This window comes from Paraburkholderia sp. SIMBA_054 (assembly GCF_046534875.1).
Lineage (GTDB): Bacteria > Pseudomonadota > Gammaproteobacteria > Burkholderiales > Burkholderiaceae > Paraburkholderia > Paraburkholderia hospita.
This window is the reverse complement of the sequence record NZ_JAWRXV010000009.1, coordinates 57,114-113,794: the sequence shown is the minus strand read 5'-3', so window position 1 is coordinate 113,794 and position 56,681 is coordinate 57,114. Positions and strand designations below refer to the sequence as shown.

At 61.3% G+C, this 56,681-nt stretch carries 53 protein-coding genes and 2 pseudogenes (2 of these 55 cut by a window edge); 29 read left to right on the top strand and 26 right to left on the bottom strand.

Features of this window, described 5'->3' with window-relative positions; all coding sequences use genetic code 11:
- The 4 genes from SB822_RS13440 to SB822_RS13425 form a co-directional block, all read left to right on the top strand.
- Window positions 1-1,980 carry the 3' portion of a type VI secretion system Vgr family protein gene (locus tag SB822_RS13440; RefSeq protein ID WP_410854898.1) on the top strand. 336 nt of this gene lie to the left of the window's left edge, so only the last 1,980 of its 2,316 coding nucleotides appear in the window; its start codon lies beyond the left edge, outside the window; its stop codon occupies window positions 1,978-1,980.
- A gap of 2,221 nt (window positions 1,981-4,201) precedes the next feature.
- Window positions 4,202-4,675 (top strand): glycoside hydrolase family protein, encoded by a 474-nt coding sequence (locus tag SB822_RS13435; RefSeq protein ID WP_410854961.1) that lies wholly within the window; start codon window positions 4,202-4,204, stop codon window positions 4,673-4,675.
- Window positions 4,676-4,701: 26 nt separating this feature from the next.
- Entirely contained in the window at window positions 4,702-5,511 is an 810-nt protein-coding gene (locus SB822_RS13430; RefSeq protein WP_410854897.1) for a lysozyme inhibitor LprI family protein, read from the top strand.
- Between the two features lie 168 nt (window positions 5,512-5,679).
- Window positions 5,680-6,141, top strand: coding sequence for a PAAR domain-containing protein (locus SB822_RS13425; RefSeq protein ID WP_410854960.1), 462 nt, complete (start codon window positions 5,680-5,682; stop codon window positions 6,139-6,141).
- 311 nt (window positions 6,142-6,452) lie between these two features.
- On the opposite strand, the gene bamA is transcribed toward SB822_RS13425, so the two are convergent.
- Entirely contained in the window at window positions 6,453-8,762 is a 2,310-nt protein-coding gene (gene bamA / locus SB822_RS13420) for an outer membrane protein assembly factor BamA (RefSeq protein WP_410854896.1), read from the bottom strand.
- 266 nt (window positions 8,763-9,028) lie between these two features.
- Between bamA and SB822_RS13415 the strand changes: the two genes are divergently transcribed.
- The 7 genes from SB822_RS13415 (at window position 9,029) to SB822_RS13385 (ending at window position 16,175) form a co-directional block, all read left to right on the top strand.
- Window positions 9,029-9,208, top strand: coding sequence for a hypothetical protein (locus SB822_RS13415; protein ID WP_410854895.1), 180 nt, complete (start codon window positions 9,029-9,031; stop codon window positions 9,206-9,208).
- Window positions 9,201-9,605 (top strand): hypothetical protein, encoded by a 405-nt coding sequence (locus tag SB822_RS13410; protein ID WP_035537640.1) that lies wholly within the window; start codon window positions 9,201-9,203, stop codon window positions 9,603-9,605. The genes SB822_RS13415 and SB822_RS13410 overlap by 8 nt, the downstream gene beginning before the upstream one ends.
- A 116-nt stretch (window positions 9,606-9,721) precedes the next feature.
- Window positions 9,722-12,004 (top strand): LPS-assembly protein LptD, encoded by a 2,283-nt coding sequence (locus tag SB822_RS13405; protein ID WP_410854959.1) that lies wholly within the window; start codon window positions 9,722-9,724, stop codon window positions 12,002-12,004.
- A 108-nt stretch (window positions 12,005-12,112) separates the two neighbouring features.
- Window positions 12,113-12,967 (top strand): hypothetical protein, encoded by an 855-nt coding sequence (locus SB822_RS13400; RefSeq protein ID WP_079500432.1) that lies wholly within the window; start codon window positions 12,113-12,115, stop codon window positions 12,965-12,967.
- Between the two features lie 240 nt (window positions 12,968-13,207).
- A complete protein-coding gene (locus tag SB822_RS13395) occupies window positions 13,208-14,110 on the top strand; it encodes a glycosyltransferase family 9 protein (RefSeq protein WP_410854894.1) in 903 nt (300 codons plus the stop codon).
- 1 nt (window position 14,111) lies between these two features.
- Window positions 14,112-15,029: a glycosyltransferase family 9 protein gene (locus SB822_RS13390; RefSeq protein WP_009771177.1), complete on the top strand. Its 918-nt coding sequence runs from the start codon at window positions 14,112-14,114 to the stop codon at window positions 15,027-15,029.
- Window positions 15,030-15,101: 72 nt separating this feature from the next.
- Entirely contained in the window at window positions 15,102-16,175 is a 1,074-nt protein-coding gene (locus SB822_RS13385; RefSeq protein ID WP_410854893.1) for a glycosyltransferase family 4 protein, read from the top strand.
- Between the two features lie 89 nt (window positions 16,176-16,264).
- On the opposite strand, the gene SB822_RS13380 is transcribed toward SB822_RS13385, so the two are convergent.
- Entirely contained in the window at window positions 16,265-17,599 is a 1,335-nt protein-coding gene (locus SB822_RS13380; protein ID WP_410854892.1) for an MFS transporter, read from the bottom strand.
- A 242-nt stretch (window positions 17,600-17,841) separates the two neighbouring features.
- Here SB822_RS13380 and SB822_RS13375 point away from each other — a divergent pair, with 242 nt between their 5' ends.
- Both SB822_RS13375 and SB822_RS13370 read left to right on the top strand, forming a co-directional pair.
- A complete protein-coding gene (locus SB822_RS13375; protein ID WP_086916328.1) occupies window positions 17,842-18,732 on the top strand; it encodes an alpha/beta fold hydrolase in 891 nt (296 codons plus the stop codon).
- Between the two features lie 106 nt (window positions 18,733-18,838).
- A complete protein-coding gene (locus SB822_RS13370) occupies window positions 18,839-19,726 on the top strand; it encodes a ketopantoate reductase family protein (RefSeq protein WP_024162907.1) in 888 nt (295 codons plus the stop codon).
- Between the two features lie 39 nt (window positions 19,727-19,765).
- On the opposite strand, the pseudogene SB822_RS13365 reads toward SB822_RS13370, so the two are convergent.
- From SB822_RS13365 to SB822_RS13355, 3 genes and pseudogenes are all read right to left on the bottom strand, one after another.
- A pseudogene (locus SB822_RS13365) lies at window positions 19,766-19,912 on the bottom strand (acetoacetate decarboxylase family protein); the annotation flags it as partial.
- 134 nt (window positions 19,913-20,046) lie between these two features.
- Window positions 20,047-20,397: a VOC family protein gene (locus SB822_RS13360; RefSeq protein WP_410854891.1), complete on the bottom strand. Its 351-nt coding sequence runs from the start codon at window positions 20,395-20,397 to the stop codon at window positions 20,047-20,049.
- 21 nt (window positions 20,398-20,418) lie between these two features.
- Window positions 20,419-21,039, bottom strand: coding sequence for a glutathione binding-like protein (locus SB822_RS13355; protein WP_410854890.1), 621 nt, complete (start codon window positions 21,037-21,039; stop codon window positions 20,419-20,421).
- A gap of 73 nt (window positions 21,040-21,112) precedes the next feature.
- Here SB822_RS13355 and SB822_RS13350 point away from each other — a divergent pair, with 73 nt between their 5' ends.
- On the top strand, window positions 21,113-21,754 hold the full coding sequence (locus SB822_RS13350; RefSeq protein ID WP_410854889.1) for a TetR/AcrR family transcriptional regulator: 642 nt from the start codon (window positions 21,113-21,115) through the stop codon (window positions 21,752-21,754).
- A 133-nt stretch (window positions 21,755-21,887) separates the two neighbouring features.
- Here SB822_RS13350 and SB822_RS13345 read toward each other — a convergent pair whose 3' ends face one another.
- Both SB822_RS13345 and SB822_RS13340 read right to left on the bottom strand, forming a co-directional pair.
- Entirely contained in the window at window positions 21,888-22,406 is a 519-nt protein-coding gene (locus tag SB822_RS13345; protein WP_410854888.1) for a phasin family protein, read from the bottom strand.
- Window positions 22,407-22,538: 132 nt separating this feature from the next.
- Window positions 22,539-22,736, bottom strand: coding sequence for a hypothetical protein (locus SB822_RS13340; RefSeq protein WP_007731874.1), 198 nt, complete (start codon window positions 22,734-22,736; stop codon window positions 22,539-22,541).
- Between the two features lie 752 nt (window positions 22,737-23,488).
- Here SB822_RS13340 and SB822_RS13335 point away from each other — a divergent pair.
- Window positions 23,489-24,406, top strand: coding sequence for a LysR family transcriptional regulator (locus tag SB822_RS13335; protein WP_039902872.1), 918 nt, complete (start codon window positions 23,489-23,491; stop codon window positions 24,404-24,406).
- A gap of 50 nt (window positions 24,407-24,456) precedes the next feature.
- Here SB822_RS13335 and SB822_RS13330 read toward each other — a convergent pair whose 3' ends face one another.
- Together SB822_RS13330 and SB822_RS13325 are read right to left on the bottom strand one after the other, a co-directional pair.
- Complete coding sequence (locus tag SB822_RS13330) at window positions 24,457-24,606, bottom strand: hypothetical protein (RefSeq protein ID WP_410854958.1); 150 nt, start codon at window positions 24,604-24,606, stop codon at window positions 24,457-24,459.
- Between the two features lie 85 nt (window positions 24,607-24,691).
- Window positions 24,692-25,282: pseudogene (locus SB822_RS13325) on the bottom strand (SDR family oxidoreductase); the annotation flags it as partial.
- Between the two features lie 110 nt (window positions 25,283-25,392).
- Between SB822_RS13325 and SB822_RS13320 the strand changes: the two are divergent.
- Window positions 25,393-26,430 (top strand): LacI family DNA-binding transcriptional regulator, encoded by a 1,038-nt coding sequence (locus tag SB822_RS13320; protein WP_007731890.1) that lies wholly within the window; start codon window positions 25,393-25,395, stop codon window positions 26,428-26,430.
- On the opposite strand, the gene SB822_RS13315 is transcribed toward SB822_RS13320, so the two are convergent.
- The 7 genes from SB822_RS13315 to SB822_RS13285 form a co-directional block, all read right to left on the bottom strand.
- A complete protein-coding gene (locus SB822_RS13315; protein ID WP_410854887.1) occupies window positions 26,420-27,286 on the bottom strand; it encodes a sugar phosphate isomerase/epimerase family protein in 867 nt (288 codons plus the stop codon). The genes SB822_RS13320 and SB822_RS13315 overlap by 11 nt on opposite strands.
- Window positions 27,283-28,530 (bottom strand): NAD(P)/FAD-dependent oxidoreductase, encoded by a 1,248-nt coding sequence (locus SB822_RS13310; protein WP_410854886.1) that lies wholly within the window; start codon window positions 28,528-28,530, stop codon window positions 27,283-27,285. The genes SB822_RS13315 and SB822_RS13310 overlap by 4 nt, the downstream gene beginning before the upstream one ends.
- Complete coding sequence (locus SB822_RS13305) at window positions 28,527-28,874, bottom strand: MocE family 2Fe-2S type ferredoxin (protein WP_114221961.1); 348 nt, start codon at window positions 28,872-28,874, stop codon at window positions 28,527-28,529. The genes SB822_RS13310 and SB822_RS13305 overlap by 4 nt, the downstream gene beginning before the upstream one ends.
- A gap of 41 nt (window positions 28,875-28,915) precedes the next feature.
- Entirely contained in the window at window positions 28,916-29,950 is a 1,035-nt protein-coding gene (locus tag SB822_RS13300; RefSeq protein WP_410854885.1) for a fatty acid desaturase, read from the bottom strand.
- Window positions 29,951-30,117: 167 nt separating this feature from the next.
- Window positions 30,118-30,252, bottom strand: coding sequence for a hypothetical protein (locus SB822_RS13295; protein WP_007731897.1), 135 nt, complete (start codon window positions 30,250-30,252; stop codon window positions 30,118-30,120).
- 285 nt (window positions 30,253-30,537) lie between these two features.
- Window positions 30,538-30,948, bottom strand: a complete 411-nt coding sequence (locus SB822_RS13290) for a DoxX family protein (RefSeq protein ID WP_079487799.1) — start codon at window positions 30,946-30,948, stop codon at window positions 30,538-30,540.
- Between the two features lie 44 nt (window positions 30,949-30,992).
- Window positions 30,993-31,718, bottom strand: a complete 726-nt coding sequence (locus SB822_RS13285) for a pirin family protein (RefSeq protein WP_009771194.1) — start codon at window positions 31,716-31,718, stop codon at window positions 30,993-30,995.
- Window positions 31,719-31,885: 167 nt separating this feature from the next.
- Here SB822_RS13285 and SB822_RS13280 point away from each other — a divergent pair, with 167 nt between their 5' ends.
- From SB822_RS13280 to SB822_RS13265, 4 genes are all read left to right on the top strand, one after another.
- The gene (locus SB822_RS13280) at window positions 31,886-32,779 is read left to right on the top strand and encodes a LysR family transcriptional regulator (RefSeq protein ID WP_410854884.1); all 894 of its coding nucleotides are present in this window, start codon (window positions 31,886-31,888) and stop codon (window positions 32,777-32,779) included.
- A gap of 222 nt (window positions 32,780-33,001) precedes the next feature.
- Entirely contained in the window at window positions 33,002-33,199 is a 198-nt protein-coding gene (locus SB822_RS13275) for a DUF3311 domain-containing protein (RefSeq protein ID WP_007731907.1), read from the top strand.
- Window positions 33,196-34,671: a monocarboxylate uptake permease MctP gene (gene mctP, locus SB822_RS13270; protein ID WP_114221958.1), complete on the top strand. Its 1,476-nt coding sequence runs from the start codon at window positions 33,196-33,198 to the stop codon at window positions 34,669-34,671. The genes SB822_RS13275 and mctP overlap by 4 nt, the downstream gene beginning before the upstream one ends.
- A gap of 85 nt (window positions 34,672-34,756) precedes the next feature.
- Entirely contained in the window at window positions 34,757-37,303 is a 2,547-nt protein-coding gene (locus SB822_RS13265) for a penicillin-binding protein 1A (RefSeq protein ID WP_410854883.1), read from the top strand.
- 8 nt (window positions 37,304-37,311) lie between these two features.
- Here SB822_RS13265 and SB822_RS13260 read toward each other — a convergent pair whose 3' ends face one another.
- The 3 genes from SB822_RS13260 to SB822_RS13250 all read right to left on the bottom strand — a co-directional run bounded on the left by SB822_RS13260 (window position 37,312) and on the right by SB822_RS13250 (window position 40,670).
- A complete protein-coding gene (locus SB822_RS13260) occupies window positions 37,312-38,145 on the bottom strand; it encodes a hypothetical protein (protein WP_410854882.1) in 834 nt (277 codons plus the stop codon).
- Window positions 38,146-38,167: 22 nt separating this feature from the next.
- Window positions 38,168-39,631: a hypothetical protein gene (locus tag SB822_RS13255; RefSeq protein WP_410854881.1), complete on the bottom strand. Its 1,464-nt coding sequence runs from the start codon at window positions 39,629-39,631 to the stop codon at window positions 38,168-38,170.
- 139 nt (window positions 39,632-39,770) lie between these two features.
- Complete coding sequence (locus SB822_RS13250) at window positions 39,771-40,670, bottom strand: DUF72 domain-containing protein (RefSeq protein WP_410854880.1); 900 nt, start codon at window positions 40,668-40,670, stop codon at window positions 39,771-39,773.
- A 355-nt stretch (window positions 40,671-41,025) separates the two neighbouring features.
- Between SB822_RS13250 and SB822_RS13245 the strand changes: the two genes are divergently transcribed.
- The 4 genes from SB822_RS13245 (at window position 41,026) to SB822_RS13230 (ending at window position 44,744) form a co-directional block, all read left to right on the top strand.
- A complete protein-coding gene (locus SB822_RS13245; RefSeq protein ID WP_007731915.1) occupies window positions 41,026-41,334 on the top strand; it encodes a hypothetical protein in 309 nt (102 codons plus the stop codon).
- A 298-nt stretch (window positions 41,335-41,632) separates the two neighbouring features.
- Window positions 41,633-43,285 (top strand): acyl-CoA synthetase, encoded by a 1,653-nt coding sequence (locus SB822_RS13240; RefSeq protein ID WP_079500412.1) that lies wholly within the window; start codon window positions 41,633-41,635, stop codon window positions 43,283-43,285.
- Window positions 43,286-43,610: 325 nt separating this feature from the next.
- Complete coding sequence (locus tag SB822_RS13235; RefSeq protein ID WP_007731923.1) at window positions 43,611-43,865, top strand: H-NS family nucleoid-associated regulatory protein; 255 nt, start codon at window positions 43,611-43,613, stop codon at window positions 43,863-43,865.
- 93 nt (window positions 43,866-43,958) lie between these two features.
- Window positions 43,959-44,744 carry a class II aldolase/adducin family protein gene (locus SB822_RS13230; protein ID WP_079500411.1) on the top strand — a complete coding sequence of 262 codons (786 nt, stop codon included), beginning with the start codon at window positions 43,959-43,961 and terminating at the stop codon, window positions 44,742-44,744.
- 179 nt (window positions 44,745-44,923) lie between these two features.
- Here the strand turns inward: SB822_RS13230 and pcaG are convergent, their stop codons facing one another.
- Window positions 44,924-45,514, bottom strand: coding sequence for a protocatechuate 3,4-dioxygenase subunit alpha (gene pcaG / locus SB822_RS13225; protein WP_009771204.1), 591 nt, complete (start codon window positions 45,512-45,514; stop codon window positions 44,924-44,926).
- 2 nt (window positions 45,515-45,516) lie between these two features.
- A complete protein-coding gene (gene pcaH / locus SB822_RS13220; RefSeq protein WP_009771205.1) occupies window positions 45,517-46,221 on the bottom strand; it encodes a protocatechuate 3,4-dioxygenase subunit beta in 705 nt (234 codons plus the stop codon).
- A 109-nt stretch (window positions 46,222-46,330) separates the two neighbouring features.
- Between pcaH and pcaQ the strand changes: the two genes are divergently transcribed.
- Window positions 46,331-47,473: a pca operon transcription factor PcaQ gene (pcaQ, locus tag SB822_RS13215; RefSeq protein ID WP_009771206.1), complete on the top strand. Its 1,143-nt coding sequence runs from the start codon at window positions 46,331-46,333 to the stop codon at window positions 47,471-47,473.
- Window positions 47,474-47,590: 117 nt separating this feature from the next.
- Window positions 47,591-48,718, top strand: coding sequence for a 4-hydroxyphenylpyruvate dioxygenase family protein (locus SB822_RS13210; protein ID WP_007735802.1), 1,128 nt, complete (start codon window positions 47,591-47,593; stop codon window positions 48,716-48,718).
- Window positions 48,719-49,501: 783 nt separating this feature from the next.
- Here the strand turns inward: SB822_RS13210 and SB822_RS13205 are convergent.
- Entirely contained in the window at window positions 49,502-50,131 is a 630-nt protein-coding gene (locus SB822_RS13205; RefSeq protein WP_007749582.1) for a helix-turn-helix domain-containing protein, read from the bottom strand.
- A gap of 8 nt (window positions 50,132-50,139) precedes the next feature.
- On the opposite strand from SB822_RS13205, the gene SB822_RS13200 reads away from it, so the two are divergent.
- From SB822_RS13200 to SB822_RS13190, 3 genes are all read left to right on the top strand, one after another.
- The gene (locus tag SB822_RS13200) at window positions 50,140-50,460 is read left to right on the top strand and encodes a hypothetical protein (RefSeq protein WP_410854879.1); all 321 of its coding nucleotides are present in this window, start codon (window positions 50,140-50,142) and stop codon (window positions 50,458-50,460) included.
- The gene (locus SB822_RS13195) at window positions 50,457-51,956 is read left to right on the top strand and encodes an aldehyde dehydrogenase family protein (RefSeq protein ID WP_007749581.1); all 1,500 of its coding nucleotides are present in this window, start codon (window positions 50,457-50,459) and stop codon (window positions 51,954-51,956) included. The genes SB822_RS13200 and SB822_RS13195 overlap by 4 nt, the downstream gene beginning before the upstream one ends.
- Window positions 51,957-52,085: 129 nt before the next feature.
- Entirely contained in the window at window positions 52,086-53,258 is a 1,173-nt protein-coding gene (locus SB822_RS13190; protein WP_410854878.1) for an NAD(P)/FAD-dependent oxidoreductase, read from the top strand.
- 13 nt (window positions 53,259-53,271) lie between these two features.
- Here the strand turns inward: SB822_RS13190 and SB822_RS13185 are convergent, their stop codons facing one another.
- From SB822_RS13185 to SB822_RS13170, 4 genes are all read right to left on the bottom strand, one after another.
- A complete protein-coding gene (locus SB822_RS13185) occupies window positions 53,272-54,861 on the bottom strand; it encodes an alanine/glycine:cation symporter family protein (RefSeq protein ID WP_410854877.1) in 1,590 nt (529 codons plus the stop codon).
- Window positions 54,862-55,059: 198 nt separating this feature from the next.
- On the bottom strand, window positions 55,060-55,569 hold the full coding sequence (locus SB822_RS13180) for a metal-dependent hydrolase (protein WP_410854876.1): 510 nt from the start codon (window positions 55,567-55,569) through the stop codon (window positions 55,060-55,062).
- Between the two features lie 129 nt (window positions 55,570-55,698).
- Window positions 55,699-56,037, bottom strand: a complete 339-nt coding sequence (locus SB822_RS13175; protein WP_410854875.1) for a sugar ABC transporter ATPase — start codon at window positions 56,035-56,037, stop codon at window positions 55,699-55,701.
- A gap of 231 nt (window positions 56,038-56,268) precedes the next feature.
- Window positions 56,269-56,681 carry the 3' portion of a hypothetical protein gene (locus SB822_RS13170; protein ID WP_009771213.1) on the bottom strand. 7 nt of this gene lie beyond the right edge of the window, so only the last 413 of its 420 coding nucleotides appear in the window; the start codon falls outside the window, past its right edge — the gene reads right to left on this strand; it ends in the stop codon at window positions 56,269-56,271.

Here is a 56,681-nt window from a genome sequence, read left to right as displayed (position 1 = left end):
TCGAAGCTGGCGCGCGTGCATGCCAGTCGCATCTACCAGCACGTCACTGCGCCGGAAATCATTGAGCAGGTACTGAAACGGCACGGCTTGCGCGGCCATCAGTACAGTTTCCGGTTGCGCCGCCAGTATCCGCAGCACGCGTTTCGCATGCAGTACGAGATGGACGATCTTGCCTGGGTGCAACTGCTGATGAAGCAGGAAGGCATCTATAGCTATATCACGGCGGGTGAGCATGGCGACGTTCTGAACGTCTGCGACGACATTGACCATTATGTTTATCAGCCGTCGCTCGATGTGCCGTATCGCGAACAGGCCGGTCTGGAGTCAGGTATCGAGGCGGTCAGTTCGCTGGTTACGAGGACGCAGACGGTAGCGCAATCCTTCCTTGTCGCCGACTATAACGCCGACAGTGCGTGGGAGCGGTTCAGGGACGATGCCAACGTAGCAGCCGAAGATAAGACCACGTACGGCCAACCTTACGTGTGGGGTACGCATCACCCGGAAGCGCAGGCGGCGAAGTGGGAAGCCCAACTCAGGCATGAGGCGGCTATCGCATCCCAGGTTATCTATGAAGGCGAGAGCAGTGTTCTTGCGCTGATGCCCGCGCGCATTCTGCATATCGATGAAGCGCTGCCTGATGCGCCAAACGGACAGGTCATTGTCGAAGTGGTCCATCGCGGTGCGCGGGATGATGCCTACTCCAATACGTACAAGGCCATTCCTTCAGACCGACGTTTCCGACTCGCGCTGGATGAGGGAGCGTGGCCCAGGATTGCGGGCACACTGAGTGCCCGCGTGACGTCACCCGACCAGTACAAATATGCGTACCTGACCGCCGCCGGTTACTACGTCGTCCGCTTCGATCTGGATTTCGATGAATGGAATCCGGGCGGCGAGAGCGTGCCGCTGCGTCTTGCAAAGCCGTTCGCGGGCGCATTGCAGACGGGCTTTCACTTCCCGTTGCTCGACGGCACCGAGGTTGCCATTGCTTTCCACGACGGCAATCCCAATCGGCCATACATCGCACACGCAATGCACAACAGCCAGGCCGTGGATCACATCACGAGCGACAACCGCTGGCTCTCGCGCAATGTCATTCGCACACAGAGCAATAACAAGCTGCGTATGGAGGACTGGGAAGGTCAGGAAGGCATCAAGCTCTCTACTGATCATTCGGGCAAGACACAACTGAATCTCGGCTTCCTGGTTGACTCGAAGAAGCAGAAGCGCGGCGAAGGCATCGAACTGCGCACATCGGGATATAACGCGCTACGTGGCGGCAGTGGTCTATACCTGAGCGCCTACGACCGGCCCGGCGCGAGCGGCCATCAACTGGACATGCAGGAGACCGTCGCGGAGCTAGAGCGGGCTTTGGTGCTTGCGCGTTCACTCGCGGACTCGGCCAGAGCGTCGAAGGCTGACCCGACCGACACGGACTCAATGAAAGCGGTCAATGCCGACCTCGATCAATTAAAGGAGCCTGGCATTCTGACGGGCGCACCTGGCCCGGTGGGTGTCGTATCCGGCAAGTCGATACAGTTCGCAGCGAGCGACAGCATCCAGGCGACGGCGGGCAATAGCGCTGACTGGAGCGTCCTGAGGCGCTTGCGCATTGCAGCCGGTGAAGCTGTATCCGTGTTCGCGCAAAGGATGGGAATAAAAATTTTCGCCGCGAAAGGTGCGATCCAGATTCAGGCGCAAAGCGATGGCATTGACCTCGCGGCATTGCACGATGCCGTCATTCGCAGTGCAGACGGGTCTGTAATCATCGAGGCAAAGAAGGAAATCCTGCTCAAGTGCGGTAACTCATATTTCCGTATGACGCCGGACAACATCACCAATGCCACCAATGGGGATTACATCGAAAAAGCCATCACCTGGCAGAAGGCCGACCCCGACGGCACCATGCAGAAAACAGCGTTGCCGTTTGCAAACGATATCGCAGACCTCGCGCGTCATGGCTCGAAGTTCTCCGGCTAAACGTGCTCAACGATTTCACGACATGAATGCACAACCGAGCAATCAACCGGCAGCAGCGCCGGCAGCATCCTCGCCCCAGACGTGGCGCTATCCGTTTCCCGGAAAGGATCACAAGGAAATAACCGATCCGGACATCTTCTATCACGCATTCGCGGGTATGGAAGATGGCTTCTTTCCGCTCGGCGTGAACGGGTTTCCGCACGGCGGTGTGCATTTCGGCAAAGGCTCATCCAGCCGAGTTGATCAGGCAGGCGGCGTGCGGGTCATCGCAAATGGCGAGGTTATCGCGTTCAGACTCGATGATGCGTATCCGCAACTTCACTTCACACAGGACCGTCGCTGGGCAATGTACTCAACCGGGTTCGTGCTGGTGCGCCACCATATGACGATGCCGCCTGCGCCGGGCAATACCGCCAACGGACAACCTGCCGACGAGACGCTAACGTTCTACAGTCTCCATATGCACATGGCCGACTGGTCTACCTACCTTGCTGATGGGAGCATGGTACGACCTGGCTGGTGGCCGGGCGTGGACGCGTACCGCATCGGCAACAAGGACAAACAGGAGAACGGCGGCGCGGCAGCAGGCGCATTCGTCTGGTCGGAGCCGAAACCCGGAACGAAGAAAAACCAGTTCGTCGCGGGTCAGCACGTTGCGTTTTTGCCTGAAGGCAGCGAGGTAATCATCGGCGAGAAGCGGGGCGAGTGGGGGCATATCCGTTTGATTTCAGCGGGCCACATGGTCAGCGCGAAAAGCGGCGGCAATTTCGGTTGGGAGGACCAAAATGTGCCGTGGGTACAACCTGACGGCGACGAAACGGGAGCGATACCAATAACGCCCGAGGGTGATTGGGGTTGGCTGTATCTGCACGACCAGCAGCCCGTAAAAGAGCCGCAGGGAGTGGGACGTGTGGTAGTTCCGCCGCAGCCGATTCCCGTCAAGGCCGGAACGCTGATGGGACAGATCGGCGAATATCACGACTACGAGCGCTCGACGCCACTACCACCCGTCCCCGTGCGTCAGTTGTTGCATCTTGAAGTGTTTGCCGGTGACGAACTGAAAGAGTTTATCGGGAAGTGTCGCGCACGGGCGGCGCAACTGCCTGCAAGCGATCGCACCATTCTGGTCGTTCAGGCGGGCGCAAAGCTGGTCGTACAACCGGCTGACTCGGACCACAAGTTGGGCACACGTCATCCGCAATACGCGAAGGAGACAGTTCGCAGCCCGAAAGCCGGACCGTGGGTGCAGGTGCAGCCGAGATACTTGACCATCGGCAGTATCGCCGCTCTGGATGGCGGCCCTGTCTGGATCCGACGGGACGATCTGAACCGTGGTCCGAACGGTCTGTCGGCGTGGAAACGTTTCCCGTTGCAGGTTCAAGCCCTTGCCGATCCGGCGAACGCACAGACGTTTGCGTTCCCGCGCGCGCAGCTCGATGGCATTGGAGACGATAACGTTGCCGTTGATGACGAGAACATACATTGGTGGCGGGTAGGCTTTGTTGCCGCAGACGGCACGGATCAGCGCGGCTGGATCTGCGAAAAGGGACATCCGGGCACGACATTGGAAAGTCCGTGGGCCTGGCCTGGTTTCGAGATCGTCGACGCGACGGGCATCGCCCTGACTGATGCGTTTCGCCGCAATCTTTCTGTGACGGGTTCAGCCGACTGGAAGGAGCAGACGGAATTCGAGCCATCCACAGCGGCGGTGAACGGCAGTGCATTGCTTCGGCGGCTTGAGCAGACCGTGAGCCGTATTCCTTTGCAATACGGTGAAAAGAAGAGCGGCAAGGACGGCCAGGAAGTGGTCACAGCGAGAAAACTCCAGCGTGCCATGAACAAGTCCTGGCTTGCCAGCGAACTTGCACATGTGATCCTGCGCTACGAAAGCGAATGGGGCGGCAGCATGAGCCGGTGGGAAGCGCTGACGCCGTTGATGCGCAATGCCCGCGAGAACTGGCAATGCGAACTTACGCGGATCAGGAAGCTGCAATGGTGGGACGACATTAAAGACAAGCTCGCGAGCTTTCCCGTCACCCCCGTGGTGAACCATATCCACCCGGTGGCACTAGTTGCAAATTTCTTCCGAGAAGCGGGAGCCAGAGCCATTTCTGACAACGGTATTCGCTTTATTTTTAAGCAGGAATCGCTTGCAGGAGTAACAAACAAACTTCACTGGCCGGGGGGCGCCAGTGGAGTGACACTGGGTCCCGGATACGATATGAAGGAAAGATCTGCCACTAGCATACAGGCCGACATGACAGCAATCGGCTTGGATGATGCAACAGCGACGACGATTTCCCGAGCTGCTGGACTTACGGGGCAGTCGGCAAAAAAGTTCTGCCACGACAACCAAAATACGGTGGATCTAAGTGAGACGAAACAAGTTGAGTTGTTGAGAAAGGTGGTTCCGCCTTATGAAAAAATGGTTAATCACGCGATCAAGGTCGATTTGGAGGAAAGCGAATTCGATGCCCTGGTAAGCTATGCATATAACCCGGGTGGAGGGTGGTCGAAGGTCGCGAATTACATAAATCAGAAGGACAGTAATTCCGCGATGATCGAAATAAAAAAGCATGTCACATCTGGCGGTGTTACGTTTGCTGGTCTTGTCAAACGACGCGATGATGAAGTGATGTTATACACAAAGGGGCGCTATGAGTTTCATGGGACTCCCATTGTAATAACGCGTTAATTATATTTTTAATTATGATGCGCCACTTGCAAAATCTAATTTTTTCAGTGATAGCTCTTACATTTTTTTCGATCTCTTCGGCATTTTCGGCGGAGATTCCAACATATCTCATTGGAGTGTGGCAGGTCAGGTCGGTGCATTTGAACACTGGAATTGGTCGCGCTACTGAATATCAGTGGGACGACCCTCGTTTGATGGGAAGAATTTTTAGATTCGGAGATAATGAAATATCTGATGATGCCTTTCGATTCGGTGATAAATGCGAAACCGTTGATGTTGAGAGTCTGGATATAACCTTCCCTGATCTGCTTAGGCGCAGTCTTGGTGGCTATGTCGGTAAAGCAGGTGATCCGATCGATGATTACAAGCTTCCCTTGGACGTGAAAAGAAAACATAGTGTGATGACGTTTAATTGCAAGAATGGACTGTGGCAGGGTGACTTGGGGAATGCGCTTCCTCAAGGAATTAAGGGTGCGTGGGTTGTTAGTTCTGGAAACAATCTCTATTTGCGTTGGCGTGATGAAACCATTTTAATACTCAGGAAGATCGATGAACACGCGAAGGTTGATGCTTCATTTGACTGTTCAAAGGCCACAGTGAGCGCGGAGCGAGCCATTTGCAGCTCATATCAACTTGGTGCGCTTGATATCAGCATCCATAACGCTTACGTTAGGCTGCAAAGGCAAATTAAGAGCGGGGGCGGTAGTGTTTCGGACATTTCCAAAAATCAGCGAACCTGGATAACTCAACGTGATGCCTGCGAGAATGAGAGCAAATGTTTAAATTCAGTCATGATGGATAGGTTGCAATGGCTTGGGGAGCAACTTCAGAATTGATTGAAAACGAACCGGCGAGGGCAACAAGCTGGAGATAGCGGCCAGTGAAACGAGGGCGGGACCGGCGGTATCCTGCTTTCTCTCGCCGATCCTCGAGTTGGACGATGAAACGCTTAAACAGGTGGAGCGTCTGCACGAGCGCGGGTATGTTTGCGTGGCGTGAAACATATGCAAATATGCTCGAATGGGAACACGAGCGCGTGCAACAGGCTTCGACGCGAGTTGCTAACACCATTGAAACCAGTGTTGTGGACAGAAAGGATTGTACGAAGGCTGCACTGTTCGACCCAGAGTTCGGTCAATGGCACTTCGTGCCATTTGCGGACCTCTAGTATTAGCCTCGGAGAGTTAATGAGACGCTATGACGTGTGCAACGGTGACACGACGACAGCAGGAGGTCGCGTAGTTGCGCCTAAACGCGGAGATACCATTCGCGGTCGTGCCGTAGCCTATGAGGGCGATTCCGTGTGGTGTCCAAAGTGCGACTCGACAGGTCGGATTATTTGCACCGATCGTCGGAACGATAGAGGTCCGAATGGTAAGCAGGTAGCGTTGAGTGGCGACTGGTGTGTGTGCAAGTGTGATCCGTCGCCCAGGCTGATCGCCTCGCAGCACCACAGCGGGTGTTGACCGGCACACACGTTATCTCTTGCCGCCATGCCTGTTTGCCATGTGCCTCGCAAGGTTCTGGAAGATCCGCTTGCAGCATGGCCATACGCCCGCGCATACGCGGTGCGACATGCGTTTGCCCTCGCGCTCGGCGCGGATCGCGCGCGCAATCGCGTTCTGATAGTCGTTCGTCAGTTCCGTGCTCGAGCGGTAGGCTGCGGTGTGACACCGGATGGCGTGGGCTTCCGGCATGTCGCGAAAAATCGGACACGGGGCCGGGCCATAAAAGAGACCGCAATGAAGCGAAGCGGGCTCTTTTTTCGTCGGCGCGTTTAGAAAGATGTACCGATCTGAAACTGGAACACCTGGTACTTGTCGTCCGCGTGCCTGACGATCGGGAAGCCGACCGAGAGCTTCAGCGGACCGATCGGCGAAATCCATTCGAGGCCCGCGCCATAGCTGTATCTCAAACCGTTCGCACCCGTGCTGTTGCCTTCGTTGCCCCACACGTTGCCCGCGTCGACGAAGGTAAAGACGCGCAATGTGCGATCCCAGCCGCTGCCCGGAAGCGGGAATGTCATCTCGACGTTTGCGACCACCATCCTCGAGCCGCCGATCGAATCGCCCGTCGACGAATCGCGCGGCCCAAGCGAACTCGACTCATAACCGCGCACCGAGCCGATACCGCCCGCGTAGTAGTTCTTGAAGATCGGATACGCCTTGCCCGCGAAGCCATTGCCATAGCCCGCCTGCAGGTTCATGCCAAGAATGAAGCCGCGCGCGAACGAGTAGTAATACTGGCTCTGAACGTCGGTCTTGTAGTACTCGGTTTCGCCTGCAGGCGTGCCGACCTCGCCGTTGACCTGCAGCATATAGCCACGGCTCGGCACGAGTGCACTGTCGCGGGCATCGCGCGACCAGGCCGCCGTCAGCGGCACGTTGTTGACGACGCGCCCGAACTCGCTCACATAGTCGAGATAGGCTTGTGGCGTCGATGAATCGGTGTTGAAGCGATCCTGCTCGATACCGAGGCCGAAGTAGACCGTATCGACTTCCGAAAACGGAATGCCGAACTTCAGGTCCGCGCCGAGCGAGACGATACGAAAGCTCTCGTCGTTGCTGTAGTACAGCGGATAGCTGGTGCGATAGTAGACATCCGAAATACGCTTGATGCCATCGACGGTGAAATACGGGTCCGTCTGCGTGACCGACAGCGTGCGATACGTCTTCGCCGTATTCACATTGACGCCAAGGCTCGTGCCCGAGCCGAACACGTTGTCCTGCGTGACGCCCGCCGACAGCACGACCTTGTCCGACGAAGAAAAGCCCGCGCCGAGCGTAATCGCGCCCGTTGGCTTTTCCGTGACCTTGACGTCGACATCGACCTGATCGTTCGAACCCGCAACGGGCACTGTCGTCACGTCGACGTCGGTGAAATAGCCGAGCCGATTCACCCGTTTCTTCGAAAGCGAAAGCCGGTTCGAATCGAACCACGCGCTTTCAAGCTGGCGCATTTCTCGCCGTATCACTTCATCGCGCGTACGCGTGTTGCCTTCCACGTTCACCTGGCGCACGTACACGCGTCGTCCCGGATCGACTTGCAGCGTGAGATCGACAGTGTGCTTGTCCTGATCGATCTGCGGCACCGCATTGACGGCAGCGAACGCGTAGCCGTACTCGCCGAGCCGGTCCACGATCGCTTTCGTCGTTGCCTTGAGCTTGTCTTCGGAGAACGTTTCGCCGGGCTTGATGCCGATGAGCGGCTTCAGTTCCGCTTCGCGATCGAGCAGATTGCCCGCGAGCCGGATGCCTGTGATCGTATAGGGCTCGCCTTCATGCAGGTTGAGCGTCAGATACATCTCCTTCTTGTCGGGCGTCAGCGACACCTGAGTCGAATCGATCCTGAACTCCAGATAGCCGCGATTCAGATAGTACGAGCGCAGGCGATCCAGATCGGCGCCGAGCTTCTCTTTCGAATAGAGATCGTTCTTCGTGTACCAGGAAAACCAGTTCGGCGTCGACAGTTCCATTTCGTCGCGCAGCGTGCTTTCCGAAAACACGTGATTGCCGATGAAATTGATCTGCCTGATCTTCGCATTCGGACCTTCGATGACGGAGAACAGAACCGACACGCGTCCGCTGTCGACGGGCGTCGTCGTGGTTTCTACTTGCGCGGCGTAGTAGCCGCGCGTGAGGTATTGGCGCTTCAGTTCCTGTTCGGCTTTGTCGATGAGTGCCTTGTCGAAAGGGCGGCCGCGCGACAGACCGACGGCGCGCAGCGCCTTCGTCAGATTGTCCTTCTCGAACTCGTGAATGCCGGAGAAATCGATCTCAGCAATGGCAGGGCGCTCGACGACGTGAACCACCACGACATCGCCTTCGAGCGACACGTTGACGTCGCTGAAGAGGCCCGTGTCGTAGATCGCGCGCACGGCCTGCGATGCCTTGTCGTCCGTGAAAGTATCGCCGCGTTTGATGGGCAGGTTGGCGAGCAGCGTTCCCGCTTCAATGCGCTTCAAGCCGTCGAGCCGGATGTCCGTGACGACCACGGAGTCGCCGGCATGCGCGGTCGATGGCGTCAGTGACGTGGCGCACACCGTGATCGCACTGGCGAGACAGATAGTTGATGCTCTTTGTTTCATCGAGGATCTTGTTGAGAGCGGGACGCGACTCACTATGGAAAGCCGCGAGTATAGGAATGGGCTTCTTGCGCAGGGTTACGCCAAACTTTCTGTTTATTTGTTGCGTGCGGTAAGGAATAGCGCAGCGATGAATAGCGGCGCGCGCTGCACGGTCGATGTCGTGCAAAGGCGGAAAGGTGCAGCAAAGAATCGGTAGGGTCGTGGTAACGCGTTGAGAGCGAAGGTGGCGGTATCGTGCCGACTCCACCCACCTCTGGTTCTTCGCCATGCTCGAACATATCGATCCCGTCGCACTGGTTGCTGTGTTACGCGCCAGCTCCACGCCGCTTTTCTCCGCCTGGCTGGCCCGGGCCTCTTCTTATGAACCGTGGGTCGAAGACACGCGCACACATCGCGAGCGCGAAGCCGATGTGCAAACAGGCGCGAGCGGGCTGCGCCATGTCTGAGCGCGAGACACACGTTGTCGATTCGATTGCCGATCTGCAGATGACGGAAGACGGTCTCCACCTGCTGCTTCACGGCAATCAGGCGACCACGGCGATCCACCGCTCCGTGCTCGACCAGTTGCTGGTCGCACTGCCGAACGCGATCGAGCATTCGGACAGAATCATCAACAACAACGAGCACATGGCCTTTGCGTTTCAGAGCTACGGCTGGGAAATAGGGCGTCTGAACGGCACGCAGACAGCCGTCATTCGCTTCAGGCTCGCGGGCAACATGGGCATTTCGTTTTCATTGCCGTGCGAGCAGATCGCTCCGTTGATCGAGGCGCTGAGCGGCGTCGCTGCGTCCGTTGGCGCCACCATCGCTCAGGTCAACAGCGACGCCGTGACGTTGCAGTAAGACGCTCGGGACGCATCTTCATTCGGGCCGGCGTCCGCCCGTCAATCAGACGCCACGATTCCGCTTTGATATTCCGCCGAGAAGTCCAGGGCCTCGCTATCAGGCCCATTGCTGCATTGGTGCTCTGCCTGCTCGCGCCGATGCAGGTGCACGCGCAACTTGCCGGCGACGCGGCCAATGCCGAACGTCTTTCCGATGCGTGGAGCTTGCGCATCGCGCCGCAACTCACCGAAGCATCCAGTCCACCCGATGCAAAACCGGCAACGATCGCATTGGGCGACTCCGTCACAGGCACCGTCGATAGCGACATTTCGCTAAGGGGCGCCGCCGAACTGCGCCGCTATGGTTTCGTCGTGAAAGGCGACGCGCTGCACTACGACCCCGATCACGACCTGGCCGATGCATATGGCAGCGTCCGCATTGTTTCGAAAGGCGACGTGTTCGATGGACCGTTCAGCCAGTTGCGCGTGAACGCCAGCGAAGGCTTCATTGCGCAGCCCAGATACCACTTCTATCTGAACGGCGGATGGGGCAGCGGCAAGCGCGCCGATCTGCTCGACAACGAGCGTTCGAAGATCGAAGACGGCACGTACAGCACCTGTGCGTGCGAGACGAATCCCGCGTGGTACATCCGCGCGTCTCAATTCACGATGGACCGTGGCGCCGACGAAGGTGTCGCGCGCAACGGCGTGTTGTTCTTTCAGAACATTCCATTGCTCGCGAGCCCGTGGCTATCGTTCCCGCTCGACGGCGCGCGCCGCAGCGGCCTGCTGTCGCCGACATGGTCGATGAGTTCGAAGAACGGCGTGGACATCACTGTCCCTTACTACTTCAACATCGCGCCGAACTACGACCTGACCATTGCGCCGCGTTACATGTCGAAGCGCGGCGAAATGCTGAGCGCGGACTACCGGTATCTGACGAGCGCATCGTCCGGTTCGCTGGCGATTGCCTACTTGCCCAACGACATCACGACGCACGAGCGCCGTTATTCGATTGACCTGAATCATGTCTGGAATATCGGCTCCGGCTTCGGCGCTTACGTCAATTACAACCGTGTGTCGGATGCAAATGTGTCGACCGATCTCGGCTCGGGCAGCGCGTTTCCGACCACTTCGACGACGCTCTATCAGCAGGAAGCCGGTCTCACGTACAACAGCGGACCGTGGTCGGTGCTCGCGCGCGAGCAGCACTGGCAGTCGTTTTCCAGCGACACGACCTACAACCGCGAGCCACAGCTCAACGTGCACTACAACCGTTACGACGTCGGTGGCTTCGACTATGGTTTCGAGGCGGACGCGACGCGCTTCACGCTTTCATCGGACGATGCAACGCAAGGCACGCGTTTCGTGTTCAATCCTTTCGTCAGCTATCCGATCGTGCGGCCCGGCTGGTTCTTCACGCCGAAGATCAAATGGCATTTCGCTTCGTACGATCTGACTTCGATTGCGTCCGACGCGCCAGCAGGGCAGCCGCGCAATGTGAACGTGAACATCCCGACCTTGAGTCTGGACTCGGGCATGACGTTCGAGCGCGCGGTGCGCATCTGGGGAAGCTCGTATATCCAGACGCTGGAGCCGCGGCTCTTTTACGTCTATACGCCTTATCGCAATCAGACATACGTGCCGCTCTTCGACACGACGGAAGCAGACTTCGGACTAGGCGAACTCTTCAGCGACAACGCGTTTGCCGGCAATGATCGCGTGTCCGATGAAAGCCGCGTGACGGCTGCGCTGACGTCGCGCCTGATCGACGCCGCAACGGGCGACGAACGCGCGCGCTTCGTGATCGCGCAGCGCTACGATTTCCGTCAGCCACGCGTGACGCTATACGACACGGAAAGCACGGCGAACGTCGCGCGGACCAGCTTGATCGCTGGCAGTTCAATCAAGGTAGGCGCGGGCATCAATGTAGAGAACGCGTTGCAGTACAGCCAGGCGAACAACTATCTGACGCAAGGATCGGTCGGCCTTGCGTGGTCGCCGGCGACGGCACATGTGCTCAATATCGCTTACCGGTACACGCGCGCCAACACGACGCTGGACTTTCAGCCCGTGAACCAGTTCATCGTATCGGGGCAATGGCCGCTCGCAAAGAACCTGGCGAGCGTCGCGCGCGTCAATTACGACATGAGCACGCACCGTCTGATCGCAGGCCTTCTCGGATTGCAATACGACGCGCAATGCTGGTCGCTCGCGCTCGCGCTGGAAAAGTACACGAACGCGACGAGCAGCACGTCGTCGCCGAGCACGGGCACGCGCGTGCTGATGCAGCTTCAGTTGAAGGGCCTGTCGCGGACGGATCGCGGTCTGCTCGATCAGTTCAAGGCGGACGTGCCCGGCTATTCGTCCGCACCTGCCGACGAAGCGCCTGTTTCGCGCTTTAGCGAATATCAATGACGGTGCGTAGCGGCGGAAATATTATGTAAGACACGCGCGACGAGCCGGCGCGAAATCCCGTACGAATCTGATGCAGTATGTGACGCTTCGTGAAGACGCTATTCCAACATGCAAGTCGTCGTTTGCCTGACCTCGTTCAATCGCACGGATTGCGCGCGCATTTCGATGGAGATCATCAAGCTGAACTGGCCGCGCAAGTGGCCCGTCGTGCATGCGTGCGCGGATGCGAGCTATACGCGCTACATCGAGGACATTCTGGTCATGCGCGAGCCGAAGCCGCTGACGCGCGGCGCGCACGATCTGCTCGTCGCGTCGATTGAGACGGCCGTCACGAAGTTGAAAGCGGATTACGTCATTCACCTCGAAGCCGATACATGGATCTTCGATCAGAACGTGATCGTGCGTTATCTGGAGAGGCTCGAAAAATCGCCGCACGCGCTTGTCGCGGCATCGTCATGGAGCACCGATCGCGTGCCTGAATGGAGCCGTTCGGATGACATACGAAGAAGGCTGCGCGCGCGCCTCGCGCTGTGGTTGAGACGGTGCGGATCGCGTTACGGGATACGCGACCGCAAATCCCTGTCGACCCAGTTCTTCATCGCAAAGAGCACGCCCGCGATGCTCGATGTCATCCGTTCATTGCATCCCGGCGATCGAGACATCCTCGAAAAGCGCCTTTACGAAGGCGTGATTCAACGCTTCGGGCGACGCGCCGTGCTCGGCATGGATGAACGCGAACCCGTGCACCCCGGTTTCAGGGATGTTTGCGAGCCGTTGAGTCTCGTCTGTCATCACTGGCCGAGTGCGGCCGACGCGCCACGTCACGACGCATTCGACCGCTTGCGCGGCAAAAAGGAATGGCTGCAAGCCGCCAACCTGCGCACGCACGGACCGCACATGAAGCGTCTTCTGTCGGACACGGACCTGAGCTACTATAACGGCGATGCAAAGCGGACGGGTTGAACATGGATGCCGCTCTCACACGTCGCTCAGGCTTTCAGATTCTTTATCGCGTAAGGCATGTGTGTGCCCGGCGCGATTCGATTGCGCGCCGCAAGGGCTGTAGCGACATGCGGTGCTTCCAGCGTAATAGTCGGAAAGATTACACAAATCCTGCGTGACAGGCCCAAACCTATAATGCGCTGCGATCGCATACGTCGACGCGCGATGCCAGGTCCACGTCATTCATCGAGAGCAACAACCATGCAGCACGCCAACGATTCGGCTTTGAACGTAGCGGTGACGACGTCGCCGGCGTTGGGCGACTCGCTGCTGCTGATGACCGTCGCGCGCAATCTGCAATTGAGCGGCAAGACGGTCACCGTGTTCAGCCAGCACATGCGGGCGTTGCGCGACTGGTTTCCCGGCATCGATATCCAGCCCGCCTTGCGCGACGACGATGCCGACGCGCTGCTGCGCCCGTTCGATACCGTCATTCAGCTTCACGCCAACCGCCCAGTGCCGCGCCTCGCGCAGCGTCATCCGGACGCGCTCGTGCTGGAGCATCTGTGCCGCGCACCTTCGACGGAACCGATGGCGGGACGCCTCGCGCAATTTTGCCGCGAGTCGCTGCGTCTGCATCACGCGGAGCCGGGCAATGGCCTCGCGGTTCCGGCAGGGCTGATTCATCGCAAGCATCGTTTGCGCGTGGCAATCCATCCGACGGCCAGCACGCCGGACAAGCGCTGGCTCGCGCCGCGCTTCGTGCGCCTTGCGCTGGAGCTGAAAGCAAAGGGCTTCGAGCCGCATTTCATCGTGACCGACGAAGAGCGCGCCGATTGGGAACACGTGCAACAGCACGGCATCGGCTTGCCGCGCCTCGGTACGCTCGATAACGTCGCCGCGTGGCTCGTGGAAAGCGGCTGGTTCATCGGCAACGATTCGGGCATTGGTCATCTTGCGTCGTGCCTTCGGGTGCCGACGCTGTCGCTTTTCATGCGCAACGGTATCGCGCGCACATGGCGTCCGGGCTGGGGCGCGGGCAAAGTGCTGGTCGGCGGCGCGTGGCTGCCGACGGGCCGGCTCAAGGAGCGCTGCTGGAAGTACGCGTTGTCGGTGAATCAGGTGCTGCGCGCATTCCAGCAATTGCAACGCGAGGCGGCCTGACGTGGACGCGACATTGCCGCAGAGCGTGCGCCTCGCTTCGATCAGGCGAGTCGCGTTCGTGATGTCGAATGCAATCGGCGATTCGCTGGTTTCGATGGTGATCGTGCAGAACCTGCGCGCAAGCGGTATCGAGGTCTGCGTGTTCGGCACGCCTGTTTTTGCGCTGCGACACTGGTTTCCTCATGTCGAGATTCATCCGCTGCCACACGAGGCGGATTGCGCAACACGCCTCGAAGCATTCGACGCCGTCTTGCAGATGCATCGGCATCAGCCGTTTGCGCATCTTGCGGGCGCGCATCCTCATGTGATCGATCTGCACGATATCGAGTATGCCAATGCGCCCGGCTGCATGGCGGAGCGCTTCGCGCACTTTTGCCGTACGCGCTTCGGTATCGTCACCGGGACGACAGAGAACGGCATCACGGCGCCCGCGACGTTGAAGCATCGGCGGTATCGGCATCGCGTCGTGATTCACCCCGAAGCGAGCACCGACGACAAGCGCTGGTCGCGGGCGCGTTTCATCGCGCTGGCGAGGCGCCTGCAGGCGCTCGGTTACGAAGTGTGCTTCGTGATTGCGCCCAACGAGCGGGCACGCTGGAGCGAACTCGAAAGGCTCGGCATCGCCGCGCCCGTATTCGACGATCTGCATGCGCTCGCTTGCTGGCTTTATGAGTCGGGCTGGTTCATCGGCAACGATTCGGGCATCGGCCATCTGGCGTCGAATCTGTCCGTCCCGACCATCAGCCTGTTCCGCCGCAGAGCCGTGGCCGAGCGCTGGCGGCCGGCGTGGGGCACCGTGCGCGTCGTATTGCCGTGGCAATGGCTGCCGACGGCGCGGCTGAAGGAAAAGTTCTGGCGCGAGGCGCTGACGTGTCGACGCGTTGTCGCTGTGTTCAGGCAATTGGCGGAGCAGGGCTAAAGAACGCGCGATGTGTCCTGACATCGGAAGCGCGGTGACTTGCCAGTGCCGTTTGGTAATCGAACAAAAAGCATGAAAATCGGATTGTCGTGCAATGCACTGAAGTACAGCGGGGGCCTCGAACGCTATGCGATCGAGGTGACACGGGGACTCGTCGCGGCCGGGATCAAGCTGGCCGTGTTCGGCCGCGCGTTCGATCCGAAGTTGCCGGAAAGCCGCCTCGTCGAGCCGCACCGGATCAACGTGTCGTTCCTGCCCGGGAAGTGGCGGGACGAATGGTTTTCGCGGCGTCTGAGCGCGATGCGGCGCGATGCGAAAGTGGATGTGCTGATTGGCTGCAATCGCGTCGAAGCCTCGGAGATCGCGATTTGCGGCGGCACGCATCTGGGTTTTCTCAGCGCGACAGGCCGCGCGCCGTCGTTCTTCGATCGCCGGCAGATTGCGCTCGAGCGCCGTCAATATCGGCGCGCGCGCTTCGTCGTCGCGCATTCGCCGCAGATGCGCGACGAATTGCGGCTGCTGTACGGCGTCGACGACGCGAAGATCCGCGTGCTGTATCCACCCGTCGACAACGGCCGCTTCTCGCCCGTCGCCGACGATGAGAGGCGCGCGTTGCGCAAACGTCTTGGTTTCGCCGACGACGAAATCGTGCTGCTGTTTCCGTCGAGCAGTCACGAGCGCAAGGGACTGCCGTTGATCGAAGCCGCATTGCGCGATCTCGATCTGCCCGTCGTCGTCGCGGTGGCGGGGCGTCCGCCCGAACGCACGTCGCAGCGGCTGCGCTATATCGGCTACGTGAACGCGATCGAAGACGGCTACCGCGCAGCCGACTATACGATCCTCGCGTCGAGCTATGAGCCGTTTGGTCTCGTCGGTGTGGAATCGGCGATGTGCGGCACGCCCGTGATCCTGTCGTCGAATATCGGCTGCCACGATGTGATCGCGCCGCAGGCCAAGCTCGTATTCGCGCCGAACGATGTCGACAGCTTGCGCCGCGTGCTCACGCACGCTGTGCGCAGCGCGCGGGAAGAGCCGCATCCGCGGCGGACGTTTTCAAGCGATGCGGTACTGTACGACGCGTGCATCGCGCGGCATGTGTCGGATCTGCTTGCGCTGGCGGATCAGGTGGGAATGGCGGCGGCCTAAGGCGCAGGCACTGGCTGCGCTACAAGGGCAAAAGATCCGTGAGCGCGCCGCGCGTTGCGCATTTGTCGGCAATGCGGATGAAGCGAAGCCTAACGCGAGTCGGCAACGCGCCGCGCCGGCGTCTTCGTGCGCAGGTTGCGCAGTGTCAGCAGCGCGAGCAGGCCCATCACGAGAGCCGTGAAAAGATAAAGACCGGCAGGCCCGGCGATCGCCATCATCGCCGACGAGAGCGTGGGTCCGCCGCTCGCGCCGAGCGAGAAGATCAGCAGCAGACCTGCGCTGACGGCGATCCGCTCGTCGGCGGGAACGCAGTCGTTCACATAGGACGTGACCACGCCATACATCGAGAACGCCACGGCGACATACAGATAACCGAGTGCTTCGATCAGCACGCCGGCGCGCAGCATGAACAGCACGACGCTCAGCGACCCGGCGAGCGCCGCGAGGCACAGCAGCACCTTGCGCCGGTCGAACAGATCGGCGAGCCGCGCGACGGGCCATTGCGGCACGAGCGCCGCGAGCAGCGCGAAGCCCATGAAGTGCGACACGTCCGGCACCGAATAGCCGACGCGCCGCATGAACACCGGCTGCATCGTGTAGAACGCGCTGTTGAGCAGGCCCGCCGCGAGGCATGCGACGACGCCGAGCGGCGCCCATCGGTAGATGGTCTGCAAGCCCGACAGGCCGCGCGCGAGCCGCGCGCCGCAGGAAGCGCCCGCATGGGTGTCGTGCGCGGCGATCGGGCCGGGCGCCGTGCCCGCCAGCGCAACGGGAATCAGCGACGCGGTGAACAACGCGGCGACGGCGCTGAACAGTTCGAAGCCCGCCGGGTCCGCGAGGCCGATCAGAAACTGGCCGATGCCGACGCCGAGATAGTTCGTGATCAGATAGGCCGAGAACACGCGACCGCGCTGCGCGTTGCTCGCAACCTGATGCAGCCAGCTTTCGACCACGGTGAAAATGCCGACGAGGCAAAAGCCCGTGATGAAGCGCAGCGCCACCCAGACCGCGTCCGCGTCCCACACCGCGTAGCCGAGCGCGCAACAGGCGGACGCCGCCGCGAAGGTGACGAACGCACGATGATGGCCGACGCGCCCGATCAATGAGCCGCCGTACAAGGCGCCCATCATGAAGCCGACGTAGTACGCGGACTGCACGACGCCGACCACGATCGACGGCGCCTGCTGCTGGATGAGCCGCAGCGAGATCAACGTGCCGAGCAGGCCGTTGCCCGTGATGAGAATCGCGTAGCCGAGCAGCAGGATCGCAGTGGCGCGCAGGCTGCCAGCGGGCGGCGGCGCGGAAACGGGCGCGACAGGCTTGCCCAGAGCTGGGCCGCTATCGACGAAATCGGCGAGGGGCTGCGTGTTGTGCAGAGGGAATGCGCCGCACGGCTGGGTCGCCGGATCGTGTGCCTGTTTCATTCTTGCTCGGTCTGGTTCGTCTCTCGCGGCACCCGGATAGCGACGGTTTGCGGGCGTCGTCTGATCGAATGTAGCGGGCCGCCGAACGGCTGGCATGGCAAGAATACGACATCGGTTTGCGGTAAACCGACTTTCTTTCGCGCGAGGCAAGCGGGCAGCGCGATTCGTGCGGCGGCGCTACCATGAACGCTCGCTGCGCCCCGAACGTCGTCTGTAGATCGCCTGAAAAGGAGCCGCCGATCATGCCGAAGCACGTGAGCACCGAACTGCTGGATATCGCCTATGAGGAATCCGGTCATCCCGAGGGCTGGCCCGTCGTGCTGCTGCACGGCTTTCCCTACGACATCCACGCCTACGATGAAGTCGCGCCTTTGCTCGCCGCGCAGGGCGCGCGCGTGATCGTGCCGTATCTGCGTGGCTACGGGCCGACGCGCTTCCTTTCCGCCGCTACGCCGCGCTCCGGCCAGCAGGCAGCGCTCGCCGCCGATCTGCTCGCGTTGCTCGACGCGCTGCAGATCGAACGCGCGCTGCTCGGCGGCTACGACTGGGGCGGACGCGCCGCTTGTATCGTCGCCGCCCTTTATCCGGAGCGCGTGCAGGGGCTCGTCACGGTCAACGGCTACAACATCCAGGACATCGCAGCGTCGGGCAAGCCGGCGTTGCCGGAAGACGAACTGCGCCACTGGTATCAATACTATTTTCATGGCGAGCGCGGACGCGCCGGCCTCACCGAAAATCGCCGCGCGCTATGCCGTCTGCTATGGACGCTCTGGTCGCCGACCTGGCGTTTCGACGACGCGTGCTATGCGCAGACGGCCGCATCGTTCGAGCACCCGGATTTCGTCGATGTCGTGATTCATTCGTACCGGCATCGCTATGCGCTGGTGGCCGGCGATCCGCGCTACGACGCAATGGAGCGACAGCTCGCCGCGCAGCCACCCATCTCCGTGCCGGCAATCTCGCTCGACGGCAGCGCCGACGGCGTGATGGGAATCGGCGGGAACGCGCATCATGCGCCGCATTTCACGGGGCCGTACGAGTACCGCGTGATCGACGACGCGGGACACAATCTGCCGCAAGAGGCGCCCGCCGCATTCGCCGACGCGCTGCTCGCTGTGCGAAATCGAGCCTGAAGCAAGCGCACCTGACGAAAGCGCGCCTTCACTCTCGTCGTCAACGCATCGACCCGCAGCGTGTGGTAACTTTTAACGCTTCAAACCCCTACACAAGAGCGTTGATATGAAAGTCGCCGTAATGGGCGCGGGCGCGGTGGGCTGCTACTACGGCGGCATGCTGGCGCGCGCGGGACATGAAGTGGTATTGATCGGACGCCCACAACACGTCGAGGCGATCGAGCGCAGCGGCCTGCGTCTCGAAGCGCAATCGTTCGACGAGCGCATTCCCCTCGCCGCAAGCACGCAGGCGAGTGCGGTGCAGGGTGCGAAGCTCGTGTTGTTCTGCGTGAAATCGACGGATACACAAAGCGCGGCGCTGGAAATCAAGCCATTTCTCGCGCCCGACACGCTCGTGCTGTCGCTGCAGAACGGCGTCGAAAACGCCGACGAAGTGCGCAAGGTCATTGCGCAGCCAGTGGCGGCCGCCGTCGTCTATGTCGCGACGGAAATGGCCGGCCCGGGGCACGTGCGGCATCACGGACGCGGCGAGCTGGTGATCGAGCCGTCCAGCGCAAGCGCGGAGGTCGCGCAGGCGCTGATCGCGGCAGGCGTGCCGACCGAAATCTCCGACAACGTGCGCGGCGCTTTGTGGGCGAAGCTGATCCTCAACTGCGCTTACAACGCGTTGTCGGCGATCACGCAGTTGCCTTATGGGCGGCTCGTGAAAGGCGAGGGCGTGACAACCGTGATGCGCGATATCGTCGACGAGTGTCTCGCCGTCGCGAAGGCCGATGGGGTCACGATTCCCGGCGACATCGACAAGGCCGTGCGCATGATCGCCGAGACGATGCCTGGGCAGTATTCATCGACGGCACAAGATCTGTCGCGCGGCAAGCGCAGCGAGATCGATCATCTGAACGGACTGATCGTGCGGCGCGGCGACGCGCTTGGCGTTGCGACGCCGTCGAACCGTCTGCTGCATACGCTCGTCAAGCTGATCGAAAGCAAATAGCGAACGGCGCGTGCCGCGCACGCGCCGCGTGCCATGTTGCTACTCGGCGTTCGCCAGGTAGTCGAACGCGACCTCGCCGATATCGAGCGTGAGATTCGCGACGACCTGGCGCGCGCCGACCACGCGCCGCAGGGGCAGATCCGCAACGGGCGCGAGCGCATGGGGCCGCAATTCGAGCGCGGCCGGGGACGTTCTCCCGGTAGGCAGCGCACACTGCGCGCGTCAATAGTAAAGCGATTGCGCGCGCAACGGTGTGTCCGTTCGATGGCAATTTTCCGGAATGCCTGCCGCTGCCCTAAGGCCGTGCGAATGCCCGCGTGCTAGCGGTGCGCGAGAATGTTGACGAGCTTGCCGAACGGGTCGCGCACATAAAAGCGCCGTACGCCCCACGGCTCGTCGACGGGACCGTATTCGATCGCAAAGCCGGCGGCCTGCATCGCTTCACAGGCGGCGTCCACGTCGTCGACTTCGATCGACAGGTCAGGCACGGGCGTGTCCGAGCCGCCTTGCTGCGCGAAGCTGATTTGCACCGTCATCGGCTGGTCCGAACCGTAGGTGCGAATCCAGCCGTGATCCATCAGCAGGTCGAGGCCGAGAATCTCCTGATAGAAGCGCTGTGCGCGCGCCGCGTCCTGCACTTCGATGTTCGAGACGATGCGCTTGACCTTCATCTGCAATCCTCGCGTGATCCGTTATTGAAGCGCCTGTTCTTCACGATACAACGCAATCTCTTCGGCCAATGCTCTCGCCACATGCGGACGCTGCACGATGCGATGGTAATACGCATCGACAGCGGGCCACTGCGCGAGGTCGACGTCACAATACTTTGCCCAATTCAACACGGTCGTCAAATAGGCATCCGCGACCGTGAAGCGGTCGACGAGATAGTCGTGCGTCGACAGATGCGTCTGCAAATAGTCGAGCCGCCGCGTAACTTTTTGACGCGCGTAATCATGCGGCGCGGCGGGATCGAGCAGCGGCACGAAAATGCCTTTGTGCAGTTCGGTGCTGATAAAGCCGAGCCATTGCTGAAGCTGCGCGCGTTGCGGGGTGCCTGGCAAAGGCGCCAACTGCGCTTCGGGAAACTGGTCCGCGACGTACGGCAGGACAGCTGTGTTCTCGGTCAATAGCCAGCCTTCGTCCGTGCGCAACACGGGCACCTGACCGAGTGCGTTGGCTGCATAGAAATCGGAGCCGTCGCGCAGCTTCTTCTGTTTCGTATCCACCTGAATGAAGCCAGCGTGCGCGCCAGCTTCGTACAACGTGATGCGTGTGGCCAGCGAACACGCGAGCGGCGAAAAGTATAGATCCATAACGACGTCTCCTCCCGATCAATGGATGGTTTTTGTACTATAGTGGACAAAAATCGGAGATACCAATATTTATATGCGAGATGGTACAAAAAGTGAGAAACGCGCACGCGGACGGCCGTGCGCCTACGATGCGGACGATGCGCTCGGCAACGCCACCGATGCATTCTGGCTCGGCGGCTATTCGGGCACGTCGCTCGATACGCTGAGCGATGCGACGGGCATGAATCGCCCCAGCCTGTATGCCGCGTTCGGCGACAAGCATTCGCTTTATCTGAGCACGCTGGACCGTTACGTCGAAGCCGGCGTGCAGGCGATGCATCTTGCGTTGCGCGACGACATCCCATTGGCGCAGGCGTTGCAACGGGTCTACGACAGCGCGCTCGCGCTTTATCTGCCCACTGGCGGCGCGCCGCGCGGTTGCTTTCTGATCGGCACGGCCGTGGTCGAATCGAAAGTCGATGACGCCGTGCGCACCAGATTGGCGCAAGGCCTCAAATCGTTCGATCGCGCATTCGAGAAGCGCATCCGGCGTGCGCAAACAGACGGCGAGCTTTCAGTCAACGCGGATGCCGCGGTGCTCGCGCGCGTTGCGTCGGCGATTCTGCACAGTCTTGCATTGCGTTCGCGCGCGGGCGATTCGCGCGCCTCGTTGCGAGCGACGGCTGCCGAAGGTGTCATGCTGATTTGTGGTGCGCGCAAACGGTTAGAGAAATAGTCGACATGGCTTTGCATGGAACGCTACGCTGCACGCGACGAAAAAAAAGCCCGCTCGAAAGCGGGCTGAAAATGCGCCTGACGCGGGGATCGCGTCCGGTTTCCTACAAAACTGCATGTCGCGCGTCGCCCGTTCAGGCCGCGTGCGAACCACTCGTCGCGCTGCGTGTCATCACGTCCACATTGCTCTCGGCCGTTTGGACCGCCTGCTGAGCCGTTTTCCAGACACTTTCATAGAATGCGTTCGCTGCCGTGATCGCCGAGTTCATCGCCGTCACCGCGACCTCTGCGCCTGCGGGCGCGCGCTGCGCAGCGTCGCCAAACTCGGCTTGCACCGTGCTGATCTGCTTTTCGTATTGCGCCGTTGCATGCTTGACGATGGCGGCCTGCGTGCCGGTGATGATGTCGAACACCTGGCGGTTATAGAGCGCGGCACGTTCGATAACCGACAAATCGCCGCGGCGGGCGGCAGCGATGCCCGGCGCCTCGCCATTGGCGAGCGCGTTCGTCGCGCGCTGCGTGCCCTCGCGCAAGACGCGGAGGTTCAACTGAACGAGCTTCTCGAAGCCGCTCACCGCCTCGTTCGTCATATTGAAGAACGTCTGAACCCCGGCTTTCTGTGCAGCAGTCAGTTCGTCGATGGTCGTGAGCATCGGATGGCCTCGCAAGGTTGAATGCACGAAATAACCGGCTGGCGTCGATGTGATCGTAGATCGACGCGCCCGCTGGTCAAAAGAAAGTTGCCGCTGGCTGCCTGTCGCTTGTCTGAGCGTGACCCGGCAGCGTCATAGGGGCGCGCCGCCCAGACGAGCCAGCAGCGCGTGTCCACGGTCCGTGAGACGGGGCGTCACACTGGCCTCGGGCAGTTCAATGGTGATGAACTCGCGGTCGGCCAGCGCGAGCAGATCGGCCTGATCGAAATCGGACTGGGAGGTCGCGTTCTTGATCAGCATGAGCGTTGAAAATTCGTGTGGGCTCAGCACGGGTATCTCCTGAAAGGCGCAGCGCCTGCGCTTGCTGACATTAGTGATCTGCAAATGCCTTTGCAGCCAGCAAATATGTTTGGAAGTTTTTTAGCCCGAACCATGCTTATGGCATCGACGGGGTTCTCATCCTAATGCGGCGGTTTTTAAATTTCAATCGGAATTAACAGTATGCCGCAAAGTACTTTTGTCGGATTGATGTGCGGCAAGTATTTCGTGTGTAAATCAGACGTCCAGGAAAATACTGCTGACTTGCCTTCGCGAAAGTGGCGGTTAGGCGCTAGCCCTTTACCGACAAGGCCAAACGGGAGACTCGCGGCGCATTGATACGTACGATCATGCTTTAAAACGTTTTCCAGGCGCCCTGCGGGGAACGCTAATCATAGATAAAATCCAGCTTTAAAGATGAATGACCTGGGCGTGCTTCGAATAAATAATATTAATCATACGTGGCTGCTTAATGATTGATCGAACTGGTTAATCACCACGCGTTTGTCGAGCCGTCTTCGACGCCGGGATTTTTACTGGAGCGCGCCCCTCGCATCGCTCGATAGACCGCGCGGCGACCCATAAAGCCCCGCCGTTCGCGCCCTTTCTCGTACGTGGCGATATTCTCCGTGCTATTTTTCTACCCGTCAGGCTGCGCGCGAGATGCAGCCGGCAGTCGGAACGCGCTGACGCCGTTCCGTTCGATTGGGCAACGTCTGCCGCAGCAGAAGGTGTTGCCGCCAAACAATGACAGGGCACAGGAAATGGATCGCTTTGAGGCAATGGAGATCTTCACTCGCGTGGTGGACGCGAACAGCTTTTCGAAGGTATCGGAAATGCTCGATTTGCCGCGCGCAAAGGTGAGCAGGACGATTCAGGCGCTCGAAGAGCATGTCGGCGTGCGCCTGCTGAACCGTTCGACGCGGCAGGTGAGCGTAACGGAAGACGGCGCGCTGTTCTACGATCGGTGCGTGCGCATCCTCGCCGAAGTGGCGGACGCCGAATCGTCGCTGTCGAACAAGCGGGAAAGTCCGGCGGGCACGATTCGCGTCGATACGTCGGGCACGCTTGCGCGCGCGCTGTTGCTGCCTTCGCTCGACGACTTCTATCAACGTTTTCCGGAAATCGACGTGCGCCTCGGTCTCGCGGATCGCAATATCGATCTGATCCAGGACGGCGTGGATTGCGTGATCCGCATGGGCATGCTCGAAGAATCGAGCCTGGTTGCCAAGCGCATCGGCAGCGCGCGCATCGTTACGTGCGCGTCACCCGCCTATCTGGAACGGCACGGCACACCGAAGACGCTCGAAGAACTCAGCGAGCATCAGGCCGTGAACTACGTATCGGCGCGCTCGGGCAGAACGTTTCCGTTCGAGTACAACGTCGGCGGCGAAGTCGTGAAGGTACAGATGAAGAGCGTGCTCGCCGTGAACGACGGCTCCGTCTATATCAACGCGGCCGCACTGGGCCACGGCATCATCCAGCCGTCGCGCTTCATGGTGTCCGAGTTGATCCGGCAGGGCGCGCTGACCGAAATCCTCACCGACTACGACAGCCCGACGACGCCGCTCTCCGTCGTCTACCCGCATCGCCGCAATCTCAGTTCGCGGCTGCGCGCGTTTGTCGACTGGGTATCGGAGATCGCGCACAAGAACCCCGATCTGGCTAGCAAGCACGACTGACCCGGGTGTTTGCCTGCTGCGTTCGCAGCGACCGCAGCAGGCAGGTCGATTCAAACGTTCTTCATGGGCTCGGCGGGATGCGGCGCATCTTCATACGCGCCCCAGATCGACTGATCGAAGTTGACGATCGAGCCCGTCATCAAGCCCGATTCGCTGCTGGCCAGAAATGCGACGGCGCGCGCCGCCTCGGCCGGGTCGATCAGACGGCCGAATGGTTGCGCGGCGGCGGCCTGCTAACCAGTCGTCGGCCGCGCCATGAAACTCGCGTTGAATGCGGTCTTCGCCGTCCGACGCCATCCAGCCCAGATTCAATCCATTCACGCGAATGCGATTACGCAACAGCGCATACGCGGTGTTTTGCGTGAGCGTCGCGAGCGCGGCTTTCGATGCGCAATACGCGGAGATAAAGGGCTGCCCGGCCATCGCCGACATCGAACCGATGTTGACGATCGTGCCTTCGATCCGCTCGCGCAGCATCACGCGTATCGTCTCCTGCATCAGAAAGAACGGCGCGCGCACGTTGGTCGCGAACATGCGGTCGAACAGCGCGGGATCGGTATCGAGTATCGTGCCGCGATCGGTGAGCGCCGCTGCATTGACGAGTACATCGACACGACCGAAGTGCTGATCGGCGGCAGCGACGACCTTGCGACAGTCATCGACATTCGCGAGATCCGCCTGCACGAACACGACCTTTGCAGCGCGCGCCTCACCAAGCCGGCTCAGCTCGCGCGCTTTCGCTTCGCCTTTTTCTTTCGCGCGTCCGCAAATGACGACGCCACGTGCACCGCGTTCGATGAACAATGCGGCGATTGCGGCGCCCAGGCCTTGCGATCCGCCCGTGACAATCGCGACCTTCGAATCGAATTGCTCCATGCACTGTCTCCTTCAACGTTGTACTGCGATGGATAGTGAATATCTCGGCTTGCTGCGCGCGCGGCGTCGATGCGATCATGGCGCGTATGCCGACTACAACGAAGCCAGCCATGTCCGATACGCGCCGCCGCAAGACGAGCATGACTGACATTGCCCGTGCAGCGGGTGTCAGCGAGGCGACAGTCGATCGGGTATTGAACGGGCGCGGCGGCGTCTCGCGCGACAAGGAAACGCGCGTGCTCGAATGGGCGCGCAAGCTGAAGATCGATCGCGCGCTCGAAGCGGTGTCGGTGCGCTGGCTGCGCATCGCGATCCTGTTGCAGCAGCCCGTCGCGCAGTATTACGTGCATCTGAAGCAGGGCTTCGAACTCGCGCAAAAGACCTTCGAAACGCAGCGCGTGATTTGCGCCGTGACGTACTTCGACAGCCTCGAGCCGCAGGCCGTCGTCGAGACGATCGAGCGCGCGACGCGCAAGGCCGATGCGCTCGTGATCGTTGCGTATGAGCACCCGGATATCACGGCGGCGCTGCGTCACGTGAGCCACAGAATGCCTGTCGTGACGCTCGCGAGCGATCTGCCCGGCACGGGCAGGCTCGCTTATGTGGGCATCGACAATCGCTGTGCGGGGCGCGTCGCTGGCGAGCTGATGGGCCGCTTTCTCGGCGACGCGGGCGGCAAGGTGCTCGTGATGACGGGCATGCATGACTTTCTTGGCCATGAAGAACGTGAAAGCGGTTTTCGTTCTGTGCTGCGTCGGCGCTTTCCGAGTTGCGACATCGTCGAGACCGTGGAGAGCCGCGAGCAATCGTCGATCACCGAAAGTCTCGCGCGCGACGCGTTTCGCCGCTATCCGGATCTGCGCGGCATCTACAACATCTCGGTTGGCGACGAAGGCATCGGCAACGTGTTGCGCACGCTCGACCGTGTGCACAAGACGGTGCTGATCGGGCACGAACTCAACGACACGTCGCGGCGTCTTCTGATCGAAGGCGTGCTCGATGCGGTGCTCGACCAGAACCCCGTGGGCGAAGCGCTGCATTCGATCGAAGTGATCCTGCGTCACTATCATCGCGATCCCGGCGTGACGTTGGCGCAGCAGATTCCCGTAACGGTGCTGCTGCGCGAGAACCTGCCGCTTACGGACTAGCGTCGAGCGCAACCGCTTCCTGCTGCGTCACTTCGTTCCACAACTCGCGTATCCAGTCGCGCATCAATAGCGATTCGGCCCAGCGGTCTGTCGTGTCGTTGCCGTCGCGACCGATGATCGCGTAAGGCTTCGGCCCGAGTTCGCAGGTGAAGACGAGCGTGTCGTCAGGTCCGGCGCGCTTGCGCCACGACACGAAACCATCGCGCCACCAGCGCAGGAACAGATCGACCCACATGCGGTGCGGCTCGAAAGAAATTTCAATCTGCACCTGCTCGCGGCTCGCGACGCGTCCATGAAACGCCCACGAGTGATCGATGATCCGTTGCATCGCCGCTTCGTTTTCTTCGTTCACGGGCCACGCGAATTCACGGCCGACGAGGTAATGCGACAGATCGCCAAGCAGACGCAGATCGGGCCGCGCGTCGAGCAGATCGAGCGTGAAGTGCAGGTCGGTCGTCATGCGGTCGCGATGCGTTTCGATGTAGACGGGAATGTCCACCTGTTCCGCGAGCCGCTGCCACCCGTCGATCAGTTCGAGCGCATCGGCGACACGGCGCGGCCGCACGTTCGGTTGCAAGTCGATATGATGCGCGCCGAACTCGACAGCGTGTTCGAGTATCGGGCACAGGTCTTCGACGGTGCGCGGAAAACATTGCGCCTCTGCTTGCAGGCCATATTGCGCGAGCACTTGCGCAAGACGCCGCACGTCTTCGCGCGAGCCGTACGATGTGCTCACGCCTTCGAAGCCCGCTTGCGCTAGCATCGCGACGTTCTCTTCGAGCGTGCGCTCGAAGCCGTCGGTATGACGCCGCTCCATCGCCCACAGCGACTGATACACGGCGAGCCGTTGCGTCATAGCGCCTCCGCGGCGACGAGTCCCTTCAGCTTGACGCTGCGATCTTCGAGCAATGCCGGCTCGATGCAGGCGCGCTGCCCGATCAGGGTCTGTGCGACGCGCACATCGCGCGCGATCTCGCTGACCTTGCCGACACCGCTTGCGCCGACCAGCACGCCGTCGCGATCGAGCGCGAAGAAAATGCGCGACGTGTCGCCCGTTTCGCGCACTACGCTCTCTACACCGAACGCGGGCAGGCCGGCAATCTGGATCGTCATGTCGTACTGATTCGACCAGAACCACGGCACTTCCGAATACGTCTCGCCGCGCTCCAGCATGTTGCGCGCGACGATGCGCGCGTGATCTTCGGCGTTCTTCCAGCATTCGAGCCGGATGCGCCGCCTGAACAGACGGTGCGGGAACGAGCACACGTCGCCCGCTGCGAAGATATGCGGGTCGTTCGTGCGCAAAGTGTCGTCGACAGCGATGCCGTCCGCGACATCGATGCCCGCCGCTTCCGCGAGTTCCGTGCGCGGCTTTACGCCAATGCCGACCACGACACAATCGCAATCGATCTGCGTGCCGTCCTTGAGCTTGACGCCCGTCACGCGCGTGCTGCCCAGCAGGCGATCGATCTGCGCGGCGAAATGGATCTGCACGCCCATCTGGCGATGCCTGTCGATCAGATAGGCCGCCACGACTTCCGGCACCGCGCGCATCAACGCGCGCGCGCCGGCTTCGATGACGACCACTTCACAGCCGCGCGCCACAGCTGATGCGGCAACTTCAAGGCCGATGAAGCCCGCGCCGACAATCGCAATGCGCCGTGCAGGCTGCAATACTTCGGCGAGCGCGTTGGCATCGCTTGCAGTGCGCAGCAGATGCACGCCATCGAGATTCGCGCCTGGCACGTCGAGCCGACGCGGCTCGGCACCCGTCGCGATCAGCAGACGCTGATAGTCGATCGTGCGTGCGTCGCGCAACACGACCTTGCGCGCGCCGCGATCGATCTGCTGCACGCAGGCATCGACGCGCAAGTCGATGCGCTGGTCGCGATAGAACGCGTCGTCGTAGAACGCGCATTGCGCGGTGCTGCGTTCGCCGAGCAGCACGGCTTTCGACAACGGCGGCCGGTCGTACGGTGCCGAGCCTTCATTGCCGAGCAGCGTGATCTCGCCTTCCCAGCCGTTCTCGCGCAGCGCGGCTGCGGTGCGCACGCCGCATTGGCCTGCGCCGACAATCACTATCGCGGGTTGCGCGCTCATGATGCGTCCTGTACGGGAAGGCCGAGCAGAACTTCGCCATCTTCGACGCGCACCGGATAGGTCTTCAGATGCACGCAAACGGGCGCGCTCTTCGCCTTGCCGCTCGGAATGTCAAAGCGCCCTTGATGCAGCGGACATTCGATCTCGCGATTGACGACGAAGCCATCGGCGAGATGCGCCTGCTCATGCGTACACCAGCCGTCGGACGCGTAGTAGCCTTCGGCGATGCGATAGACCGCGTAGCTCGCGCCATCGTGATCGAAGCGCATCACGTCTTCCTCGTCGATATCGTCGGGCGCGCAAGCGGCAATCCAGTGGACCTTTGCATTCGTTTCGACGCTCATGGCTATCTCCTCCAATGTTCTTTGTGCGTTGGTCGCGGCGATCACGCTGCGGGAAGGGTCCGCTCGATCACGTGCGTCGGGTCGGTGCGCTGCTTCCACAACGCGGGCAGCATCTCGCGATACGCGGCATACACGCTTGGGTACGCGGGCGGCAACTGCTCCTTGATCGCTTCGTGAAGGCGCGGCAGCGCATAGAACGGCACCATCGGCAGCAGATGATGTTCGAGGTGATAGTTCATGTTCAGATAGAGAAAGCGGAACACGAAGTTGGTCTGCACGGTGCGCGTGTTCAGCCGGTGATCCTTCACGTTGACAGCGAGCCCCGCATGCTGCGTGAGGCCGAGCAGTTGATGCAGCCAGCCGCCGTAGAAGCGCGGCGTCCATACGAACATCAGCGGCAGGAAGCTGTGCATTGCGACCGCGAGTGCAATCGTGCCGATCACGACGGCCAGATAGATACGGCACGACCAGATCATTTTCGGCTTTTCGCTCACGGGCAGAAACGCGTCGGTGGCGGCATCGACGCGGCCGAACGCATGACGCACGATCTTGCCGATTTCGAGTGTGCAGCCGACCAGCCCCACGAAATCCACGACGATGGGCAGCACTTTGGTTGGGCGCGTGACCTGGATCTCCGGGTCGCGCGTCTGAAAGTACGTGTGCGTGTGATGGCGCGCATGGCTCCAGCGCCACCAGTAGCCTTCGCGGATCGTCATGAACGAAGACAGGTGATAGAACGCGTCGTTGATCCAGCGCGTCTTGAACGGCGTGCCGTGCGACAGTTCATGCCAGCGCGCGTCGCTCGACGAATAGATCGTGCCGTACACGAAGAATGCAGGGATGGCCCACCATGTTCCCCATGTGAAGGCCGCGACCGCGCCGGACGCCACGAGCAACGCGAACCACGGAATGAAATTGCGCAGGCCCGCCGCATCGTCGCGCTTCATCAGTTCCTTGAGCACCGCGCGCGGAATGCGCGGCTGATACCACTGCTCGGCGATGCGTGCGTCGAAGGAGGGATCGGTGGGACTGGGCGTGGCGGTGCTGCCGCCGTCGACGGCAGAGCTCGAGGACATGAGTCGTCTCCTTCTTTGTGATTGCGGGAATCCCATCAGCGCAGCGCTTCAGGGACACATTCCGTTTGCACAAAGATAGTTGAAGGAGAGCGAAGCCTCACGCCGAAAAATGATGGCTTTCCATCAAGTGGCGGCGAGCGCGCGACGGCGCGCAGCGGAACAGGGACTTAGGGGCGCAGCAGATCGTATCCGCCGAACACGACGACTCCGCTCAATGCGATGAGCGCAACCGAGTGCTGGCCAAAATAAAGGAGCGCGGCGGCGGACCACGTCGTCAGACAAAAGGCGGCAATGCGTTTCATGCTGGTACTACTCGACAAGAAGGAACAACTGCAATTTACGGGTTTTCCCTATATATCACAGTTGTGCCGGACGCATCTGCATTCCGCCCACTAGAGACTTATAGGTCTGCGTGCACGTGACCCCATGCAGGCCGGCGGACTTTCATCACATCAATTTCGGCTACGCCGCGAACACGACAAGAGTTTTGCATTCACGCCGAAAGTACACGGCGTTACTTTGCAAACAACGAAAAAGGGCGGCCAGAAGGCCGCCCTGCTGACAACTCATAAAGCCGCTTGCGTCGTTTATGCGCGATCGATCGAGTACTTGCCCGGACCCGTCACGAACAACAGCAGCAAGCCGCCAATGATGCTGATGTTCTTGTAGAAGTTGATCATGTTGACGTACTGCTCCATGCCCGTCTGCGTCCAGAAGTGGTGGCCGATGAACGCGGTGCCAAGCGTATAGAGCGCGAGCAGCAGTGCAAGCACGCGCGTCTTGAAGCCCACGGCAATGACGATACCAACGGCCAGTTCCATTACGATCGCGATCACGGCAGCCAATGCCGGGACGGGCGCGCCCGTCGACGCCATGTATTGCTCTGTGCCCGAGAAGCCAGTGAGCTTGCTCCAGCCAAACAGCACGAAAAGTACTACCAGCAGCACGCGTGCGACGAGCAGCAGTGCATCCTTGCGTTGTTCGATAAAGGTGTTCATGTTCAATCCTCTTTTAATGTAGTCGGGTCTTTGGCGTTCGCCGCTCAGGACCACAATTCCGATACTTCGTTATTGCGCAGGTCGAATACGAGTACTTCCGCATCCTGGCCTTCAGTGAATTCGAGGCGACGCTCGTTGCGAATACGCGCACCGTCGCCTTCGTTCAACTCGACGCCGTTCAGCTTCACGCTGCCGCGCGCCACGTGTACGTAGGCAAAGCGGTCGGCAGCGATATCGACGCCGGCCGTTTCATTGCCGTCGAAAAGGCCTGCATACACACGCGCGTCCTGGCGCAATTCGAGCGAGCCATCCGTGCCTTCAGGCGACAACACGAGACGCAACTTGCCGCGCTTGTCTTGCGCCGAAAAGTTCTGCTGCAAATAACGCGGCGTCGCGCCCTTGACCGACGGTGCGATCCAGATCTGCAGGAAGTGCACCGAGTCGCTTGCCGAGTGATTGAACTCGCTATGCGCGACACCCGTGCCCGCGCTCATCAGTTGCACGTCGCCGGGGACAATGACGGAACCCGTGCCCATCGAATCCTTATGCTCGAGCGCGCCTTCAAGCACGTACGAGAAGATTTCCATGTCGCGGTGCGGATGCTTGCCGAAGCCGCGGCCGGGAGCCACGCGATCGTCGTTGATCACGAGCAGGTCGGAGAAGCCGATCTGCTTCGGATCGTAGTAGTTCGCGAAAGAAAACGTATGACGCGAGCTAAGCCAGCCGTGTTCGGCGCGTCCGCGTTCGTTGGCGTGTCTGATGTCGATCATTTCTCTTCTCCGTTATTGAATGGCCTTTGCTTCTCGTGACATCGGCGGTGCCGTTGTCTGAAGCAGTGATTGAAGTGTAGGTCAATCAGAGTGGCTATAATCGACGTCAAAAGAGAATCACTGTCACATTTAAGTGGACAATTAACGCGTAACGCAAGGGCAAAGCCATGCAGCTGGACGATCTGAAGATCTTCGTCGCCACCGTCGACGCGCGCAATTTCACCGCGGCCGCGGTCCGCATGCAACTGTCGAAGCAGTTCGTCAGCCGCCGCGTGATGGCGCTGGAGGAGAGCCTCGGCGTGCGGCTGCTGGTGCGCAACACGCGCAAGCTCGCGGTGACGGACCTCGGCTACGAGTTCTATCAGCGCGCGACGCGCATCCTCGGCGACGTGGAGGACGCCGAGCAGGCGATGTCGTCGGGGCGCTCGGACCCGCGCGGACTGCTGCGCGTCAGCGCGCCGATGTCGTTCGGGATGATTCATCTGTCGCCGCTGGTCGCCGCGTTTCTGCGCGCGAATGCCGACGTGCGTATCGACCTGGAGTTGAGCGACCGCGTCGTCGATGTGGTCGGCGAAGGTTTCGACATGGCGCTGCGTATCGGCACGCTCGCGGATTCGACGCTGATCGCGCAAAAGCTCGCTGAAATCCGCATGGTTGCGTGTTGCAGCCCCGCGTATCGCAAGACGCGGCGTCCGCCGGCGACGCCCGACGATCTCGCGCGCCATGCGTGCCTGCTATATGGGCAGGAAGCGCGCAGCGGCTGGGAATACATAGTGGATGGCGCGAGCCGAACCATCGAGGTGCATGGCCCGCTGCGTGTGAACAACGGCGAAGTGATCCGCGATGCCGCGATTGCGGGGCTCGGCATTGCGCGTCTGCCGGAATTCATCGTGGCCGATGCGCTGGCGAGCGGCAAGCTGGTCGAAGTGCTCGGTGAGTACGTCTCGCCGCCGTTGACACTGTACGCCGTGTACCCACAGCACCGGCAGGCTTCCGTGACGATACGCGCGTTCACCCAGTTCTTGCGCGACCGTTTTGCCAAAGCGTTAGACAGCAAATAGCGCAGCGTTCCAGACAATCAATTGAAAGCTTCGGCGGGCATTGGATAACGGCTGGTTACAGTGCGAGCAGCAATAAAGCTTTTCGCAGATAATGCGCGTGCCTTTGCGGGCGCGTGCAACAGGCGCGTGCAACGAGCGCCTGCGTGAATATGCACGTTCACGCCTGTTTGCCACGCGCATCAGCAAAGCGGATTCAATCAGATAGACCAAAGAGGGACAAACGTGGAACCTACCGAACCGGCCGGCCGTTCATGGCTCTGGCTCATCTTGCTGATCCCCTATATCGCGCTGCTGTGGCTGCCTTTCTATAACGATACGCGCCCGTCATTCGCCGGCTTTCCTTTCTTTTACTGGTATCAGTTTCTGTGGGTTCCGCTCACGTCGCTGCTGATCTACGTCGTGTACCGGGGCATTAAATGAGTGATCTGAACCCTGTGAACCCGGTCGCGATGACCGTCTTCGTCGCATTCTTTCTTCTCGTCACCGTATTGGGTTTCGTTGCCGCGCGCTGGAAAGCGGGCGATCTCACGCAACTGCACGAGTGGGGTCTTGGTGGCCGGCAATTCGGCACGGTCATTTCGTGGTTTCTGGTAGGCGGCGATTTCTATACGGCCTATACGGTGATCGCGGTGCCGGCACTGGTCTATTCGGTTGGCGCTTATGGCTTCTTTGCGCTGCCTTATACGATCATCGTCTATCCGTTCGTGTTCGCGGTGATGCCGAAGCTGTGGAAGATCGCGCACGCGAAGAACCACATCACGGCAGCCGACTACGTGCAAGGCGAGTACGGCGGCAAGTGGTTCCCGGCGGCCGTCGCGCTGACGGGCATCGTCGCGACGATGCCGTATATCGCGCTGCAGCTGGTCGGCATGCAGGTTGTCATCAAGGGACTTGGCATCTCGGGTGAAGCACCGCTCGTGATCGCGTTCATCATCCTCGCGCTCTATACGTATACGAGCGGCCTGCGCGCGCCGGCGATGATCGCGTTCGTCAAGGACATCATGATCTATATCGTCGTGATCGCGGCGGTGTGGCTGATTCCGTCGAAGCTCGGCGGCTATGGCCATGTGTTTGATGCAGCGGACACCTACTTCAAGGCCAAAGGCGGCGCGACGGGCATCATCCTCAAGCCGACGCAATTCACCGCGTATGCGTCGCTTGCGCTCGGCTCGGCGCTCGCGGCCTTCATGTATCCGCACACGATGACAGCCGTGCTGTCGTCTTCGTCGATGCAGACCGTGCGCAAGAACGCGATCTTCCTGCCCGCGTACACGCTGCTGCTCGGCCTGATCGCGCTGCTCGGCTATATGGCGATTGCCGCGGGCATTCACGTGAAATCGCCGTCCGACATCGTGCCGACGTTGTTCGGCACGCTGTTCCCGTCGTGGTTCGTCGGCTTTGCGGCGGCGGCCATTGCGATCAGCGCGCTGGTGCCCGCCGCCATCATGTCGATCGGCGCGGCGAACCTGTTCACGCGTAATCTGTGGCGTCCGCTGGTGTCGCCGAACATGGCGCCTGCTCAGGAAGCATCGACGGCGAAGATCGTGTCACTCGTCGTCAAGTTCGGCGCGCTGCTGTTCATCGTGTTCCTGCCCACGCAATACGCGATCGACCTGCAACTGCTCGGCGGCGTGTGGATTCTGCAGATCTTCCCGGCCATCGTGTTCTCGTTGTACACGCGCCGTCTGAACACGCCGGGCCTGTTCTTTGGCTGGCTGGTCGGCATCGTGCTCGGCACGGGACTCGCGATTTCGCAGGGCCTCAAGCCCGTGTTCGCGCTGCATGTCGGCGATTCGACCTGGCCGCTTTATATCGGCCTGATCGCGCTGGTCGTGAACGTGGTGGTGACGTTCGTCGTTTCGATGGTCACGCCGAAGCGCGCTCACGTCTGATCGCGCTGTAGCTGTATCGTTCGGCCGAATCCGCCCGCGCAAGCGGCGCGGATTCGGCCGATGTCATTTCCGGCGTAGCATTACGATGCCGAATCTTGCAAAACGCCTGGACGTTCGCGCTGTTTTGGTAGGATGCAGCCTTTTCTGCCGATGGTGCGTTAGCGTGAGACAGTCGATACTGTCGTTCCTCCGGGACATCTCCGTTTGGGCCTGGGCCCATGCAAAGCCGCTGCTCATGCGCGCGGTGCAACGTTTGCGCCGTCCGACATGGCGCGGCGTGGCGTTGTCGGTCGCGTCCATTCCCGCGCTCGTTCTGCTCTATGTGCTGATCCTGGTGCCGTTCACGCCGGGCATCGGGGACATACGCAAGGCGAAGATCGAGCAGCCCGCGCAGATCTATTCGGCGGACGGCAAGCTGCTCGCCGAATTCAAGCCGACTAACCGCGTGTGGATGAAGCTCTCCGACATCTCGCCGCATGTCGTCGACGCATTGATCTCCACGGAAGACCATCGCTTCTACGAGCATCACGGCATCGACTTTCGACGCACGGCGGGCGCGGCGCTGCATACGTTTTCAGGCGACCGCCAGGGCGGGTCGACGATCACGCAACAGCTCGCGCGCAATCTTTATCCCGATGACATCGGCCGCGCGCCGACGCTCACGCGCAAGATCAAGGAAGCGCTGACGGCCTTCAAGATCGAAGCCGTCTATACGAAAAGCGAGATCCTCGAAACGTACCTGAACACGGTGCCGTTTCTCTATAACGCGTACGGCATCGAAATGGCGGCGCGCACTTACTTCGACAAGTCCGCCGGCAGTCTGACCGTGCTCGAAAGCGCGACGCTGATCGGCATGTTGAAGGGCAATAGCTATTACAACCCGGTGATCAATCCCGAGCGCGCGCTGGACCGGCGCAATATCGTGCTCGGGCAGATGGTGAAATACGGGCGCTTGTCGCAGGCGCAGTTCAATTCGCTCAATGGAAAGCCTCTGCGCGTCGACTTCGAGCGTCAGACCGAGCCGCCCGGTCCCGCGCCGCATTTCGCGCAGCAATTGAAGAAGTGGCTGATCGCGTGGGCCGATGCGAACGACTACAACATCTACTCCGATGGACTCGTCGTGCGCACGACGATCGACGCGCGTCTGCAAACCATGGCGACCCAGGCGCTGACGTTTCAGGGCAACCAGTTGCAATCTATTGCGAATGCGGCGTGGAATGCGCGTAGCGCGTGCATCGGGCATAAGGATGTGTTCGACGCGTTCATCCGCGAGACGCCCGAGTATCACAGTGCAAAAGATTCGGGCATGAGCGACGTCGATGCGCTCAAGCATCTGTCGGCGGATCGCGGGTTCATGAAGGCGCTGTGCGATAGCAAGACGCGCGTGCAGGCCGCATTCGTCGCGATGGACCCGCGCACTGGCGAGATCAAGGCGTGGGTCGGCAGCCGCGACTTTACGCAGGACCCGTTCGATCACGTGTCGCAGGCGCGCCGTCAGCCGGGTTCGACGTTCAAGCCGTTTGTCTATGGCGCGGCATTCGAGCAAGGCGCAAAACCGGACGATACCCTCCCCGATCAGGCCGTCGAAATCCCGCTGGCAGGCGGAGAAATCTGGCGGCCGAGCGACGAAGACGCGCCGAGCGGCCGACCGATCACGCTGCGCGATGGCCTCGCGTATTCGCGCAACCGCATTACGGCACAACTGATGGAATCGGTCGGTCCCGCGAAGGTCGCGCGGCTCGCGCGCGCGATGGGCGTGCGCGACAGTCAGCTCGACGCGGTGCCTTCGCTGGCGTTGGGCACGAGCCCGGTGACGCTGAAAGAGATGGTGTCGTCGTACGGCACGATCGCGAATGAAGGCGCGTATGTCGCGCCGACGCTCGTCACGCGGATCGAAGACCGCAAGGGCGAAGTGCTCGCCGAGTTCCAGCCGTCGCGCGCCGACCGCGTGATGCCGATTGCCAGCGCGCAGACCCTGCTCGACGTGATGCGCTCGGTCGTCAACAAGGGAACGGGCTCGGCCATTCGCACGCGCTTCGGCATCCGCGCCGATGTCGCGGGCAAGACGGGCACGACGCAGGACAACGCGGACGGCTGGTTCATCCTGATGCATCCGCAACTCGTCGCGGGCGCATGGATCGGCTTCAACGACAGCCGCGTGACGTTGCGCAGCGACTACTGGGGGCAGGGCGCGCATAGCGCGTTGCCGATCGTCGGCGATTTCTTCCAGCGTTCGCTGCGCTCGCGTCTCGTCGATCCACGCGCGAAGTTCGCGGAAGAGCCGCCGCCCGGCATGTTCGACACGTTGCGCATGAAGCTGCGCGCGTGGATGCAGTACCTGTTCTCGTCGTCCGCGAAGACGGAAGCACCTGCGCCTGCTCCGCGACCGAAGCCGCGTCCAGCACCCGTAGCACCCGTGGTGCAGAATGCGTCGCCCGTTGCCGAGGCTTCTGCGCCGACGGATATCGAGCCGCCGCAGATCATTTCGCCCGCCGCATCGCAACCGCCGATTCTGCCTTCGCCGGGTGAGGCGAGCGCAGCGGCTGCATCGAGCGCGCCTGCCGCCGTCAACAGCGAAGCGCCCGCGTTTGCATCGACGCCTGCTGCAAACACGCCCGCGTCACAGCCTTGATCTGAAGCTTACTTCTTCGCTTTGCGTTTGGGCGCGGGAGAAGCCGCAGGAGAGGGCGCAGGCGAGGGCGCAGGCGCAGCGGACGGCTCGACGATCGGATAGGTATGCGGCGTGTAAAAGCGCCCTATCGGCTCGCGCCCGTTGAACTTCTCGAAGTACTCGTGCCAATAGTTGGCCGCGGCCCAGATCGCTTCAGGACATGATGCTCGCGATTCGAGCCCCGGCGTCAGGTCAAAATTTGCGGCGGCGCACACGGTTTCGATCATGCAGGTAGACGGCAAACCATAGTTGTCGTGCAGCGGATTCGGCGTGCGTGCCGCGCCCCATGCATAGGCGAGCCAGCGCAACACATGCTCGAGCGCGTCGAGCGTCGCGCGCGACTGCTCGAAGCTCGCCACTTTGTCGACAACCTTGTCCTGCGCAACGGGCAATGCGATCACGGCGATATTCGGAAAGCGCGACGTATCGTCGAAATCCGTCAACGGACGCGCGACCACGCCATTCACGCGCGCCGCAAACGCAGGCCCTTCCGGCTGATGCAAAGGCACGTGCAACGCTTCGGCGTTCTTGAGCGTCGCGCTTGCGAGCCGCACGAGAATCGACTCGGACCAGAACGACGGCAGCATATCGTGCCGCAGATGCGATTGCGCGACGCGTACGCGAAACGCCAGCGTATCGCTGCCGCCCAGCAGCACGACATAGGTCCATTCATCGGGGCCGCCCGCTTTCATATCGAGTACCGCGCGCTCGCCCCATGCGGTATTGCTCTCGCCGTCCTGGCGCTCGAATGGCGTGAACTGCGGATTCGATTGTGTCGTCGTCGATCGTACGATCTTCAGCATGACCTTGCCTCGTCTTTTTTGATTAACGCGCGCGCAGTTCGAAGCGCGTCGTGGATTCCGATTGTGAAAGCGCTTTATCGCTGGAAATGCCGTAGTACATGACCTGCATATCGACGCCGCTGCCCACGCGCGTGAACGACAGGATCGCAACCTGATCGCCGCGTCGCCCGAATTCCTGCTTAAGTGTGAAGCGATGATTCACGCCGAAGCGGTCCGGCACATTCTCGGGATCGGAATGACGCGGCCACGCATTGCCGCCGCCGAAAATTCCTTTGACCGAATTGGCCGCTTCTTTCGCGGTGTCGAGCAACGGCGTGCGAATCAGCCGCGACGGCGAGGCAATGACTTCGTAAAGCGCCGTGCTCGTCTGCAGATCGTGACCCGATGCGACGCGTCCCCAATGCACGTCGCCCGTCATGTAGACGATGGGAATGCCGTTGTCCGCGAGCCGGCCCAAGGTCGCTTGCAGCACGTCGAATTGCGCGTAGTTCGGCATTTCGGCGTCGAAGGTCTTTTTGCGCCAGTTGCTTTCGGGCGGATCGATGAAGAGCGCCTGGCCTGAAGCGAGCAGGCCGACAACCGGTTGCCCTGCGGCGTGCGTATCGACGAGATCTTTTTCCCAGGCCTGCATCGCCGCAACGGCTTTAGGGCCCATCAACGATTTGAACGTGCTGTCGCGGTCACAGCGCATATCGACGAACAGCATCTTCAACGGCTCGACGTCGAGCCGGATCGCGCCGCCCGCGCCGCCTGGCGCGCCGCCGATCTGGTAGTCCTCGTAAAGCGCGCGCGCCGTGTCACCGAGCAACTGGCGCGATCCGTCCGTCCACGTATCGGGCAACTGCTTTTGTGCAAACGGATAGTTGTTCCAGAACTCGTGATCGTCGGGAATGCACACGACGGGCGCGCGCTCCAGCACCGATTGCAACCCCGGCACGCGCAACGCGCCGGAGAGCCAGTTGAGGTAGTACTTGTTGGCGAGCAGACGCGCGCGGTCAGGGTTCTGGTCGGGCACGCGCTGCGTGAGCGGCAGGTCGAGGTACACCTGATCGCCCGCGAGCACGGTCAGATGCGGTTGCACCTTGATCTGCGAGACGATCGTGCCGAGCAGTCCGTCGATATCTTCCGGCTGCGAATAGCACGACGACAACAGGATATTGAAGCTGCCGTCCATCAGCGTCGGCACTTCTTTCGGCAACGAAGTACTGGCGAATTCGAACTGTTCGCCACCGGCGTCGACAAGGATCTGACGTGGCCTCGAGTCGTCCGGCACATTGAAGCGCAGCACGCATTGATGATTGATGGCCTGGCCGTTGTCGTCGACGCTGAAATCGCGAATCGGAAAGAACGCGGGCGGCTCGAGCGGCACGGCCGCCTGCCGGTCGATGGAAACGTGCGGCACGGGCGGCGCGGCCACGCCGAACATGCCGATCCATAGCTGCAACAGGCCCGGCTGGCTGGCCTGCACATAAGCCGTCAGTAGCATCGGTGCACCTTTGTCTTTTTCGTATTATGAAAGCTATTTGTCTGGTTCGAATAAGACGAGGCTAGTCGATGCAAACTGAATTGCAACCGGAAAACGCGTTAATGCATTGCATATTCAAAGATGCGTGCCGCGATGGTCTTTACGCAAAGCGCTCTTGCTGGAGGATGCGAATCATCGAATGTGCGTTGCGTTGCGCAGCGTCTTCAAAGCAGTTGTTGAACACGACATGCGTGCGCCCCGCGCGTTTCGCGATCTCCCGCACGGGCACCGCGACCTCTTCCAGTTCACGCTCGGTGTAGTCGTAATTGAAGCGGCCGGCTGCCGTCGTGCTGCCGCTCCAGGTCTCCGCATTGCGGCCGTGCAGGCGCACGATCACCAGTTGCGGCGACGTCGCTTCCCAAACGGTATGCGCGCGGTTCGGCACGCCCTCGGGCGCATCCATCACCACATGCACGAGGCCGTGTTCGCGCTCGAATGCGAGAGTCGATTCGCGGTTCCGGTCGTCGAGCCAACTGGCATTGCGGAATTCGAAGGCCGTCAGATAGGGCGTCATCCGGTCCGCGCAGTGCCGCACGTGTGATTTATCGCGCGGCGCGGTGGAGATCCACGGCGCGAACTGGAACAGCACGGCGCCGAGCTTGCCCGCTGTGCGCAGCGGTTCGAGCGCTTCGAAAAAGCGCCGCCACATCTCGTCGACGACGTCGGGCGGTACGTCGCGGTAGTAGAGGTTTGTTTTATCGCTTTGCGGCAGCAGCGGCTGAATGTCCGGTGGGAAGAACTTGCGCTCCGTCTGATGCCCGGTGAAAAGCCGGAATGCCTTGACGTTGAACGTAAAGTGCTCAGGCGTGCGTTCGGCCCACAACGCGCTGGTCGCCGCGCTGGGCATTGCGTAGTACGACGCATCGACTTCGACCATTGGAAACTGGCTCGAATAGAACCGCAGGCGTGCCTCGGCGCTCGTGCAGCCCTTCGGATAGAAGCGGCCGGATTTGATGAGCGTGGCGTCCGTCCACGACGCCGTCCCGACTTCGATCGACATGGCTCGTCTTCCGTGCAGGTCAGTGCGGCCATCGTACTGCATGTGCGCGTGGATCATAAGCACGCTGAGTACTCGGCGCGGACCGATATGTGCGCCGCGCCGCATTGGTGCAAACCCCGGCTTCAGAACAGTTTACGCACGATCGTTATAGAAAGTGGAAGCCATTCGAAGATGCAGTCATTCCCTGCACTGACGCTGTCACGCGGCGGTTGGCGCCGCAGAGTACATCCGGACCGTGGCCGTGCAACGCAGCGGTGCGCTTCGAATGGGTCCATCTGCATGGGTCGATATGTGCCTGCTTCGTCTAACCAGACATAAGTGCTACGATGCCTGGGTGATGACGATGGAGGTGGAAATGGCGACCTATGCTATCGATGCGGTACGCATTAACCCTATGACTGACCGCGTCACCCACGTCCGTTGGGCTCTCGTCAATCCAAAAACGAATGAATGGCTCTCGCCGCACGAAATCGTCGAAGTCGCGGACGTCGTGACGGCCATTCATTCGGGCAATGCCGTGTGGTCGTTCTTCACGCTGGGCGGCCTGAATCTGCTGGGCCCCAAGATCAAAACGGTCTCGCACGCCGATGGCAACGACGGGATCGATACCGAAGTACCGGACGGTCACGTCGAGAAATTCATCGACGATCTGCCGCGCGTCTGACTTTTCAGGCGCGCGATGTTCTAAGGGCGAAGGCCCGATTTCCGGTTTGTGCGCGCGGGCCGCGTTCGACGCGGCTGCCGCGCGTTCGGCGCTGCATTGCGGCTTCGCACAAAATCCTGCGCTCGGGAATTTTGCAGCGCTGATCTATGCGATGCTTTTGCACGTGCGCTTTTGCATGTGCGGTTTTCCACGTGTATTACGCATCCACAATGCGTAATGCACCGTGTTTCGAACCCGAAATCCATTGCCACAAAACAACTGAATCGACGGGGCCGCACGCTTCGGAGGAGACACAGCCATGACGCATATGTTCGAAGCGGGACTCGCCCGCCGCGAGGCCAATCATGTTCCGCTGACGCCAATCGATTTCATCGCGCGGGCCGCCGAAGTCTATGGCGACCGGCTGGCCGTCGTACATGGCGACGTGCGCCGCACGTGGCGCGAGACGTATGAGCGCGCGCGGCGTCTTGCGAGCGCGCTGCAACGCGCGGGCGTCGCGCGCGGCGAGACCGTGGCGGCGCTACTGCCCAACATTCCGCCGATGATCGAAGCGCATTTCGGCGTGCCGATGGCGGGCGCCGTGCTCAATACGCTGAATACCCGGCTCGATGCCGCGTCGATCCTGTACATGTTGCGGCACGGCGAGGCGAAAGCGCTGATCGTCGATAGCGAATATGGAGAGCTTGCGCTGCGCGCCGCGCGCGAGTTTCCGCAATTGCGCATTATCAGTGTCAGCGATGCGCAGCCCGCCGATACTCGTCATTTTCCAAATGCGACCGACTACGAAGCTTTCCTGCAAGAGGGCGATCCGCAGTTCGCATGGACGCCGCCCGCCGACGAATGGGACGCCATCGCGCTCAATTACACGTCGGGCACGACGGGCGAGCCGAAGGGCGTCGTCTATCACCATCGCGGCGCCTATCTGAACGCGCTCAGCAATATCCTCGAATGGGATATGCCGAAGCATGCGGTGTATCTGTGGACATTACCGCTCTTTCACTGCAACGGCTGGTGTTTTCCATGGACGGTCGCGGCGCGCGCGGGCGTCAACGTGTGCCTGCGCAAATTCGATCCAAAGCTCGTATTCGATCTGATTCGCCGCGAGCGCATCACGCACTATTGCGGCGCGCCCATCGTGCAAAGCGCGCTGGCGAATGCGCCTGCCGAATGGCGCGACGGCATTGCGCACCGCGTGTCGACGATGGTTGCGGGCGCGGCGCCGTCGCCTGCTGTGATTGCCCGCATGAAGTCGATCGGTTTCGATCTGACGCACGTGTACGGCTTGACGGAAGTGTATGGGCCCGCCTCCGTCTGCGCGAAGCAGGACGCATGGGACGCGCTCGACGACGACGAACGCGCGCGGCTCAACGCGCGCCAGGGCGTGCGCTACCACTTGCAGGCGGCCGTCGACGTGCTCGACCCCGATACGCTCGAACCCGTGCCACGCGACGGCGAGACGATCGGCGAGCTGATGTTTCGCGGCAATATCTGCATGAAGGGCTATCTGAAGAACGAGCGCGCCACTGAGGCCGCGTTCCGCGGCGGCTGGTTCCATACGGGCGATCTCGGCGTGATTACCGCAGACGGCTATGTGCGCATCAAGGACCGCAGCAAGGACATCATCATTTCCGGCGGCGAGAACATTTCGAGCATCGAGATCGAGGATGCGCTGTACCGTCATCCGGCCGTGTCGGTGGCCGCCGTGGTCGCGATGCCGGACGCAAAATGGGGCGAGGTGCCGTGCGCATTCGTCGAACTGAAGGATGGCGCGGACGCGAGCGCCGAGGAAATCATTTCGCATTGCCGTCAATTGCTCGCCGGATTCAAATTGCCTAAAGCGGTCTTCTTCGGCGAATTGCCAAAAACCTCGACGGGCAAGATCCAGAAATTCGAATTGCGCGCGCGCGTGAAGTCGTCGAGCGCGATCGATCAGGAGCCTGGGAAAAAGTAGCATGCTTATGGTCCGACCATCGCAAACGTAGAGCCCATGCCGCTTTCCGCAGCTATCAAAGCACCGCGTCTGACGCGCACACGCGGGAATGAATGCTAGAATCCCGAGAAATCAGGGAAGCGACCTTGGCTCTTCAAGGTTCATGGCGAATTCCAGTACGCACCATGCGGGTTTTTCGCCGCCATTCAATCTGTCGGAACGCGCTGACAACTTCATTCGGCAGAAGTTGGTGGATCCGTATTAAGGCTTCGCTGCAAGTGCGAAGCCAATAATCTATTTAACGCGTGCTTATTGGCCGCGTAATTCGATACGTTATCGGCACGTTATGAAAGAGCGAGAGGAACATCGGACGCTCGACCTCGACGGTCAAGCTCGTGAGCGGCTGGTCTTGTGGATCCGTCGCCGCATGGATGAATTTGGCATTACGCTTGAAGCGCTCGAAGAGGCGCTGATCGCCGATGCCGCCGTGCCGAAATACCGCGACGCGTTCGGGCACGAATGGGACGGTAAGGGCGACCGCCCCGACTGGCTCACGCGCGCCATCAACGCTGGTCAGGACATCGAGCATTTCCGCGTCTGAGCGCCGCATTCGCGGGCGCTTCTATTGTTTTTTGCCTTCTCGTTTCCGCTTTCCTGCGCAGCGCCGCGCGACTGTTTTCATGGAGGCACCGCCATGTCCGACACGATTCCGCAACCGGCTGGATATAGCAGCGAAGAATGGGCGACGCGCTGTGAGCTTGCCGCGCTGTATCGGCTGATCGCGCATTTCCGCATGACCGATCTGATCGACACGCACATCACCGCGCGCGTGCCCGGTCCCGAGCATCACTTTCTGATCAACCGCTATGGCGTGCTCTTTCACGAGATGCGCGCGTCGGATCTCGTGAAAATCGATCGCGACGGACGCGTCGTTGAAGCGGCGGACAAGGTCGCTGCCGATCCGAAGCAGTATCGCGTGAATGCGGCGGGCTTCACGATCCATTCGGCTGTGCATACTGCGCGTCCCGACATGCACTTCGTGATTCACACGCATACGTCGGCCGGCTCGGCCGTGTCGGCGCAAAAGCACGGCTTGCTGCCGATCAGCCAGCACGCGCTGAAGTTCTACGGCGCGCTCGCGTATCACGACTACGAAGGCATTGCGCTCGATCTCGGCGAGCGGGAGCGCCTCGTCGCCGATCTCGGATCGTGCAACGCAATGATCCTGCGCAATCACGGCCTGCTGGCGGGTGGCAAGTCGGCGGCAACGGCGTTTCAGGAGATTTACTTCCTCGAACGTGCGTGTCAGATCCAGATCGACGCGCTCGCGGGCAATGCGGAATTGACGCTGCCGCCCGAGCATGTGCGCAAGCTCACGGCTAGCCAGTTCGCACGCGACGATGAAGAAGGCATCGCGGAGCTGGCGTGGGAATCGGCTTTGCGGTTGATCGATAATTCGGTTTCGGATTACCGCAGTTGACCCACGGCGCAGCGCCACGAAACGCAGACGAAAAAAAGCCCGCATCAAAGCGGGCATCCAAAAACTGCTCGGAGTTTCGTTGCGCGATTTGACTCGCGCAACGCATCCTAACGTTCATTTGTGAACAGGCGATGAACCCTTGCATCGAATGCATGCGAGGTCGCACGCCGTGCATCGCATCACAGGTCGAAGAACACCGTTTCCTTCGGGCCTTGCATGTGGATGTCGAAGCGATAGACCGCTTTGCCGCCATTCGTTTCGCGCTTTGCGACAAGCGTTGCGCGGCGCTCGGCGGGCACGCTCGCGAGCACGGGGTCCTTGTCGTTCGCGGCGGCTTCGTCGTCGAAGTAGACGCGTGTGAACGTGTGCAGCAGCATGCCGCGCATCGTCACGATCACGTTCAGATGCGGCGCTTCGTCAGGCGACGCGCGCCCCGGTTTCACTGTCTCGATGATGAAGCGCTTCTGCGGGTCCGTGCCCGTGCCGAAGCGCGCAAAGCCGCGAAAGCCCGTCTTCGCCACTTCTTCGCGCGACTGCGGATAGCGTCCGTCGCTGTCCACCTGCTGCACTTCGATCATCGCGTCGCCGATCACCGCGCCGTCGGCGTCGAACACCTGGCCGACCAGCGTGATGTGCTCGCCCGCTGCCTCGCGGTCGGCGAGAACGTTCGTGAACAGGCTCTTCAGATCGAAATTGTATTGCTCGGGGCACAGGCCGTATGCGAAGTACGGTCCGACCGTCTGCGAAGGGGTTTGCTTAAGCGTCGTCATGATCAGCGCTCCATCGGAGTTTCGTTCGGGCCGCGCAGCACGATGTCGAATTCATAGCCGAGCGCGTAGTTTTCCTGGGTCACGTCCAGCGTGAAGCGCGAGATCAGACGGTCGCGCGCGCCTTCCGGCGTGCCCTGGAAGATCGGGTCGTACTGGAGCAGCGGATCGCCGGGGAAATACATCTGCGTGACGAGACGCGAGCCGAAGTAGTCGCCGAACAGCGAGAAGTGGATGTGGTTCGGACGCCACGCGTTCGGGTGATTGCCCCACGGATACGCACCGGGCTTGATCGTCATGAAGCGGTAGCGGCCTTCGTTGTCGGTCAGGCAGCGGCCCGCGCCGAGGAAGTTCGGATCGAGCGGCGCGTCGTGCTGGTCGTTCTTGTGCACATAACGGCCGGCAGCATTCGCCTGCCACACTTCGACCAGCGTGTTGCGCACCGGGCGGCCGCCTTCGTCGAGCACGCGGCCCGTCACGATGATGCGTTCGCCGAGCGGCTCGCCGTTTTTCGCGGCATTGCGCGTCAGGTCGTTGTCGAGCGCGCCGAGGTCTTCCGCGCCGTAGACGGGCACGCGCTGGTCGCGCAGGCGCTCTTTCAGCGGAATCAGCGGGCGCGTCGGGCCGCGCTTGACGGACGATCCATACGGCGAATGGACATAGGCGGGATGCGAGGGGAAGTCGCGCGGACTCAGAATGGAATCGTCCATCAGGTGTCTCCTTGGGGGATTCGATTTTGGCTAGTGGATGACGTGACTTTATAGAAGCCGAGAAGTTATGCAAAATGACGTTTTTTCCCATCTCGTATAACGATTCGTTATGCAACGCAGCCTCGCGGACAGTCGTGTCAAATTCCGGCATCTGCAGTGCTTTCTTGCCGTCGCGCAGTTTGGCGGCGTGCAGAAGGCGGCGGAGAGCCTGTCGATCACGCAGCCTGCCGTGTCGAAGACGGTGGCCGAACTGGAAGAGATTCTCGGCGTGCGCCTGTTCGAGCGCGGCCGGCACGGCGCCGTGCCGACGCGCGAAGGCCAGCTCTTCATGCCGCACGCCAGCGCCTGCGTGAGCGCGCTGCGGCAGGGCGTCGATCTGCTCGCGCGCGTGGAAGGCGAGGCTGCCGCGACGCTCGATATCGGCGTGCTGCCGACCGTCGCGACGTCGCTCGTGCCGCCCGTGATGCGCCTGTTCGGCGAGCAGTGGCCGAACGCGATCGTGCGGCTCAAGACGGGTTCGAACACTGAACTGCTGGAGCGTCTGAAGGCGGGCGCGATCGAGTTCGCCGTGGGCAGGCTGGCCGACCCCGAGCGCATGGTGGGGCTGACGTTCGAGCAGCTGTATAGCGAGCCCCTCATCGCCGTGGTGCGCGCGGGGCATGCGCTGGCGTCGGGCGCGCTGTCGTCCCCCACGCGCCTGCTGGAGTTTTCCGTCGTCGTGCCGCCGTATGGGACGCTGATCCGGCAGTCGGCGGAAAGTCTGCTGCGCGCGTGGGCCGTGCCGCCGCTGTCGTCGTTCATCGAGGTGCTGTCGGTGTCGGTGGGGCGTGCACTCGCGCTCGAGAACGACGCCGTGTGGTTCGTGCCGCGCAGCGCAATCGAGTACGAACTGGCGCACGGCTTGCTGGTCCCATTGCCGTTGCCCGTCGCGGGCACGGAGGAACCCGTCGGTCTGATCCTGCGCTCGGACACGCAGCCAACGCCCGTCGGCCGCGCGCTGATCGATGCCGTACGCAAGGTCGCGCGCGAGCGGCTCGCGCGCCATGTGCAGGCGCGTGCGGAAGAGGGGCGGGGTAAGACCTCGGCGAGGAGCCGCGCGAAGCGCGACGCCGGGAGTGACGCCAAAGTGGACGTCGGTGTTGACGCGGGTGTTGACGTAAAGCGCGACGCGAGCCATGGTGCAACAAAGCGCGCCGCGAAGCCACAAGGGGACAAAGCCTCGGGAACGTCACGCAGGAAGGTGCATCTTTGAACCGATTAGTACAAAATCGAGGTTGCACGAGTGGCGCTGCACGGTGTAAAACACGGTGCGCGGCGCCCCGATCCGCGCGCTTGCCGAGTTGAAACAGCACGATTCATGGAGATGCACATGCCCAGCGACCTGCCGACCCCTGCCGACGCGCTCAAGGCCGTTGCGGACCCGGAGCACAATCCGCTCGGCACGGCCGGCATCGAGTTCGTCGAGTTTGCCGCGCGCCATCCGCATACGCTCGCCGACACCTTCGTGAAGCTCGGCTTCAAGCCGATCGCGCGCCACATCAGCAAGGACGTGACGCTGTTCCGTCAGGCCGATATGAATTTCCTGCTGAATGCCGAGCCGGATTCGTTTGCCGAGCGTTATGCGGAAGAATATGGCGTGGGCATTTGCGCGATCGGCATTCGCGTCGCCGATGCGCAGCGTGCTTATGACCGCGCGACCGAACTCGGCGCGTGGTCGTTCGAAGGTGAGCGGATCGGCAAAGGCGAGCTCACGATTCCCGCCATTCAGGGCATCGGCGATTCACATATCTATTTCGTCGACCGCTGGCGTGGACGCGGCGGCCAGAAGGGCGGCCTCGGCGACATCTCGATCTTCGACATCGACTTTCGCCCCATCGAGCCGAGCACCGCGCAGGCCGATCTGAGCCACGCAGGCACGGGGCTCATCGCCGTCGATCACCTGACGCAAACGGTCGGCGCGGGCCGCATGCAGGAATGGATCGACTTCTATCGCGAGCTGCTCAACTTTCGTGAGATTCACGAGCTGCATGCGAACTGGCATGTGTCGGCGGAATCGCGCGTGATGGTGTCGCCGTGCGGTGCGATCCGCATTCCGCTGTACGAGGAAGGCACGCGCCGCACGAGCCTGATGCATGAATATCTGCCCGATCATCCGGGCGAAGGCGTGCAGCACATCGCGCTCGCTACCGAGGATATCTTTGCCTGCGTCGACCAACTGCTCGCTAACGGCATCGAGCTGGTCGAGCCGCCGCCCGCCTATTACGAGCAGATTGGTACGCGTCTGCCGGGGCATGGGCTCGATATCGAGCGCCTGAGGCGCGGCCGGATTCTGGTCGATGGGGAGATTGGCGCGGATGGTGTGCCGTTGTTGTTCTTTCAGACGTTCGTGCGGCGGCGCGAAGGCGATATCTTCTTCGAAATCGTGCAGCGCAAAGGGCATCATGGTTTCGGTGAAGGGAATCTTAGTGCGCTTGCGCAGGCGCGGTCGGTGGGTTGAATTGGCGTTTTTGGTTTTTGGTTTTTGCTGCGCAAGCGGTGTGGTTTGCTTGGGTTTTCACTGGCATCCGCGATATGACTTACCACTTCACGCGTTGCCCCTGTGCGGGGCGGCACCTACTTTTCTTTGCCGCCGCAAAGAAAAGTAGGCAAAAGAAAGCGGCTAACACCGCCAGCCCGTGTTCTTATCCACGGGCGCCCAACGTCCCCACGCTTCACACGGTAGTGCCTTGGCTGGTGCTCGTTGCCAACGCTTTGAATGAATGCCTCACCCACTTCAAACACCCGCGCACGGGCGAACGGCAGCGAATGGTATGTGCCGCCCAGGTGGCAAACTGTGTGTAGGTTGTCGCGTCGTATCGCCTGGCGCTCTTACAGGGTGGAGCGCGTGCGCTATCGGTTCGGAGTGAGACGTGCGGAGCACAAGTGGCCGACACACAGTTTGCCACCTGGACGGCCGTGGGATATCTGGCACGGCATGATGCAGCGCGGGTGCGTGAAGCGGGTGAGGCGCACCGCAAGAGCGTTGGCAACGAACATGGGTCACGTGATTGCCGTGTGAAGCGTAAGACCCTTCGGGGGCCCTCAGGCAAATACAAGAGCTGGCGGTGTGAGCCGCTTTCTTTTGCCTACTTTTCTTTGCGGCGGCAAAGAAAAGTAGGTGCCGCCCCGCACAGGGGCAACGCTTGAAGCACGAAGGCATCACGCGGATGCCAGCAAAGACGCAAACCGCGGATTCGAGCACAGACGCAAACCGCGGACGCGAGCGCAAAACAAATGCGCGCTATTTCTTCGACGCGCTGCCGCCACCAGCAACCGGCAGATCAGCACTAGTCGCCATCCACAACACTTCCGCGTCCTCTTCGCTCGTCGAGACGGCGGCATGCCCCGTACGGCTGTCGAAATAGAGACTGTCGCCCGCGTTCAGATGCGTCGGCGCATACAGCTCCGAATACAGGCACACGCTGCCGCTGATCACATACAGAAATTCTTCGCCTTCGTGGCGGCCCCAATCGTCGAATGCGTCGAGCGTGTGCGCGGTGATGCGGATCCGAAACGGCAGCATCACCTTGTGCGCGAGGTCCGTCGCCAGCAATTCCATCTGGTAGCCGCGATACGCGTGACGCTGGCCCGCGTCCTTGCGCGTGAGCGCGCGTCGGCCGCTCGCGTTGACTTTCGGCGTCGAGCCGAACAGTTCGCCCAGATCGATCTTCAGACCTACGACGATTTTTTGCAGCACGTCGAAGGTCGGCGACATCAGGCCGTTTTCGATCTTCGACAGCGTGGAGCGCGATACGCCGCACAGGCGGCTGGCCGTTTCGAGCGTGAGGTCGTGCGCGAGCCGCGCGGCGCGCACGCGGCGGCCGAGGTCCGACGTCGAGCTTTCCGGCGACTTGGTGAGCGAGGTATCCATGGGCGTAAATGACTATGCAGCGTGATGCTTTCAGTGTTTCCGATCATAACATCGGCCTGTTTGCGGACCGCCGCGCGGGCGGGGCGGCGGGTTATGCAAGCAAGCGGATTTCCGATCTGAAACGCACCCGCAGAGTGTGCACGATGATGCATCGCGCTGAAAAGCTTCACGCGTACAAACTCGGGAAAACCCTCATTTTCCCCTCTTTTCGGCGTTTCACCGGTTCGCGCAAGTTCATGTCGCAACGCCGCTTGTCGCCACAATTGACGGCGTGTATAGTTTCCGAACTTACTTTTGTTTCGTATCGGAAATCAAGGGAATCCAGATGAACGCATCGAGCATCCTTGCCGATCTCGGCATTGCAGACGCAGCGCAAGCGGGCGACATCGCCGTCCATTCGCCCATCACGGGCGAACTCATTGGCCGCGTGGCCAGCCAGTCGACGGCGCAAGTCGATACGGTGCTGGCCAACGCGAAACAGGCATTCGAGCAATGGCGCAACGTGCCCGCGCCGCGCCGCGGCGAGCTCGTGCGCCTGCTTGGCCAGCGTCTGCGCGAGAAGAAGCAGGCGCTCGGCAGCATCATCACGCTGGAGACGGGCAAGATCCTGCAGGAAGGCCTCGGCGAAGTGCAGGAAATGATCGACATCTGCGATTTCGCGGTCGGCCTGTCGCGCCAGCTGTACGGTCTCACGATCGCATCGGAGCGCCCCGGCCACCGGATGGCCGAATCGTGGCACCCCATGGGCACCTGCGTCGTGATCTCGGCGTTCAATTTCCCGGCGGCCGTGTGGTCGTGGAATGCGGCACTCGCGCTCGTGTGCGGCAATGCCGTGGTCTGGAAGCCGTCGGAGAAAACGCCGCTGACGGCGCTCGCCGTCAACCAGATTCTCAACGAAGCGCTGAAGGAATTCGGCGATGCGCCGGCAGGCCTCACGGCCGTCGTCAACGGCGGGCGCGATGTCGGCGCGAAGCTGGTCGCGGACCCGCGTGCGTCGATCGTCAGCGCGACGGGCAGCACGGAAATGGGCCGCACGGTCGGCGTCGAAGTGGCGAAGCGCTTCGGCCGGTCGCTGCTCGAACTCGGGGGCAACAACGCGGGCATCGTCGCGCAGACGGCTGACCAGGAACTGGCGCTGCGCGGCATCCTGTTCTCGGCGGTCGGCACTGCGGGGCAGCGCTGCACCTCGCTGCGGCGTCTGTTCGTGCACGACAGCGTGTACGAGCAAACGGTCGAGCGTCTGAAGCAGCTCTATGCAAAGGTGCCGATCGGCAATCCGCTCGAAAAGGGCACGCTGATGGGACCGCTGATCGACAAGCAGTCGTTCGCGCGCATGCAGGAATCGCTGCAACAGGCGGCGGCGGAAGGCGGCAAGGTGTTCGGTGGCGAACGCGTCGAAGTGAAGGGCTATGAAAACGGCTACTACGTGCGCCCCGCGCTGGTCGAAATGCCGTCGCAAACGGGCGTCGTACTGAAGGAAACCTTCGCGCCGATTCTCTACGTGCTGCGTTACTCGGATTTCAACGACGCAATCGCGGCGAACAACGCTGCCCATCATGGTCTGTCGTCGTGCGTATTCACGACCGACCTGCGCGAAGCCGAGCGCTTCACCTCGGATTCGGGCAGTGATTGCGGCATCGCGAATGTGAACATCGGGCCGAGCGGCGCGGAAATCGGCGGCGCGTTCGGCGGCGAGAAGGAAACGGGCGGTGGTCGCGAGTCTGGCTCGGACGCGTGGAAGGCGTACATGCGGCGTGCGACGAACACCGTCAACTATTCGTCGGCGCTGCCGCTGGCGCAAGGCATCGACTTTAATATCGGCTGATGCTTCGGCGCGGCGTGCTCGGGCTTTGCAGTTCGTGACGCGCCGCGCTTTCTTCGATCAACCCGCTTAACGTTTCCAACCTGTCGCGGGCATTCGTTGCCCGCCGACCCGCTTCGTCTGGAGTGGCCTGTGAGTTCGAAAGTCGTCGTTGTCGGTGGAGGCGTGATCGGCAGTTCGATCGCGTATTTCTTGCGTTTGTCGGACCCGACGGTCAGCGTCACCGTGATCGAGCGCGATCCGACTTATGCGCGCTCGTCGTCGGCGTTGTCGGCGGCGTCGATCCGGCAGCAGTTTTCCACGCCGCTCTCCATTCAGATGTCGCTGTTCGGCATCGAGTTTCTGCGAACCATTGGCGAGCGTCTGGAGATCGACGGCGCGAAGCCTTCCATCGATCTGCACGAAGGCGGTTATCTCTTTCTCGCGACGCCTTCGGGCGAAGCGACGCTGCGCGAGAATCATGCGCTGCAAAAGCGTCTCGGCGCCGACATCACGTTGCTCGACAAGACGACATTGGTCGCGCGCTTTCCGTGGCTCAACACCGACGACCTGAGCGCGGGCGCATTCGGTGAGACGGGCGAGGGCTGGTTCGACGGCTACGGGCTCGTGCAGGCGTTGCGCAAGAAAGCGCAGGCGCTCGGCGCGCGCTATGTTGCCGATGACGTGACGGCGCTGCATCGCGAAGGGCGGCGCGTCACGCATGTCGTGACTTCACGCGGCGAGACTTTTCCTTGCGATGTCGTCGTGAATGCGGCGGGCGCGTGGGCGCGGCGGGTAGCGTCGATGGCGGGTATCGAGCTGCCTGTGTTCGCGCGACGCCGCAGCATTTTCAACGTCAGCTCGCCAGCGAAACTTGAACGCGCTCCGTTGCTGATCGATCCGACGGGCGTGTACTTTCGTCCCGAAGGCACGTCGTATATCTGCGGCACGTCGCCGTCGCCCAACAACGATCCCGACGACCTGCCGCTCGACGAAGTCGATCACGCATTGTTCGACGACGTGATCTGGCCGACGCTCGCACATCGCGTGCCGCAATTCGAGGCGCTGCGCGTCGAGCATTGCTGGTCCGGCTACTACGAATACAACGTGCTGGATCAGAACGCGATCATTGGTCATCACCCGGATGTCGACAATTGCATCTTCGCCAACGGGTTCAGCGGCCACGGGTTGCAGCAAGGACCCGCGACGGGGCGCGGTGTCAGCGAACTCATCTTGCACGACCAGTATGTGACGCTCGATCTCTCTTCACTCGGCTTTGCGCGCGTGCTGGAGAACCGGCCGATCGTCGAGAAAAACGTCGTGTGAGCGAAGCCGCCAGTTAGCTGCCGACGCGTTCCTTTTGTGCATCCACATGCTGGCCAATGCCGTTGCGTTGATCGGCCGTCCAGTATTCAGTGCGCACGCCGATCTGTTCCGACACGAACGGGCCGCCGCGCGTCGCGCGATAGTGCGCGAGCGCCTTGTAGACGAGGCGTTGCCCGACCAGCACGATCGGCACGTTGAGCAGTACCATCACGATGTTCATCAGATCGGACAGCGCCCAGAGATTGGGCAGTTCGAGTCCGGCCAGCACGGTCAGCGCGCCGAACGGCACGAACACCAGCGAGCCCACCACACGAATGCCCGTGATGAAAGCGCGGCTGCGCGAAATGAAATTCGCCGAAATCTCGGCGAACGAAATCATCCCTAGCAGCGTGGTAAAGGCGAACAGGCCGTAACACACGCACATCACGATCTTGACGGCCTGCGCGACCGACGCGGGCACGAGCGTTTGCACTGAAGCCAGATAGACCGTGATCTTCGACGCACGTACCGATTCCCACGCCTGACCGTCGACGGTGCCCGTCCACACATGCGCCATCACGACGATAAAGCCCGTCATCGTGCAGATGACCATCGTGTCGAAAAACACGCCAAGACTTTGCACGAAGCCCTGTTCGCACGGGTGATCGTTATCGGCGATCGCGGCCGCCATCGTGATCGTGCCTTGTCCCGCTTCGTTCGACATCAGCCCGCGCTTGACGCCTTGCGCAAGCGCAGTGCCGATCGCGCCGCCGAACAGCGCATGCGGCGCGAATGCACCGACGATCACCTCGTGAAAGAAGTACGGAATCAGCGGCAGGTTGATCGCGATGATGACCAGCGACATCAGGCAGAACAGCGCGGCCTTGATGGGGACGAGCACGTCGGTGTACGCGGTCACGCGGCGGATGCCGCCCATGATGATGAACGAACACGCGACGATCAGGCATGCCGCGATCGCGTAGTACACCGTCGACTGGCGGGCGAGATGCGTGCCCGTGACGGTATCGGCGATCGTGCCGATCGCGGTGAAGACGTTGAAGGTTTGTGGCGGCACATTGAACAGCGCATACACGATAAACACCAGCGACAGAAACGTGCCGACGATGCGCCGGTCGCCGAGTACGCGCCGTCCATAGAACGGCAGCCCGCCGACGAACTCGTCGTGCTTTTTTTCCTTGAAAAGCTGCGCGAGCGTGGATTCCATGAAGGCCGTCGCCATGCCGAAGAACGCGGCGACCCACATCCAGAACAACGCGCCCGGCCCGCCGACGGAAATCGCGCCCGTGATGCCGACGATATTGCCCGGCCCCGCGCGCATCGCCAGTCCGAGCATGAACGACGCGAGCGCGCTGACGCCCGTATTCGACGACTGCCGGCGCAACATGATGCGCACGATCTTGCCGACGTTCATCGTCTGGATGAAGCGTGTGCGGATCGAGAAGTGGATGCCGACGCCGACCAGCAGAAGAATCGCGAACGGGAATTGCCCGAGCACGGGAATCTGCGACCAGGCTTTGAAGTTGGTGGGAAAGTCCCAGAGGAAATCCGAGATGGGTGCAATGAAGGCAAAGAATGCGTTCACAGATTGGAAAAGATTTTCCACGCGGCTTTCCTCTCAGGCGTCGACCTGTCTTGAGCAGGCGTTTTGAATTCGGGATATGCAGGGGCGGACGGCAGGCATCGAGTGCGTGCTGCTGCCGTCGCGGGTCGCCATTATACGGATCTGTTGCACGCCTATCGACGCGCTGGCGATGAGTTAACGGACGTGCTTCTGATGAGCGATCTGTCGCGGATCGGATGGCTAGAGCAGTTGTCTTAACAACGTCAATGGGGCGGCGGCCGCCATCCAGACATGCGAGACGACAAACCACGCTCCTACCCAGGACGCGGCGACGACGATCAGATCGCAATGCCCGCTGTTCCAGAGCTTCAACGAGTGACGACCAAGAATCCACGGCACACCGAGCGGATTCGGCCAGTCGGCTAGCAAATGCATCACGCCACCGCATGCAAAGCCAAACGCGACAGCGGCTGCGGGATGATGCGGCATTGTGTGCCATGAGAAGAACAGCGCCGCGAGCCAGCCGATTCCCCAATGCGTGGCCGTGCGATGCGTGATCCACAGACGCTTGCGGCGCGACCACCATGCCACTTCGAGCCAGTCTGGCGCAGTCGCGCCCGCGACGCCCGCCACGAAAGCGAGCCACGCCCATACGTGAAATGGACCTTGCCATCCATGACGCGCGGCCAGCGCTGCCGCGATGACGCCGGCCGCCCAGCCTGTCGCGTGATGTGCCTTGCTCGATGCCATTGAAGTCGCGCGACGATGAAGGTCGCGGTAAAACGCGGGCGGCCATTCTTGCAGAAGCACAGGCAAAAAAATAGCCCGCGACATGCGCGGGCCATGACAACAGGTCGTGCCGTTACGAAGACTTACACATCAGGTCGTGCAACGTGCGATCGCAAAGCGCATTTCCTCTTCGGGCGGATCGTCGCCCGAGCCGCGTATGACCTTGATGACGCAGCCGCCGTTCGAAGGTGTCAGCGTGATGAAGTACGAACCGTTCGACGATGAGCCAACGGTCAGATCGGTCACGCCGTTGTTCTTCGATACATGCACGCGCGACAGACGGCTGTCGAGACAGCGCGCGATATCCGACGCGGGTCGCGCTGACGATGCATAGACCATCGGTTCGGCAGAGGCGCTGGCGTCGGGGCCGCGCGACGAGCCACACGCGGCGAGGATGGCGATGGGAGCAAGAAGGATGAGTCGTTTCATGATTGTGTCGTCGGCGTCTCCGTGCTGCGGGGTACGTGGGCGCAAGCGAAGCGCAAGGCTTCGCGACGAAACCGCTTGCGCCGCCACGCTCATTCGGTGACTGAACTTCGAATGAAATGTTAACGACTGCAAAAACGGCTCCGGCCGAAGTATACCGACGCAAGCGGGATGCGCATGCACATCGTGTTAGAAATTAATTCGAAGCGGATCGCGGATCGTGGGGAGCGCCGTCTAGAAGCGATTCCTGTACGCGAGTCCGAGCGTCGTGCCGCGCGCCGTGCGCTGGTACATGATCGCCCAGTGCGTCAGCGCCGCGCCCGTCAGCGCACCGAGCGCGTCGGCTGCAAGGTCCTTGTAGGAGAAGCCGTCGGTGCGGCAAGTGCCGTCGAACACTTCTTTCGCGAGGCCCGGCACGGTGCCGATCAGCGTCCCGTAGACGACGGGATGTTGCGTGTCGCGCGCGAGGTACGCGCCCAGCGCGCCGAATGGCGCCGATACGGCGAAATGCTTGAGCTTGTCACTGCCTGTCCAGCTATCCGAAGACTGCACTCGCCAGCCGCCACGCGAGCCGCTGCAATCGAGTCCCGCGTGCGCGGCCGAACTGGCCGCCAGCATCAGGGCGAGCACGCTCGCCTGTCTGATCG

Excerpts from the sequence above, each read along its gene's own strand:
- SB822_RS13250 (WP_410854880.1), bottom strand. The coding sequence starts at position 40,670 with ATGTCGATCGAAGTCGGGACGGCGTCGTGGACGGACGCCACGCTCATC.
- SB822_RS13400 (WP_079500432.1), top strand. The coding sequence starts at position 12,113 with ATGCAAGTCGTCGTTTGCCTGACCTCGTTCAATCGCACGGATTGCGCG.
- SB822_RS13245 (WP_007731915.1), top strand. The coding sequence starts at position 41,026 with ATGGCGACCTATGCTATCGATGCGGTACGCATTAACCCTATGACTGAC.
- SB822_RS13335 (WP_039902872.1), top strand. The coding sequence starts at position 23,489 with ATGGATCGCTTTGAGGCAATGGAGATCTTCACTCGCGTGGTGGACGCG.
- SB822_RS13350 (WP_410854889.1), top strand. The coding sequence starts at position 21,113 with ATGCGAGATGGTACAAAAAGTGAGAAACGCGCACGCGGACGGCCGTGC.
- pcaG (WP_009771204.1), bottom strand. The coding sequence starts at position 45,514 with ATGACGACGCTTAAGCAAACCCCTTCGCAGACGGTCGGACCGTACTTC.
- SB822_RS13305 (WP_114221961.1), bottom strand. The coding sequence starts at position 28,874 with ATGAGCGTCGAAACGAATGCAAAGGTCCACTGGATTGCCGCTTGCGCG.
- SB822_RS13320 (WP_007731890.1), top strand. The coding sequence starts at position 25,393 with ATGTCCGATACGCGCCGCCGCAAGACGAGCATGACTGACATTGCCCGT.
- SB822_RS13360 (WP_410854891.1), bottom strand. The coding sequence starts at position 20,397 with ATGAAGGTCAAGCGCATCGTCTCGAACATCGAAGTGCAGGACGCGGCG.
- SB822_RS13415 (WP_410854895.1), top strand. The coding sequence starts at position 9,029 with ATGCTCGAACATATCGATCCCGTCGCACTGGTTGCTGTGTTACGCGCC.
- SB822_RS13235 (WP_007731923.1), top strand. The coding sequence starts at position 43,611 with ATGAAAGAGCGAGAGGAACATCGGACGCTCGACCTCGACGGTCAAGCT.
- SB822_RS13355 (WP_410854890.1), bottom strand. The coding sequence starts at position 21,039 with ATGGATCTATACTTTTCGCCGCTCGCGTGTTCGCTGGCCACACGCATC.
- SB822_RS13195 (WP_007749581.1), top strand. The coding sequence starts at position 50,457 with ATGAACGCATCGAGCATCCTTGCCGATCTCGGCATTGCAGACGCAGCG.
- SB822_RS13300 (WP_410854885.1), bottom strand. The coding sequence starts at position 29,950 with ATGTCCTCGAGCTCTGCCGTCGACGGCGGCAGCACCGCCACGCCCAGT.
- SB822_RS13280 (WP_410854884.1), top strand. The coding sequence starts at position 31,886 with ATGCAGCTGGACGATCTGAAGATCTTCGTCGCCACCGTCGACGCGCGC.
- SB822_RS13200 (WP_410854879.1), top strand. The coding sequence starts at position 50,140 with ATGACTATGCAGCGTGATGCTTTCAGTGTTTCCGATCATAACATCGGC.
- SB822_RS13310 (WP_410854886.1), bottom strand. The coding sequence starts at position 28,530 with ATGAGCGCGCAACCCGCGATAGTGATTGTCGGCGCAGGCCAATGCGGC.
- SB822_RS13380 (WP_410854892.1), bottom strand. The coding sequence starts at position 17,599 with ATGAAACAGGCACACGATCCGGCGACCCAGCCGTGCGGCGCATTCCCT.
- SB822_RS13260 (WP_410854882.1), bottom strand. The coding sequence starts at position 38,145 with ATGCTGAAGATCGTACGATCGACGACGACACAATCGAATCCGCAGTTC.
- SB822_RS13290 (WP_079487799.1), bottom strand. The coding sequence starts at position 30,948 with ATGAACACCTTTATCGAACAACGCAAGGATGCACTGCTGCTCGTCGCA.
- SB822_RS13255 (WP_410854881.1), bottom strand. The coding sequence starts at position 39,631 with ATGCTACTGACGGCTTATGTGCAGGCCAGCCAGCCGGGCCTGTTGCAG.
- SB822_RS13370 (WP_024162907.1), top strand. The coding sequence starts at position 18,839 with ATGAAAGTCGCCGTAATGGGCGCGGGCGCGGTGGGCTGCTACTACGGC.
- SB822_RS13240 (WP_079500412.1), top strand. The coding sequence starts at position 41,633 with ATGACGCATATGTTCGAAGCGGGACTCGCCCGCCGCGAGGCCAATCAT.
- SB822_RS13345 (WP_410854888.1), bottom strand. The coding sequence starts at position 22,406 with ATGCTCACGACCATCGACGAACTGACTGCTGCACAGAAAGCCGGGGTT.
- pcaH (WP_009771205.1), bottom strand. The coding sequence starts at position 46,221 with ATGGACGATTCCATTCTGAGTCCGCGCGACTTCCCCTCGCATCCCGCC.
- SB822_RS13265 (WP_410854883.1), top strand. The coding sequence starts at position 34,757 with ATGCCGAATCTTGCAAAACGCCTGGACGTTCGCGCTGTTTTGGTAGGA.
- bamA (WP_410854896.1), bottom strand. The coding sequence starts at position 8,762 with ATGAAACAAAGAGCATCAACTATCTGTCTCGCCAGTGCGATCACGGTG.
- SB822_RS13295 (WP_007731897.1), bottom strand. The coding sequence starts at position 30,252 with ATGAAACGCATTGCCGCCTTTTGTCTGACGACGTGGTCCGCCGCCGCG.
- mctP (WP_114221958.1), top strand. The coding sequence starts at position 33,196 with ATGAGTGATCTGAACCCTGTGAACCCGGTCGCGATGACCGTCTTCGTC.
- SB822_RS13385 (WP_410854893.1), top strand. The coding sequence starts at position 15,102 with ATGAAAATCGGATTGTCGTGCAATGCACTGAAGTACAGCGGGGGCCTC.
- SB822_RS13210 (WP_007735802.1), top strand. The coding sequence starts at position 47,591 with ATGCCCAGCGACCTGCCGACCCCTGCCGACGCGCTCAAGGCCGTTGCG.
- SB822_RS13315 (WP_410854887.1), bottom strand. The coding sequence starts at position 27,286 with ATGACGCAACGGCTCGCCGTGTATCAGTCGCTGTGGGCGATGGAGCGG.
- SB822_RS13425 (WP_410854960.1), top strand. The coding sequence starts at position 5,680 with ATGCAAATATGCTCGAATGGGAACACGAGCGCGTGCAACAGGCTTCGA.
- SB822_RS13410 (WP_035537640.1), top strand. The coding sequence starts at position 9,201 with ATGTCTGAGCGCGAGACACACGTTGTCGATTCGATTGCCGATCTGCAG.
- SB822_RS13180 (WP_410854876.1), bottom strand. The coding sequence starts at position 55,569 with ATGGCATCGAGCAAGGCACATCACGCGACAGGCTGGGCGGCCGGCGTC.
- SB822_RS13375 (WP_086916328.1), top strand. The coding sequence starts at position 17,842 with ATGCCGAAGCACGTGAGCACCGAACTGCTGGATATCGCCTATGAGGAA.
- pcaQ (WP_009771206.1), top strand. The coding sequence starts at position 46,331 with ATGCAACGCAGCCTCGCGGACAGTCGTGTCAAATTCCGGCATCTGCAG.
- SB822_RS13175 (WP_410854875.1), bottom strand. The coding sequence starts at position 56,037 with ATGAAACGACTCATCCTTCTTGCTCCCATCGCCATCCTCGCCGCGTGT.
- SB822_RS13435 (WP_410854961.1), top strand. The coding sequence starts at position 4,202 with ATGAAGGAAAGATCTGCCACTAGCATACAGGCCGACATGACAGCAATC.
- SB822_RS13285 (WP_009771194.1), bottom strand. The coding sequence starts at position 31,718 with ATGATCGACATCAGACACGCCAACGAACGCGGACGCGCCGAACACGGC.
- SB822_RS13230 (WP_079500411.1), top strand. The coding sequence starts at position 43,959 with ATGTCCGACACGATTCCGCAACCGGCTGGATATAGCAGCGAAGAATGG.
- SB822_RS13395 (WP_410854894.1), top strand. The coding sequence starts at position 13,208 with ATGCAGCACGCCAACGATTCGGCTTTGAACGTAGCGGTGACGACGTCG.
- SB822_RS13205 (WP_007749582.1), bottom strand. The coding sequence starts at position 50,131 with ATGGATACCTCGCTCACCAAGTCGCCGGAAAGCTCGACGTCGGACCTC.